At 49.1% G+C, this 57111-nt stretch carries 61 protein-coding genes, 1 pseudogene and 1 riboswitch; of the genes and pseudogenes, 59 read left to right on the forward strand and 3 right to left on the reverse strand.

Going from position 1 to position 57111, the window contains the following annotated elements:
* Positions 1-213: 213 nt before the first annotated feature.
* Together HNQ56_RS19070 and HNQ56_RS19075 are read left to right on the forward strand one after the other, a co-directional pair.
* A complete protein-coding gene (locus HNQ56_RS19070) occupies positions 214-723 on the forward strand; it encodes a hypothetical protein (protein WP_429149446.1) in 510 nt (169 codons plus the stop codon).
* 1 nt (position 724) lies between these two features.
* A complete protein-coding gene (locus HNQ56_RS19075; RefSeq protein WP_429149448.1) occupies positions 725-1051 on the forward strand; it encodes a hypothetical protein in 327 nt (108 codons plus the stop codon).
* Between the two features lie 6 nt (positions 1052-1057).
* On the opposite strand, the gene HNQ56_RS19080 is transcribed toward HNQ56_RS19075, so the two are convergent.
* A complete protein-coding gene (locus tag HNQ56_RS19080; protein WP_429149450.1) occupies positions 1058-1327 on the reverse strand; it encodes a hypothetical protein in 270 nt (89 codons plus the stop codon).
* A gap of 77 nt (positions 1328-1404) precedes the next feature.
* On the opposite strand from HNQ56_RS19080, the gene HNQ56_RS19085 reads away from it, so the two are divergent.
* The 56 genes from HNQ56_RS19085 (at position 1405) to HNQ56_RS19360 (ending at position 53765) form a co-directional block, all read left to right on the forward strand.
* On the forward strand, positions 1405-2337 hold the full coding sequence (locus tag HNQ56_RS19085) for a DNA adenine methylase (RefSeq protein WP_429149451.1): 933 nt from the start codon (positions 1405-1407) through the stop codon (positions 2335-2337).
* Between the two features lie 36 nt (positions 2338-2373).
* Positions 2374-2808: a hypothetical protein gene (locus HNQ56_RS19090; protein WP_429149453.1), complete on the forward strand. Its 435-nt coding sequence runs from the start codon at positions 2374-2376 to the stop codon at positions 2806-2808.
* Complete coding sequence (locus HNQ56_RS19095; RefSeq protein ID WP_429149454.1) at positions 2805-3086, forward strand: AbrB family transcriptional regulator; 282 nt, start codon at positions 2805-2807, stop codon at positions 3084-3086. The genes HNQ56_RS19090 and HNQ56_RS19095 overlap by 4 nt, the downstream gene beginning before the upstream one ends.
* Before the next feature lie 6 nt (positions 3087-3092).
* On the forward strand, positions 3093-3671 hold the full coding sequence (locus HNQ56_RS19100) for a hypothetical protein (protein WP_429149456.1): 579 nt from the start codon (positions 3093-3095) through the stop codon (positions 3669-3671).
* 85 nt (positions 3672-3756) lie between these two features.
* The gene (locus HNQ56_RS19105) at positions 3757-8355 is read left to right on the forward strand and encodes an S-layer homology domain-containing protein (RefSeq protein WP_429149458.1); all 4599 of its coding nucleotides are present in this window, start codon (positions 3757-3759) and stop codon (positions 8353-8355) included.
* Between the two features lie 34 nt (positions 8356-8389).
* Entirely contained in the window at positions 8390-8917 is a 528-nt protein-coding gene (locus HNQ56_RS19110; protein ID WP_429149460.1) for a YodL domain-containing protein, read from the forward strand.
* 100 nt (positions 8918-9017) lie between these two features.
* Positions 9018-9425, forward strand: coding sequence for a SpoVG family protein (locus HNQ56_RS19115; RefSeq protein WP_429149461.1), 408 nt, complete (start codon positions 9018-9020; stop codon positions 9423-9425).
* A gap of 138 nt (positions 9426-9563) precedes the next feature.
* Positions 9564-9752, forward strand: a complete 189-nt coding sequence (locus HNQ56_RS19120; protein ID WP_429149782.1) for a DUF6133 family protein — start codon at positions 9564-9566, stop codon at positions 9750-9752.
* Complete coding sequence (locus HNQ56_RS19125; RefSeq protein ID WP_429149463.1) at positions 9742-10185, forward strand: prepilin peptidase; 444 nt, start codon at positions 9742-9744, stop codon at positions 10183-10185. Before HNQ56_RS19120 ends, HNQ56_RS19125 begins: the two co-directional genes overlap by 11 nt.
* Positions 10186-10198: 13 nt before the next feature.
* Positions 10199-11041: a Flp pilus assembly protein CpaB gene (gene cpaB, locus HNQ56_RS19130; protein ID WP_429149465.1), complete on the forward strand. Its 843-nt coding sequence runs from the start codon at positions 10199-10201 to the stop codon at positions 11039-11041.
* A gap of 1 nt (position 11042) precedes the next feature.
* Positions 11043-11855: an AAA family ATPase gene (locus tag HNQ56_RS19135; RefSeq protein WP_227020633.1), complete on the forward strand. Its 813-nt coding sequence runs from the start codon at positions 11043-11045 to the stop codon at positions 11853-11855.
* Positions 11856-11923: 68 nt separating this feature from the next.
* Entirely contained in the window at positions 11924-13276 is a 1353-nt protein-coding gene (locus tag HNQ56_RS19140; RefSeq protein ID WP_429149785.1) for a type II/IV secretion system ATPase subunit, read from the forward strand.
* Positions 13276-14205 (forward strand): type II secretion system F family protein, encoded by a 930-nt coding sequence (locus HNQ56_RS19145; protein ID WP_429149467.1) that lies wholly within the window; start codon positions 13276-13278, stop codon positions 14203-14205. The genes HNQ56_RS19140 and HNQ56_RS19145 overlap by 1 nt, the downstream gene beginning before the upstream one ends.
* Positions 14206-14213: 8 nt before the next feature.
* A complete protein-coding gene (locus tag HNQ56_RS19150; protein WP_429149469.1) occupies positions 14214-15083 on the forward strand; it encodes a secretion protein F in 870 nt (289 codons plus the stop codon).
* Between the two features lie 19 nt (positions 15084-15102).
* On the forward strand, positions 15103-15477 hold the full coding sequence (locus HNQ56_RS19155) for a DUF3848 domain-containing protein (protein ID WP_429149470.1): 375 nt from the start codon (positions 15103-15105) through the stop codon (positions 15475-15477).
* On the forward strand, positions 15471-15866 hold the full coding sequence (locus HNQ56_RS19160; RefSeq protein WP_227020628.1) for a DUF4320 family protein: 396 nt from the start codon (positions 15471-15473) through the stop codon (positions 15864-15866). The genes HNQ56_RS19155 and HNQ56_RS19160 overlap by 7 nt, the downstream gene beginning before the upstream one ends.
* Positions 15863-16414: a hypothetical protein gene (locus tag HNQ56_RS19165; RefSeq protein ID WP_429149472.1), complete on the forward strand. Its 552-nt coding sequence runs from the start codon at positions 15863-15865 to the stop codon at positions 16412-16414. The genes HNQ56_RS19160 and HNQ56_RS19165 overlap by 4 nt, the downstream gene beginning before the upstream one ends.
* 95 nt (positions 16415-16509) lie before the next feature.
* The gene (locus HNQ56_RS19170) at positions 16510-17064 is read left to right on the forward strand and encodes a DUF6550 family protein (RefSeq protein ID WP_429149474.1); all 555 of its coding nucleotides are present in this window, start codon (positions 16510-16512) and stop codon (positions 17062-17064) included.
* 66 nt (positions 17065-17130) lie between these two features.
* A complete protein-coding gene (locus HNQ56_RS19175; RefSeq protein ID WP_429149476.1) occupies positions 17131-18822 on the forward strand; it encodes a DUF8193 domain-containing protein in 1692 nt (563 codons plus the stop codon).
* Positions 18823-18909: 87 nt separating this feature from the next.
* Positions 18910-19248 (forward strand): DUF3852 domain-containing protein, encoded by a 339-nt coding sequence (locus HNQ56_RS19180; protein WP_429149478.1) that lies wholly within the window; start codon positions 18910-18912, stop codon positions 19246-19248.
* A 13-nt stretch (positions 19249-19261) separates the two neighbouring features.
* Entirely contained in the window at positions 19262-19714 is a 453-nt protein-coding gene (locus HNQ56_RS19185) for a hypothetical protein (protein ID WP_429149480.1), read from the forward strand.
* Positions 19715-19783: 69 nt separating this feature from the next.
* A complete protein-coding gene (locus tag HNQ56_RS19190; protein WP_429149482.1) occupies positions 19784-20680 on the forward strand; it encodes a conjugal transfer protein TrbL family protein in 897 nt (298 codons plus the stop codon).
* Positions 20677-21081, forward strand: a complete 405-nt coding sequence (locus tag HNQ56_RS19195) for a DUF7768 domain-containing protein (RefSeq protein WP_429149484.1) — start codon at positions 20677-20679, stop codon at positions 21079-21081. Before HNQ56_RS19190 ends, HNQ56_RS19195 begins: the two co-directional genes overlap by 4 nt.
* A complete protein-coding gene (locus tag HNQ56_RS19200) occupies positions 21078-22916 on the forward strand; it encodes a DNA cytosine methyltransferase (RefSeq protein WP_429149486.1) in 1839 nt (612 codons plus the stop codon). Before HNQ56_RS19195 ends, HNQ56_RS19200 begins: the two co-directional genes overlap by 4 nt.
* Entirely contained in the window at positions 22892-23158 is a 267-nt protein-coding gene (locus HNQ56_RS19205) for a hypothetical protein (protein ID WP_227020155.1), read from the forward strand. The genes HNQ56_RS19200 and HNQ56_RS19205 overlap by 25 nt, the downstream gene beginning before the upstream one ends.
* A complete protein-coding gene (locus HNQ56_RS19210; protein ID WP_255227632.1) occupies positions 23155-23745 on the forward strand; it encodes a hypothetical protein in 591 nt (196 codons plus the stop codon). The genes HNQ56_RS19205 and HNQ56_RS19210 overlap by 4 nt, the downstream gene beginning before the upstream one ends.
* Before the next feature lie 24 nt (positions 23746-23769).
* Positions 23770-25599 carry a VirB4 family type IV secretion system protein gene (locus HNQ56_RS19215; RefSeq protein ID WP_429149488.1) on the forward strand — a complete coding sequence of 610 codons (1830 nt, stop codon included), beginning with the start codon at positions 23770-23772 and terminating at the stop codon, positions 25597-25599.
* A gap of 18 nt (positions 25600-25617) precedes the next feature.
* The gene (locus tag HNQ56_RS19220) at positions 25618-26667 is read left to right on the forward strand and encodes an amidoligase family protein (protein ID WP_429149490.1); all 1050 of its coding nucleotides are present in this window, start codon (positions 25618-25620) and stop codon (positions 26665-26667) included.
* Between the two features lie 19 nt (positions 26668-26686).
* Positions 26687-27190: a gamma-glutamylcyclotransferase family protein gene (locus tag HNQ56_RS19225; protein ID WP_429149492.1), complete on the forward strand. Its 504-nt coding sequence runs from the start codon at positions 26687-26689 to the stop codon at positions 27188-27190.
* 6 nt (positions 27191-27196) lie between these two features.
* Positions 27197-28342 carry a hypothetical protein gene (locus tag HNQ56_RS19230; RefSeq protein WP_429149494.1) on the forward strand — a complete coding sequence of 382 codons (1146 nt, stop codon included), beginning with the start codon at positions 27197-27199 and terminating at the stop codon, positions 28340-28342.
* A gap of 5 nt (positions 28343-28347) precedes the next feature.
* On the forward strand, positions 28348-28932 hold the full coding sequence (locus tag HNQ56_RS19235) for a DUF6329 domain-containing protein (RefSeq protein ID WP_429149496.1): 585 nt from the start codon (positions 28348-28350) through the stop codon (positions 28930-28932).
* Positions 28933-28946: 14 nt separating this feature from the next.
* Complete coding sequence (locus HNQ56_RS19240) at positions 28947-29330, forward strand: DUF6103 family protein (RefSeq protein WP_429149497.1); 384 nt, start codon at positions 28947-28949, stop codon at positions 29328-29330.
* A gap of 28 nt (positions 29331-29358) precedes the next feature.
* Positions 29359-30240: a ParM/StbA family protein gene (locus HNQ56_RS19245; RefSeq protein WP_429149499.1), complete on the forward strand. Its 882-nt coding sequence runs from the start codon at positions 29359-29361 to the stop codon at positions 30238-30240.
* Positions 30241-30244: 4 nt separating this feature from the next.
* Positions 30245-30538 (forward strand): hypothetical protein, encoded by a 294-nt coding sequence (locus HNQ56_RS19250; protein ID WP_429149500.1) that lies wholly within the window; start codon positions 30245-30247, stop codon positions 30536-30538.
* Between the two features lie 156 nt (positions 30539-30694).
* Positions 30695-31066 (forward strand): DUF3846 domain-containing protein, encoded by a 372-nt coding sequence (locus HNQ56_RS19255; protein WP_429149502.1) that lies wholly within the window; start codon positions 30695-30697, stop codon positions 31064-31066.
* A gap of 15 nt (positions 31067-31081) precedes the next feature.
* Entirely contained in the window at positions 31082-31336 is a 255-nt protein-coding gene (locus tag HNQ56_RS19260) for a DUF6103 family protein (RefSeq protein ID WP_429149504.1), read from the forward strand.
* A gap of 420 nt (positions 31337-31756) precedes the next feature.
* Positions 31757-32164, forward strand: a complete 408-nt coding sequence (locus HNQ56_RS19265) for a hypothetical protein (protein WP_429149506.1) — start codon at positions 31757-31759, stop codon at positions 32162-32164.
* Positions 32165-32166: 2 nt separating this feature from the next.
* Positions 32167-34791, forward strand: a complete 2625-nt coding sequence (mobP3, locus tag HNQ56_RS19270) for a MobP3 family relaxase (protein ID WP_429149508.1) — start codon at positions 32167-32169, stop codon at positions 34789-34791.
* A gap of 13 nt (positions 34792-34804) precedes the next feature.
* Positions 34805-34978 carry a hypothetical protein gene (locus HNQ56_RS19275; protein ID WP_429149510.1) on the forward strand — a complete coding sequence of 58 codons (174 nt, stop codon included), beginning with the start codon at positions 34805-34807 and terminating at the stop codon, positions 34976-34978.
* Between the two features lie 156 nt (positions 34979-35134).
* On the forward strand, positions 35135-36430 hold the full coding sequence (locus tag HNQ56_RS19280) for a DUF3991 and toprim domain-containing protein (RefSeq protein ID WP_429149512.1): 1296 nt from the start codon (positions 35135-35137) through the stop codon (positions 36428-36430).
* A 58-nt stretch (positions 36431-36488) separates the two neighbouring features.
* Positions 36489-38261 (forward strand): VirD4-like conjugal transfer protein, CD1115 family, encoded by a 1773-nt coding sequence (locus HNQ56_RS19285; protein ID WP_429149788.1) that lies wholly within the window; start codon positions 36489-36491, stop codon positions 38259-38261.
* 11 nt (positions 38262-38272) lie between these two features.
* On the forward strand, positions 38273-38542 hold the full coding sequence (locus tag HNQ56_RS19290) for a helix-turn-helix domain-containing protein (protein ID WP_429149514.1): 270 nt from the start codon (positions 38273-38275) through the stop codon (positions 38540-38542).
* A gap of 236 nt (positions 38543-38778) precedes the next feature.
* Positions 38779-39108 (forward strand): helix-turn-helix domain-containing protein, encoded by a 330-nt coding sequence (locus HNQ56_RS19295; protein WP_429149516.1) that lies wholly within the window; start codon positions 38779-38781, stop codon positions 39106-39108.
* 417 nt (positions 39109-39525) lie between these two features.
* Entirely contained in the window at positions 39526-42096 is a 2571-nt protein-coding gene (locus tag HNQ56_RS19300; RefSeq protein WP_429149518.1) for a LuxR C-terminal-related transcriptional regulator, read from the forward strand.
* 151 nt (positions 42097-42247) lie between these two features.
* The gene (locus HNQ56_RS19305) at positions 42248-42742 is read left to right on the forward strand and encodes a chemotaxis protein CheW (protein WP_429149520.1); all 495 of its coding nucleotides are present in this window, start codon (positions 42248-42250) and stop codon (positions 42740-42742) included.
* 24 nt (positions 42743-42766) lie between these two features.
* Positions 42767-43144: a hypothetical protein gene (locus tag HNQ56_RS19310; protein WP_429149522.1), complete on the forward strand. Its 378-nt coding sequence runs from the start codon at positions 42767-42769 to the stop codon at positions 43142-43144.
* 102 nt (positions 43145-43246) lie between these two features.
* The gene (locus HNQ56_RS19315) at positions 43247-45034 is read left to right on the forward strand and encodes a methyl-accepting chemotaxis protein (RefSeq protein ID WP_429149523.1); all 1788 of its coding nucleotides are present in this window, start codon (positions 43247-43249) and stop codon (positions 45032-45034) included.
* A gap of 524 nt (positions 45035-45558) precedes the next feature.
* Positions 45559-47613 carry a chemotaxis protein CheW gene (locus HNQ56_RS19320; RefSeq protein ID WP_429149525.1) on the forward strand — a complete coding sequence of 685 codons (2055 nt, stop codon included), beginning with the start codon at positions 45559-45561 and terminating at the stop codon, positions 47611-47613.
* A gap of 45 nt (positions 47614-47658) precedes the next feature.
* Positions 47659-48150, forward strand: coding sequence for a chemotaxis protein CheW (locus HNQ56_RS19325; protein ID WP_429149527.1), 492 nt, complete (start codon positions 47659-47661; stop codon positions 48148-48150).
* An 84-nt stretch (positions 48151-48234) separates the two neighbouring features.
* Positions 48235-49050, forward strand: coding sequence for a CheR family methyltransferase (locus HNQ56_RS19330; protein WP_429149528.1), 816 nt, complete (start codon positions 48235-48237; stop codon positions 49048-49050).
* A gap of 6 nt (positions 49051-49056) precedes the next feature.
* Entirely contained in the window at positions 49057-50085 is a 1029-nt protein-coding gene (locus HNQ56_RS19335; RefSeq protein WP_429149530.1) for a protein-glutamate methylesterase/protein-glutamine glutaminase, read from the forward strand.
* Positions 50086-50094: 9 nt separating this feature from the next.
* Entirely contained in the window at positions 50095-50574 is a 480-nt protein-coding gene (locus HNQ56_RS19340; protein WP_429149532.1) for a chemotaxis protein CheD, read from the forward strand.
* 91 nt (positions 50575-50665) lie between these two features.
* Complete coding sequence (locus HNQ56_RS19345) at positions 50666-51592, forward strand: HD-GYP domain-containing protein (protein ID WP_429149534.1); 927 nt, start codon at positions 50666-50668, stop codon at positions 51590-51592.
* 59 nt (positions 51593-51651) lie between these two features.
* The gene (locus HNQ56_RS19350; protein ID WP_429149536.1) at positions 51652-52080 is read left to right on the forward strand and encodes a bacteriohemerythrin; all 429 of its coding nucleotides are present in this window, start codon (positions 51652-51654) and stop codon (positions 52078-52080) included.
* Positions 52064-52516 (forward strand): chemotaxis protein CheX, encoded by a 453-nt coding sequence (locus HNQ56_RS19355; RefSeq protein WP_429149537.1) that lies wholly within the window; start codon positions 52064-52066, stop codon positions 52514-52516. The genes HNQ56_RS19350 and HNQ56_RS19355 overlap by 17 nt, the downstream gene beginning before the upstream one ends.
* Positions 52517-52850: 334 nt before the next feature.
* Positions 52851-52939: riboswitch (cyclic di-GMP riboswitch) on the forward strand.
* Positions 52940-53354: 415 nt separating this feature from the next.
* Positions 53355-53765, forward strand: coding sequence for a sigma factor-like helix-turn-helix DNA-binding protein (locus HNQ56_RS19360; protein ID WP_429149539.1), 411 nt, complete (start codon positions 53355-53357; stop codon positions 53763-53765).
* Positions 53766-54585: 820 nt separating this feature from the next.
* Here the strand turns inward: HNQ56_RS19360 and HNQ56_RS19365 are convergent.
* Together HNQ56_RS19365 and HNQ56_RS19370 are read right to left on the reverse strand one after the other, a co-directional pair.
* Positions 54586-55362 (reverse strand): annotated as a pseudogene (locus tag HNQ56_RS19365) (IS91 family transposase); the annotation flags it as partial.
* Positions 55355-56212 (reverse strand): tyrosine-type recombinase/integrase, encoded by an 858-nt coding sequence (locus HNQ56_RS19370; RefSeq protein ID WP_429149541.1) that lies wholly within the window; start codon positions 56210-56212, stop codon positions 55355-55357. The pseudogene HNQ56_RS19365 and the gene HNQ56_RS19370, both read right to left, overlap by 8 nt.
* 309 nt (positions 56213-56521) lie before the next feature.
* Here HNQ56_RS19370 and HNQ56_RS19375 point away from each other — a divergent pair, with 309 nt between their 5' ends.
* A complete protein-coding gene (locus HNQ56_RS19375) occupies positions 56522-57040 on the forward strand; it encodes an NUDIX hydrolase (RefSeq protein WP_429149543.1) in 519 nt (172 codons plus the stop codon).
* Positions 57041-57111 lie beyond the last annotated feature (71 nt).

A 57111-nucleotide genomic window follows, 5' to 3' on the forward strand; every position in this document is an offset into this window, starting at 1 on the left:
TAAAGATTTCCATTGCCTTTTAATTATTAGATAACAGAAACTGCGCCACAGCCTTGGCAGGCCATCGCGCAGCGATTTTGTTCAATTCCAATTTATTTAATTGAATATAACTGATTTCTGAAAATTTGCGGGAGTATTTTCTAACGAAGATACCCCCGCTTTTTTTATGCCCTTTTTTAGGGACTCATACTAAAACGAATGGAGGAAATCAAAATGGCAAACGAAACAATGCGTATCTTTTTCCCTCTGAAGATTTTCAGCTATCCTCAGTATGACTGCTCGGAGGATGAGCGGGAGGATATCTCGTCCAGGGATGCGGTGGCATATGAGGATCAAATCCTCGCTGCCATAGCAAAGGAGAACCGGCACTTTGAAAATGACCGAGGTCTTGCCGAGTACATTCACGACGAAGCTCTTAAAGAAAAGGTGCATAGTCTCTACCCGACAGTGGAGGTTGTTGATGGCGAGCTTTGGGGAGTCATGACTGCAGGACTGAAGGAGACTCTCACCGGAGAAGAAACCGCTGCGCTTATGGACTATGTGTGCGGTCAGAACTCTGATGGTTATGGGGAAGGATTTGAGCAGCGTCCCATCAAAACGCCGGATGGAGAAATCTATGTCAGCTTTTGGGACAGCAAAAATTACTCCATGAAGCTGGAGAAGGAGATGAAAAACAGCTCGCCTGATGCTGGATACGGCGGTCCGGTGATGGGAGGAATGTAAAATGAGCAAGGTGTTCTCCATCATTGGTCTGGAAACCAACACCGGCATCAGTGCAGTCGGCCTCATGAGTGGTAGCCCTGAAGCGGAGGACATTCAAAAGTCCCAGTTATATAAAGAGCTAGTCGAGGACTGCGGTGAATCAGAATATATAACGGCGACGGTCAAATCTTACTATTATGGTGAAGGTAAGCCGGAGGATGCCACAGCCGAGGATCTCAATTGGCTTAAGGCCAATCACGAATTTTTATTGAGCGAGGCGGTCACGCATCTGCAGACGAAAAGCTTCGCTATCCTATACCCCGACCAGGGAATGCAGATGAATATGTAGCGCTCTTTAGTTTCTCTTGAAGCTGAAGGGCGCTATTTTTATTTCCGAAACTGTGAGCCAAACAACTAAATAAATGGACGAGAGGGCGCTGTCTTTACCAAAAAAGGCAGCGCCTTTTTTGTTTTTCCGAGAAAGGAGCTGAACCATGAACAATGATTTAAGCACAGAAGCAACAGCAAATGCAGGAGAAACCGGTCTGCCTAAAAAGTTAACCGTCCCCCCGCCCAAAGATACCACCCGATGTGATGGCTGCCCATATCCCGGCGTCGGCTTCATCTGCTGGAGTCCTGACGGCTCCTGTCTGAGAACCGAGGTTGAAAGGATTAGCTCCCGCAGCCGAGGGAGGTGATGCAATGAACAGTCCCATCAGCTGGGTGGGCGGTAAAAAGTCTCTGCGGAATCTGATTTATCAGAGGCTGCCGAAGGAATTCGGCAGGTACATCGAGGTATTTGGCGGAGGCGGTTGGGTGTTATTCGGTCGAAGGCCAAGCACCGTCATGGAGGTATATAACGATTTTAACTCCGACCTTGCCAATATGTTCACCTGTATCCGTGACAGACCCCTGGCTTTGCTAAAAGAGCTTGGCTTTCTTCCTCTTAATGGGCGGGACGAATTCAATGTCCTGAGAAAATTCCTGGAGAAGGAGGAATTCACAAACGAGTATCTGCATGAGGAATTGGAGATAGCGCAAAAGCATCTCACTGAGCTTCAGTTTGAAGAAATCAAGCCCATCCTTTTAGAAAAAGCGCAGATGAACGATGTGAAACGCGCCGCAGCCTTTTACAAGCTCATCCGATTAAGCTACGGAAGCGGCTGCACCAGTTATGGATGTCAGCCCTTCGATATCCGTAAAACCTTTGACCTCATTTGGCAGGCAAGCCGGAGGCTCAAGGACACAGTCATTGAGAACAAGGACTTTGAAGCTCTGATAAAGCAGTATGACCGAGAACACGCTTTCATTTACTGCGACCCCCCATATTATCAAACGGAGGGCCATTATGCCGTGGAGTTCCGCAAAGAGGATCACTACCGACTGCGGGATACCCTGGCAAACTGTCTGGGCAAATGGATGGTCAGCTACAACGACTGCGTATTCATTCGGGAGTTGTATAAAGACTTCAATATCGAAGCGGTCAGCCGAATCAACAACCTCGCGCAACGTTATGACAACGGCTGTGAATATGCCGAGGTGCTGATCTCCAACTATGATACCGGCGAGCGCATGCGGGATATGCCTTTGCAAATGGGCTTATTTGACGTCGGCGGTTTTTTCGGTATGCCATAACAAAATCAAATCATATTTTTCAGGAGGATTTATATTATGAAGCTATTTAAAATGGTTACGTCCGTGGATAAGCACGGTCGTATCACCCTGCAAACAGGGGCGCTCGACGCCGCAGGGCTGAAGCCGGGCGATGAGGTGAATGTCACTCTCGCTGTAGATGATGAGGCTGCTGAAAATACCTGTCCGCAGCTTGTCCTTACCCCCAATGCGTCTGAAGCAGATGAGCCGTTGTGTGATTGCAAAGAAGATGGCGTGGAGATTTCCCTGACCCTTCCCGACTTGCTTCTGGAAGCGGCTGAGATTTCGGAAGCAAGCGCTCTGGAAATTGTCTGCGCGCCGGGCGCCATCGTTATATTGGAAGCGGATATTCTGGATAATCTGCCGGATGAGCTTCACGAGCTGTTCGCTGCACTCGGCATTAACCCCGATACGGTTCGGGAGGTTATGAGAAAGGAGGGTTACTTCGCATGAAAGCAAAGCCCATTTATAAAATAGTAGATGATAAGGGGCGCGTCCTGATTCCAAAGTCATTACGCGCCGCCGCTGAAATGGAGCATGGCGATATCGTTCGCCTTGGTATCCAGAAGGGCGTCATCACAGCTAAAAAGGTTGATCTCATCGAAATCGGTGACCAGTCACCGGAGGCGGTGGAAGCGTTCGTCCACGCCGCTGTTCGTGATATGCCTGAGAATACGCTTATATCATTAGCCGCAAAACTGCTGGACATCATTGAAAAGCGAAAGGAGTAATCCACTATGAGCGAAAAGGAATTATTTACGCAGGAGGACTGTCTGCAAACCGGATATGAAATGTCTATAAGCGGCAAGGTTATAGTCCTAAAACCTTCCGTGTTATCGGAGGAATTCCGTGAAGCCAAGCATCAGCTATATTTCTGTACTGGAGGCTTCGGCAGCAATCCCAATCCAAGCGGCCGGTCAGTCTTTGCCGTTTCCCTTGCTGACGGTGAGAAGGTTCGGTGGAACCGAAGCGACATACTTGGCGTTGCCAAGCCGGAAATCCTTACCGACCATGCCCGACTGCAGCTTTCACAAATCCCTCCTGCCGGAGCCTTGGATCTGAAAAGTCATGAACCGCAGTACAGCGGTTATTGTTTTTTGCCGGACGGCAGATATACTTCCGGCGTGTGGCTGTGCAGCATCAAGGAGGTGCAGGACTACATCGAAATGCAGAAGGACTACCAGCACAGGGTTATGATCTGTGACAGGGATGACTTCTGCGTATTTGAAATGCTTGACGGAAAGGTTGTCCACCCATTGCAGGAAGCCTTGCAAAAGGAACAGCCGGAGCAAGGCGGCATGGAGATGAAGCAATGAAACAAATAAGGACTTGAGGCCGGAATCAGAAAAAATGTTCCGGCTTTTTCATTGTCAAATTTAAAAGAAAGGATTGAGAAAACCCATGAAAAAGAAAGGAAAGCGCATTGTCATTATTGCCCTTGCTCTGCTTCTTCTGATATGCGGCGGCATTTATACGGCATACCGCCTGCATCCGGAAAGCTTTATCGGGCAGGATGAAATCATCACACGCGGTGAGTACGCAGCCATTATGGCACAGGATATGCAGCTGGATACCTCAAACACGGAAAAGGAGCCGCCCAGCTTCCCCGATATCGATGGCCATTGGTCGGAAAAGTACATTGAGGCGCTGATTGACGCAGGAATCATTGATCCTGCCGATTACCCAGACGGCTTCCATCCTGACGATCCCATCACGCGTGCGGAAATTGTCAAGATGTTGGTGAGAGCGGAGGATAAGGATGAGGAAGCTAAAAATACACAGGGGCACAGCGGTTATGATGACCAGTCGGACATCAAGGATGATGACAAGGGATATGTCATCATCGGCCGTGAGGACGGAATCATCGGGGATACGGATGGCAACAAAAGCCGTCCCAATGATCCTGTTACCAAGGGCGACGCCGAGGATATGATTGACAAGGTCACTCCGAAGCCGACAGAGCCGGACACAACTACTCCGAGCCCGACGCCGGGTACCACCGAGCAGCCCACACCAACTCCGACAAATCCGGATGAAAATCAGCCGACTCCGACTCCCACACCAACACCGGGTAATCCGGGCGGCGGTTCAGGAGGTTCGGGAGACGGCGGATATTATTATCCGGACGCGCAGGTACGCTTTGAGCTTCCCGAAACGGCTCATACTGACAGCGAGATAAAGGTCATGCCCGTGTGGAAATACATGAAAAGCTATACCTGGTCGTTGACCAAAACCGCCGTGGACGGCTCCCAACAGCCTGTGGAGCTGGAGGATGCTGTTAACGGTTCCCTTGGCTTGGAGGGCGGCGCTATTCAGTTCAAGGAGGACGGACAGTATACCCTGACCGCCACAGCTAAAAACGCCAGAGGAAAAGAAACGGTGCTGTCCAAACAGATTACAGTATATCCAGTCATCGACCTGAGCTTTGACCTGCCGGATACCACCCATACCGACAAATCGATAACGCTCGCCTTCCCCTTGGAAAAGCTCTACGGTCACGATATCGTGTGGTCGGCGACGAAGGGCAGCGAAGCAGTCCAGCCGACTGATATTCTGGACGGAACGCTCGGAAATGAAGGCGGCACCTTTGTGTTCAGGAACAAGGGTGAATATACGCTCACAGCGTCCATCACCGATGAAACCGGGAGGGCGTTCACTCACAATGAAAACTCAAAGGTCTATTCTGTAGCGGAAATCGCTTTTTCGCTTCCAGCTGCGTCCCACACTGATACAACTCTTAATGTGGTAACGACTCTGAAGGAGGCTGACGGTCTGAATGTCGACTGGAGCCTTACCCAAAATGGTGAGGCCATCGCCCTTGCGGATGCGGTAGAGGGTACACTGGCCAACGAGGGAGGTACGCTCCGCTTTAAGGACAAGGGCGTGTATATGCTCACCGGAACGCTCACTGATGAAATCGGCAGAGCCTTTGAAGCCTCCCAGACCATCACCATCTATCCGGTAGGCTCCATCGGATTTTATGCGCCGGAGATTACCCATACCGACGAAGCAATCCATGTGGAAACCCGCTTTGAAAACCTCGGCGCCGCCGCAATCCAGTGGTCGCTGACCAGGGACGGAGAAGCTGTTGACCTTGTCGATGTGATTGAGGGCGAGCTGACAAATGCGGGCGGCTCCATCCGCTTTATAAATAAAGGCAAGTATGTTCTCAAAGCCTCCTTCACTGACCCTGCTGGCAGAAGCTACAGCTATACAGCGCCGGTTAAGGTCTATCCTGTTCCGAGTATTTCATATACTTTGCCGGAAGCGGCTCATACCGACACCATCGTCAACGTGGTTCCTGAAACCTCCGAGCTGGGCAGCCTGAAGGTTGAGTGGCTGTTGGAGAACGGCTTCGGATTCCAGGATTTTGGGACTTATGTCAGCGGAACGCTGGATAACACCGGCGGCGCCATCCGCTTCAAGCACGCCGGAACCTATGAGCTGATCGCCCGCATCACCGATGAAACGGGGCGGGTGTTCCTGTTTGAGAACGGCGGCAGCATCGAAGTCCTGCCCGTACTGAACATTTCCTTCGAGCTTCCCGAAGCGACCCACACCGACCGCACCATCGACCTGAGAACACGCGGCAACAACAACGTGCTGCCGGTGGAGTGGACACTCACCAAGGACGGTGAGCAGGTTGAGCCTTCCGGCATAATGGAGGGAAGCCTGAACGCTTACGGCGGCAAAATATGCTTTACGCAGGTCGGGGATTACACTCTCACCGCATCCATGACGGACGCGCTGGGCAGAGTGTTCTCCTACAGTGTCTCTACCTCGGTTTATCCGATCCCGACCATTTCACTCAGCGCGCCGCAGACTTGGTACGCCGGGGAAGCCGGAACGGTCATCGTCATCGGCACGGATCTGGAAAACCTCACTGCAGACTGGACTGTTATAAAGGATGACGGCGGCGCTGAGCCGTATTCGAATTATGCATCCGGTACGCTCACAAAAGCAGGCGGTACAATTACATTCCCTACAAAGGGGCAGTATAAGTTGACCCTAACCATGACAGACCTCACAGGTCGAACCTTTATCCGAAGCCAGAGCTTTACCGTCTATCCGATTCCTTCGATGAATTTAAGCATCCCGCAGACCTGGCACACCGGAGAAGCTGGAACAGTCGGAGTCAGCGGTACGGATTTGGAGAACCTTACTGCAAGATGGACAGTCAGGCAGGGAGCTGGCGAAGCGAAGCCATATTATGCTTACGCTTCCGGCGACTTGGTCAAGGATGGCGGCACGATTACCTTCCCGTCAAAAGGACAGTACCAGTTGGCCCTTACGATGACAGATGTAAACGGTCGTCCCTTCACCGAAAGCCGCAGCTTTACTGTCTATCCCATTCCGTCTGTTTCTTTAAGCAGCACACAGCCCTGGTACGTTTGGGAAGCAGGAACGGTCAGTGTCAGCGGCACTGATTTGGAGAACCTCACCGCAAGCTGGACGATTAGCAAGGACAGCGGCGACGTAAAGCCATATTCAACCTATGTCAACGGAACCCTGTCTAAAGTGGGCGGTACAATCACCTTCCCGGCAAAAGGTCAGTATGAGCTGATGCTCACTCTGACAGACGTCACCGGCCGCACCTTCACCAAGAGCCAAAGCTTCACTGTATATCCTATCCCGTCGATGACCCTCGGACTCACGGCACTCAGCTACAGCGGCGACCCTATTGCTGTCACCGCCTCCGGCTCAGAGCTTAACGGAACAAGCATCGATTGGCTTATTTCTGTAGATGGCGGTCAGGCCAAGCCCTATACCCAATATGCCACAGGCTCTGTCGGCACAGGAGGGGGCAGTTTTACCATCAGCACGGATAAAACCATTGCTGTAAAGCTGATTGCGGAAGCAACGGACGTAAACGGCAGAAAATTCACATTCACATCCAACACGGCGACAGTCAAACCAATAGCCAGCTTTCCATTTACCATCCCGTCCTCTGTCCACATCGGCGGCAACATCAATGTATCCCTACCGTCCGTATCCGGACTGGAGGGCAGAACCCTCACATGGTCGCTGACAAAGGACGGCACTCCTGCAAGCTATTCAGGATCTTTGTCAAACACCGGCGGCACCATTGCCATTAATGCACCTGGCAGTTATGTTCTGACCGCAATCACTACCGACAGCACAGGCAGAGTATTCACCTATTCGCAGAGCATCACCATCACCAATACTGCACCGAACAAACCTACTGGCAGTGCAACGGTTACCAGAACGGCGCAAAATGGCAAGCTGTTGGTGAACATCTCAGCTTCGGCTACCGATCCTGATGGCGACGCTGTAACGCTTGAGTATTCAGGAAATACAGCGGACAGCTACTATCCTGTTGGCACAAGCACCGTTTATGTCAGAGCAAGAGACGTCTGGGGGCTGTACTCCGATTGGACGGCCATCACCTTCACAGTAACAAACTCCGCTCCCACAACTCCGGTGATTACCCGCACCCCTGACGGCAACAGCATCGCTCCCGGCGTGCCGATTACCATCACAGGCTCAAGCGCTGATGCTGACGGTGACGCCATCACCTATGTATGGGAAGGCCGCCCGGCACAGACCAGTACCAATTATCCGCTTGGCAAAAATGTGGTGCGTGTGAAGGCTGTGGACTCCACCGGAGCTGAATCGCCTTGGGCTGCAATCGTGTTCTTTATTGCCGACCCCAACAGAGGCGGCGGCATGACGCTGAGCGGACCGGAATCCATCATTCTGGAGCAGGGCATCGCGGGCGCAACCATTACAAATTACACCTTCACTGTTCCTCCTGTTTCAGGTCACAGCGGCAACGACTTTGGACGTATTCGCGGCTATAACGTACTGACCGGACAGTGGGATCAGCTTGACTACGCAACAACTACCAACGGCATCACCTTCAGCCGCAGCTTGTCGCCAGGCATCTACAGTCAGCTGGAGTTTTACTATTACACCAACCACGACTGCATGTACAACAAGAGCAATATCACTTACTCCGTTAACTTCTATTTTGAGTAATACGGCAATCTCAATGCCGGGAAAGGAGGTTTTCATGAGCGGTATTCAAATTAAAAACAACCGAATCCTCTACTACGGCAACACAGCAGGATATATCGAAAAGGGCAAGGCCGTGGTAGACCCTATGTTTGAGAATGACGAGCTAAAGTCCTATCTCTCAAACACCAGAGGCTTCGATATCGAGTGGACGTCTGGCACCTATGAAAGGCTGACGGAGGGGAAGCTCGATCCGGAGGGCAATACACAGCTTCTGAAGAAGTGCCGTGTCTGGCAGCTCAGACCCGACGTTGACCCCATGATGAAATTCATCGGATATGACGAGCTTCTGGAACGTTTCGGTGAGCCGGACCCGGACAATTATAGGACAGTCTATGACGGCGAGGAGAATACCAATAATCTGGACGAGCTATTCGCCAAATTTAACCTCGCCCACCCATCTGGCTATGAGGGGCATAGCCTCTCCATGTCGGATGTTATCGAATTATATGACGATATAGGCAGCACCTTTCACTATGTAGACCGCTTCGGCTTTAAGGAGGTATCCTTCCAGCCGCCGGAGTAGGAGCTGTACCAAGGCCCGACAATGAGTATGTAACCTCATCACCCGCAGCCGGAAGGCTGTTTTTTTATACGACAAAAATAATTAAGAGGAGGAAACACAAATGCCTAAAACACAGAAAGCGGCCAATACCGTGCAGGAAGCTGCGCAGACCGCAGCCGAGCAGCTAATGCCCATGAAGGTGGACGTTAAAATCAGCTCCATCCGTCCGGAGGGCAATCTCCGTGCCTATGCATCCGTCAATCTCAACGATTGCTTCGCAATCAGGAACGTGAAGATTATGGACAGCACCAAGGGCTTGTTCGTCGCCATGCCCAGCTATAAGGCGGGTAACAGCGAGTACAAGGACATCTGCTTTCCGGTTACCAAGGAATTCAGGGAGCAGCTGAACAATGCGGTCATCGAGGCGTATAACCTAGCTCTCACTCAGAGCCAGCAGCAGAAGGCTGTGGATTCGCCCCCTTTTGAGCAGCCGGAGCAGGACTCCGGCATTAAGATGGCGGGGATGTAAGCCCGCCTTTCCCTTTTGATATCCATAACAACCATAAACAAAAAAATTTGGAGGTAAATCACAATGAAAAAGCTCGTAAAAAATATCATCAACAAGGCAAACGAAATGATCACCAAGGTAGTGGTCAAAGCCACAGCAATGCTCTTTAAGTCCCGCACTCTTCTCTGCTCCCAGAGCGGTGAAGGCTTCGTGGATACAGCCATCAAAATCCTGATGGCCGTCGTCATCGGCGCCCTTGTCCTCGGCGGTCTCTATGCCCTGTTCGGCGAAACGGTTCTGCCTACCTTGAAGCAGCGTATTGTCGATATGTTCAACTATGGGAACTGATCTGGACGTATTGTCCCAGATTACGCCGCTTGTGCAGGGCGGCTTTTTTGCTGCCCTGCTTCTTGCGGCCTCGGTCTTCGACATGCAAAAGAGAATAATCCCCGATAAAATCAGCCTTGGAATTGCCCTGACCGGCCTGCTCACATTTGAACCGATGAAGCTATCTGGTATCCTCGCCGCTGTACTCTTCCTTATTATCGCCCTGTTTTTCGGCGGTATCGACGGCGGAGATATCAAGCTCATGGCGGCGGCAGGGCTGGTGCTGGGCTTCACTAAAATCATGACCGCCACGGTCATAGGCTTAACCGCTCTGCTGGTATTCCATGCAGGCAAGATCATAATCCAAAGGCTGCGCGGGAGGACTGTTCAAAAAGCATATCCTCTCGCGCCTTTTCTTTCCCTCGGCTGCCTCGCAGCCTATTTCATATTTTAAGGAGGAACACCCCATGAGTTTTCTCAAAAACCGCACGGTGCTGGGAGTAATCTGCATCGTGCTGGCATTAATCATTTGCTTTGGACTGACCCCGCTCTTTAATCAGAGCGTATCTCAGAAAACGACTGTCATCCGTGTGGTTAAGGACATAAAAGCCGGCGGCGAAATCACCAAGGATATGCTCCAGAGCGTGGAGGTCGGCGGCTACAACCTGCCGGAGGATGTAATAAAGCAGCAGGACGCTGTACTCGGCAAATATGCTGTGGCAGATCTCGCGCCCGGCGACTATATCCTCCCCGCCAAGCTGTCGGACACTCCGGCGTCGGAGAACGCTTACCTGTATAACCTCAATGGCGATAAGCAGGCCATATCCGTCAGCATAAAAAACTTTGCCGGAGGCTTGTCCGGCAAGCTGATTTCCGGCGACATTGTATCGGTTATCGCGCCGGATTATAAAAAGCAGGGCTTGACCGTAATCCCTCCGGAGCTGACCTATGTGGAGGTCATCGGCGTGACCGCCAGCTCCGGCTATGACACGGATCAGCAGGACGTTAACACAGATTCGTCCGCAAAGGATAATAGTGAGAAGCAGCTCCCCGCCACCGTCACCCTGCTGGTCTCGCCGGAGCAGGCCAAAATCCTCGCGGAGCTGGAGGCGGACGGCAAACTCCATCTGTCCCTCGTTTACAGAGGCTCCAAAGAAGCTGCCGCAAAATTTACAGAGCTTCAGGACAAGGTAATAAAAATCCTTTATCCGAAGCCTGCGGCGCAGACGTCCTCACAGACCGGACAACCGCCAATTCAGGAAGCGCCTGCTGTGCCTGAAAATCCCGTACAGGAAGCCGGAGGTGAGTAAGATGCTCAATTTCATGAAAGGGAGCGTCTTCTCCCGCAAGCAGGCTGAGCTCGTGCCGGAGGAACCGGCGCAGGACGTGCAGGTGCTTGCGGTATGGGGCAGTCCCGGCAGCGGAAAGACCACGGTGAGTGTTCGCCTCGCAAAGTATCTGGCGGATCAGAAAAAGAACGTGGCCCTGCTACTATGTGACATGACCACGCCCATGCTTCCCTGTATCTGTCCGCCTAGCGACCTGGAATGCGAGCGTTCCCTCGGCAGCATCCTCGCCGCCACCCATGTGACGGACCTGCTCATCAAGCAGAACTGCGTCACCCATAAGAAGCTGGACTACCTGACCATTATCGGCATGCTCAAGGGCGAGAATGTGTTTACCTACCCGCCGTATTCCCAGGAGCTTGCTGCCGAGCTGATCGACCATCTGCGGGACGTTGCGCCGTACATCATCATCGACTGTGGAAGCGCCATCGCCCACGATATCCTGTCGGCGGTATCCCTGCTGGAGGCTGATTCGGTTCTTCGGCTGGTAAACTGCGACCTGAAATCCGTCAGCTACCTGTCCAGCCAGCTCCCGCTCCTGAAGGATCAGAAATGGGACGCCGATAAGCAGTACAAGGTAGCCTCCAACATCAAATCCAATCAGGCGGGAGAGCATATAGAGTCGGTCTTGGGCAATGTCGCCTTCAAGCTTCCACATTCGGACGAGCTGGATAATCTGGCTCTTGCGGGGAACATGCTGGGAGAGCTGACGCTCAAGGACAGCAGGGGCTTCCGCAAGGAAATCGCCCGGCTCGCAAAGGAGGTGTTCGGCGTATGAGCAGAAAGAATCGCAGGAAGGCTGTGATAATCCCGCCGCTGACAGACGACAGGCCGCACAGCGTCACCATGACAGGCAATCAGGGCCTGTTTTTTTCATCCAATGAAGCTGCCAGGGATTTCAACTCTGTGTTACATGAGGTGCAGGAGTACATTTCCAGCAAATATGCCGCGCTGATCACTGATGGCGGCACAGAGGAAGTTAAGGCGCAGATCAAGCGGTACATCACCAAATATGTTCAGGATTACCGAATTACTGTTGCGGGCATGACACAGGAGCAGCTGGTGGACGCCCTGTACACAGAGATGGCTGAGTTTTCATTTCTGACAAAATACATCTTCGGCGCAGGCATCGAGGAAATCGACGTCAACGCTTGGAACGATATCGAGGTGCAGTACAGCAGCGGAGTCACCAAAAAGCTGGATGAGCGCTTTGACAGCCCCGAACACGCCATCAACGTAGTGCGCCGTATGCTTCATGTGTCCGGCATGGTGCTGGACAACGCCAGCCCCGCCATTTTGGGGCATCTCTCCAAAAACATCCGTATCGCCGTGCTGAAAACCCCGCTGGTGGACGAGGACGTGGGGGTATCCGCTTCCATCCGTATCGTGAACCCTCAATCCATGCAAAGAGAGGATTTCATCCGAGGCGGCACGGCTACCGGACCGATGCTGGACTTTCTGGCTGAGTGCCTCAGATACGGCATTTCGGTCTGTGTGGCAGGAGCCACCAGCTCCGGCAAAACCACGCTGGCAGGATGGCTTCTGACCACCATACCGAACAGCAAAAGAATATTCACCATCGAAAACGGCTCACGCGAACTGGCATTGGTACGCCAAAAGGACGGCAAGGTGTGCAACAGCGTCATCCATACCCTGACCCGCATGAGCGAAAACGACAAACAGAACATTGATCAGGACATTTTACTGGACATGGCCCTGCGCTTTAACCCTGAAATCATCTGCGTGGGCGAGATGCGCGGACCGGAAGCCTATGCCGCCCAGGAGTCGGCCAGAACCGGACACACGGTACTGACCACCATCCACTCCAACAGCTGCGAAGCCACTTGGCGCCGCATGGTTACTCTGTGCAAAAGGAAATATGACATGGCGGACAACACGCTTATGGATCTGGTGACGGAAGCTTTCCCTATCGTGGTCTTCTCCAAACAGCTGGAGAACAAGCAGAGAAAGCTGATGGAGATTATGGAGTGCGAAATCCTGCCGGACGGCACACGCAACTTCCGCAGCCTGTTCCAGTTCCAAATCACAGAGAACCGCGTGGAGGACGGCAAATTCATCATAAACGGCTGCCACAGCGTGCCGCAGGGAATCTCCTCAAGCCTTCAGAAGCGTTTTCTGGAAAACGGGATGCCCCAGGATACCCTAAAACAAATCCTTGCGGCGGGAGGTGTTGCCTGATGATGACAATCCTTTTAATTGCTTGTGCCGGTTTCATCACCGGCGCTTTTCTTTTGCTCAGACTCTCCCCGCTGGAGTTTACCAACGGGCTGTTCGGGTTTCTAACACGCAAAAACAAGAGCATTAAGGCGGAGATCAACGAAACCGCCCGGCGTAGAAAGCCGTCCTTCCTTCGCAGGGAAATCGCTGAGGTGCAGGAGATACTCGCCATAACCGGGCGAAGCTCCCGCTTCTCCATGATCTGTGCGGCGTCGCTGGTGTTCCTCGCGGTAGGCGCCAGCCTTGCCATCCTTATAGGCAACGTATTCCTCGTGCCGGTGACGGCAATCGGCATGATGTTCATCCCATTTTGGTACATCAGGCTGACAGCCACTCATTACAAAAAGAACATCGCTGCGGAGTTGGAAACGGCGCTGTCCATCATCACCACGGCATACCTGCGAAGCGAGGATATCCTTACTGCGGTGGAGGAAAGCATCCAGTATCTCAATCCTCCCGTGCGGAGCGTGTTCGCGGGATTTCAAACACAGGTGAAGCTCCTCGACCCCGATCTGGACAAGGCGCTCCATGATATGAAGCCCAAAATCGATAACGAGGTGTTCCATGAGTGGTGCGACGCCATCGCCGCCTGCCAGCACGACCGCAGCCTCAAGACTACGCTGACCCCGATTGTTTCAAAGCTCTCAGACATGCGCATTGTGAACGCCGAGCTGGAATACCTGGTGTTTGAACCTCGCAAGGAATTCATCATCATGGCCCTGCTGGTAGCAGGCAATGTGCCCATCATGTATTTTCTCAACAAGGACTGGTATCACACCCTGATGCATGCGGCGGTGGGGCAAATCATCCTCGCGGTCTGCGCCGCGGCGATATTTATCTCTACGGCTTTTGTCATCAGACTGACCAAGCCCATCGAGTACAGGAGGTGACGGAAAGAATGACACAACTGTTTTTTACCGGAATACTCCTTGCCGCGGGCCTGTATTTCATTTTGGCAAGTCTTCTGAAGCTGCCCTCCATGGGTGCGGCCAAAGCTATGCTGAACGCGGGAAGGAAGAATAAAAAGGCGGCCAAAACGCTGGAGGCATGGCTCATGACGGGAGCGGTCAAGCTCCCAAGATGCATCCGGATGGATGAGTACAAGCGCAGCCGCATGGCAAACGTCCTGAAAGCGGCCGGCATCAGCATGACGCCGGAGGTTTATTCGGCTTACGCCATCACGAAAGCCGGAGCCATCCTGCTGGGAGTGATACCCTGTCTGTTCGTCCTCCCGCTGCTCTCGCCGGTGCTAATTATCCTTGCGGTCCTGACATATTTCAAGGAAACTCGTAAGGCTGACGAGCAGCTCAAGGAAAAGCGGGAGCAGATTGAGGGCGAGCTGCCGAGGTTTGTTTCCACCATTGAACAGACCCTGAAGTCCAGCCGTGATGTGCTGGCGATGATGGAAAACTACAAAAAGAATGCTGGTCCCGCATTTGCCAGCGAGCTGGACGTGCTGACAGCGGATATGCGCTCGTCCTCCTACGAGGCGGCGCTGACAAGGTTTGAGGCAAGGCTCAATTCACCCATGCTCTCCGATGTGGTCAGAGGACTAATCGGCGTCCTGCGCGGCGATGATAGCGCCGTGTATTTTCAGATGCTGGCTCACGACTTCAAGGCACTGGAGCTTCAACGGCTTAAAGGCCAGGCGCAGAAGATCCCGCCGAAGATCAGGATTTTCTCATTTGTCATGCTGATGTGTTTCCTACTCACCTACATGGCAATCATCGTCATGGAGATTTTAAGCTCGCTCGACACAATGTTTTAGAGGGAGGTGTGAATGCGAAATGGAAAAAAAAGATATTGAAAAGGAGCTTTCGGAAAAGCTCGAAGCTAACTATATCTCCTTCATGAAGGAGTGGGTGAAGCTGGAGCCGCTCCAGCTTATTGAAAAAGCGGAGGAAATCGCCGCCACCAAGCTGGTGTATGAGGAACTGAAAAACGGCGGGTATGATCAGGAGCATCTGGCATACCTGCTGCGCTTCAAAAATCCGCTGGAGGTGGTTCGAGACAAGTGGAGTGAGGAAAACGGCTCGGAAATGGTCTATGACGAGGATATGAGACATGCGCTCTGGGCGATTGCCGATACGCGGGATGCCGAGCAGGACTATGAGCTGGATGAAGCCTATCTCTCACCTGAACAGGGGGTGCGGATGTGCTGAAGCTGCTCAAAAGTAAACGCGGCGAGGGGTATATCGATGTGGCGGTGCTGGTGCTGTGCGTTATGCTGGTCATCGCCCTGGCGGTGAGTGTCCTGCCGGTGTTCGTAACAAAAAACAAGCTGGATACCTACGCCACGGAACTCTGCCGTGAGGCGGAGATTGCCGGGCGTGTCGGCAGCGAAACTACCCTTCGTGCGCAGGTTCTCACCGAGAAAACAGGACTTGCCCCGAATGTATCGTGGTCGAAAACCGGAAGGCTTCAGCTCAATGAGGAATTCACCGTGACCGTCATCGTTCAGACCGACATCGGCATATTCGGCGGCTTCGGGAGCTTTCCCGTCACCCTGAAGGCTGAGGCCAGCGGAAAGAGCGAGGTGTACTGGAAATGAAAATTGGCAGAATTTATGATATACTTAGAAGCAAAGGAGGCTCGTCCTTTCCGCTTGTCGTTGCCGTTACCCTCTCGCTTGTGATTGTATTTTGCGGAATTTCCGAATCCATACGGCTGATGATTGTAGCCCAGGGTGTTCGGGATGCCGTACAGTCCGCTGTTATTTCGACAATCAACGACAACTACGACAATGTGTACCACGGTGTTCGGGAAGGTTACAGCGGAGCATATCAGCCAAACGCCTCCGACTTTCAAGAATATCTGTATTATGGCGATATATATGGTAGGTTGGATCAGCTGCTGGGACTTCGGCAGGAAAACGGCTACCATATGAAATATGCCGGTGATGACATGGAGTTCAGGCTGTCCGGACTTTCTGTCGACCTTGATAACATGCCGCTGGCTCCCGCAAGTCTCGATAATTCAAAAGGTCTGCTGGCTGATGTGGTCATACGGCTGGAGGTTCCGGTGTCCTTTGGCGGGAATAGCCTGCCGCCTATGACGATAAATCTCAGGGTCCAGGCCAAATATATGCCGATATTTTGATCTGTTTTCGGATTGGCAATAGACTTCCGGAAACTTTTGTAGTATGGTGTGTCATTGAAAAGATACATCGACTTTTACACAAGGAGGTATCCTAAATGAAACTGACAGACAAAACAAAAAAACGCCTGACCATCGCCGGACTCGGCGTGGTGTGCGTCGTACTTGTGATAGCAATAGCCTCGCAGTTTAAGCCGGAGGCTCCCAAGGGAGTATCCATCCAGCCCTCAAGCACAGTATCTGACGAGGTAAACCCCGCTGATGTCATTCCTTCGCCGTCAACGGAGGTAACCGTGCCGTCCATCAATCCGACTGAGTCTTCGGCTCCGCCTGCGGGTGCCGGAGATTCTAACGGGGCCGAGCAGAGCATACAGGCGGAGGTCACCAAGCCCACCGAACCGCCGCAGGAGGTAAAGACCGACCCGTCCAAAACACCGGACGGACAGAAAGTAGATAAGGTTACCCCTGTGGAGCATGACAAGGTGACGAAGCCGGAGAATCCCCCATCTGGTACACCCGAGTCCGGAGATAAAAAGGACGGTAAAATATATGTCCCCGGCTTCGGCTGGATAGACGATAACGGCGGCGGAGTACAGCAAAACGATGTTGGCTCCGATGGTGATATTAATAAGCAAGTCGGAAATATGGACTAAGAACAACTCATATAAGGTAAAAAGCACCGAGTAATCGGTGCTTTTTGCTGTTCATGGAGGTATTGTATGAAACGACGTCTCAGCTTTTTTCTTGTGCTGGTTCTGCTGCTCTCCATGCTTTTGCCTGTTACGGCCTACGCCGATGGTGAAGGCAACATAGATAACGGCGGCGGTGGAATGGGCAGCGGAACCAATGAAAATTACTGGAATGGCGGTGATGAAGGCGTAAGGGTTACTGTGGTTCGAGTCAGCGACAGATCACCTGTTACCACACCTGTTGATTTCTCAAATAGGACACCATCAATAGCCGTACATTTTGGAAAGGTATCAAAAATATCATATACAGCTGGCAGAACCTTGTCTCCTGTTACGACAACGTATGTTTGTGAAAAGCCGGATATTGCTATGCCAAGAATAATAAGCACCAGCAGCGGGCAGGCAAACATCGAGCAGATAAAACAATACTTCTGCTCCGAGTATATGGTCATGACCGTCGCTCAGGTCACAGGTATGAACTACGAGATTTTAACCAATGGCGAATACAAGCTCCTGCTGGAACCCATCGCCTACATGACCTTTGGCGGAATCAAGTACGCCATGACCGCAACGGAAGCCGCGCTTTTTGATCAGCAGCTAAACGGCGGCCTGCGGAGCAAAATGGTATCACTCAGTCATAAGAACCTGCCGTTGGCGATGTTCCTTGAAACGCCGGATCTCGGCTACCCGGCATGGGATGGCTCCACGACCACAGCCGCTTCAAATACGGATATAATTTCATCCCTCGGTCTTGGCATCGTGCGCTTCAATGAGGCGGAGCCGGAGCCTCCGGAGGTAACGGCTGCCGATTATGAGTATAGGGTTAACACCGACGTCATCACATCGGTGACTGTTCGGGGAGGTCAATCGGATCCCGACCATCCTGTCACCGTGTATTTCACCATCGGTGGTCAGACCTATTCTGTCGGTACCATATACTATCCGGCAGGAGACAGTCAGCTTGCGTGGGTGCGCTGGAGGACGCCGTCCAGCCCACAGACCATGATTATTCATGTGTCGGTATCGGGCGGAGGCTCGGCAAGTCAGGGGACCATCACGGCAAGGATAGTGGATCTGTCAAAGAACGATCCGCCCAATCCGGTGGCTGACGACCGGAACGACTCATATTCTGCAGTTGCTGTACCCGGCAAGGCACAGAAAACCTCTGCCTCTTGGGGCGTATGGCGTCCATGGTGGCATGCCTATTGGGTATGGCATGGATCGGATGAGGACGGTTATTGGTGCGATCACGGATGGTGGGAGTTCGACTGGCTCTCATACTCCGCCAGTCTTTCAGCCTCCATGAATGTTGTGCCGGACGCTAAAGCCCCGACCGCATCCGGAAAAACCATGAAAAGCGGATACGGCATCAACCAGACCGTCACTACCAATGTCAGCACCAACCAATCCTCGGCGGTGACCGACGCACAGAACGCCGTCACATATTTCCCCGAATTCAAATACGAAACCTACTGGCGGCTGCTGGAGCGCACACAGGCCGGATACAGCTCCAAATTCGAGTTTAATACCAACAAATACTCGACCTACAAGCGTCGGACACACTTCACTCCCATATGGTTCCCCGATGGGAGCTACACGCCGTATACCTGGCTCATCGACTGCTGGACTCCGGCCGGTATGCTCTCCATGAACCTCGCCGACTCGGTGACAATCGGGGGAAGCCTTTGGGATGACTGGCACATCGCTCCGGTAAAACCGTAACCAGCAGAAAAGAAACACGACCGTAGGGCAAGAGCTTTGCGGTCTTTTTTTATACCCAAAATTAATACAAGAAAGGTGGTTATCCTCATGAAACTGAAACGAATCCTGACTGTTCTCCTCGTGGTGCTGCTGCTGGGCTTTGCGCTCTGCACAACCGCCTATGCCGCACCTCCAGGAGATGTGGCCGGAGCAATCGAAAACACCTGGAACGACGCATCCGGTCAGATCAAGACCGTGGTTAACAAGGTGGTATTCCCGGCAATTGACCTGATACTGGCGGTGTTTTTCTTCGCCAAGCTTGGTACGGCCTATTTCGACTACCGGAAGCACGGACAGTTTGAATGGGCAGCTCCGGCGATCTTGTTCGCTTGTCTTGTGTTCACCCTGACCGCGCCGCTATACATCTGGCAGATACTCGGGATGTAGGAGGTGTGAAAAGATGAACTACTTTGAACAGGAGCTGCGCAAGCTGTTCGGAAATGGCGCTGCTATCTCTGATAAAAGGTTTGTCGGCAGGGCTTTCTTCGGAAAGCTCACCAACAGCCTCCGTGTGAGAGTCGAATTTGTCACAATGGGTGTGGCTGACCATTACGATGCTATCAAGGCAACCATAATCAACCGCAACGACGGACCGGTGGACTCTGTAACACTACGGTTCTCAGACCTGCTCGGCAAAAAAGCAGTAAGCAATCCGAACTTCAAAAATGGCATTACCCCGTACATATGGAAGTATGGGGAGGAAATCGACTGGTATGTCTACAAGCCGAATAAGGCGGACTATGATCGGATATCCGAGGCTATCAATGATTACCTTGACGTATACCGTGAACCGAAGCTGGAGATGGAGCAGTCCGGCCAGAGCGAAAACGGCCTGACAATGCGGGGCATGTAAATAGCTTTTTTCGGGAGCTTGTGTGAACAGGCTCCCATATTTTTTTATCCGGAAAGGAGGTGCCAACCCATGTTTATATGGGATTTTGTTGCTGACACCGTGCTGGGACAGATTGTCGATTGGTTCTACGGTCAGATAATCGGCTTCCTCGGTAATTTCTTTACTGAGATGAACAACATGGGCGCCGACTTGTTCAATATGACCTGGGTGAAGTCCATCGTCCTGTTTTTTGTTTATCTGGCTTGGACGCTCTATGGGACTGGTCTGGTGGTATCGGCCTTTGAGTGCGGCATCGAGTACCAAAACGGCAGGGGCAGCATCAAGGACGCCGCCATGAATGCCATTAAAGGCTTTATGGCTGTCAGCTTGTTCTCCATCGTACCGGTGGAGCTATATAAGCTGTCCATCTCCCTGCAGAGCAGTCTCACGGCTGGAATCACAGGGTTCGGTGATGGAATAGACACCATCGCAAGCAACATCATCAGTGAACTGAGTGCGGCCGGAAGCCTTGAAAACGCAGGAAGCGTTTTCGGCTTCGGCTCCGTCACCAGCCCGATCATGATGCTTTTTATCGTCATCCTTATGGGCTATGCCGTGATCAAGGTGTTTTTCGCCAACCTGAAAAGGGGCGGCATCCTGCTCATTCAGATCGCGGTCGGCAGCCTGTATATGTTCTCTGTCCCGCGCGGGTATCTTGACGGCTTTGTCAGCTGGAGTAAGCAGATTATTGGTCTTTGCCTGACAGCCTTCCTGCAATCCACCATCCTCATTGCGGGGCTTATGGTGGTCAAGGATCACGCCCTGCTTGGGCTTGGGCTTATGCTGGCGGCTGGAGAGGTGCCGAGAATTGCCGGAGCTTTCGGGCTGGACACCAGCACCAAAGGTAACCTGATGAGCGCGGTTTATACGGCGCAGACTGCCGTCAACATGACGAGAACCGTGGTGAAGGCGGTGGCCGCGAAATGAAGCTGGTATATATCTGCTCCCCTTACGCAGGGGACATTGAAACCAACATACGGTTTGCCAAGGGTGCCTGCCTTTATGCCGCAGAGCATGGCTGTGCGCCTGTCGCCGTCCACTTGCTATACCCGCAAATACTGGATGACAGCATACCCGCCCAGCGGGTGATTGGTATTCAAATGGGGCTGCGGGTGTTGGCTTCATGCGACGAGCTATGGATATGCGGTTCGCGTATCAGCCATGGCATGAGCTGTGAAATCGCGGAAGCCGAGCGCCTTGGTGTCCCCGTCAGAAGCGTACCTGCAGAACAGATACAAGGAGGACGTCATATGAAAATTAACACCCCAAAAGAAAGAACAGTCATGCCGGAGGAAACGCCTTCTCCCGGTATGGTGTTGGAATTGTGACCTTATCGCTGTCCCTTGGAAGCCTGTTTGACGGGATCGGCGGATTTCCGCTGGCAGGCGTCCGGCAGGGTTTCACTCCTGTATGGGCCAGCGAGATCGAGCCGTTACCCATTGAAGTTACGAAAATACGGTTTCCGGAAATGCTCCATGTCGGTGACATCACAAAACTGAAAGGAACCGAGCTCGCTTCCGTGGACATTGTCTGCGGGGGTTCACCATGTCAGGACTTATCGGTCGCGGGGAAACGCGCCGGACTTCAGGGCGAGCGTTCCGGCCTTTTCATGGAGCAGATTCGTGTCATAAAGGAGCTGAGAGAGCATGACGCAAGAAGAAAGCGGACAATTGACCCTGTTCGACTTAGACCCAGATATATGGTCTGGGAAAATGTCCCCGGAGCTTTCTCCTCCGCGGGCGGAGAGGACTTCCGCGCGGTGCTTGAGGAAACCTGCCGAATTGTTGACAGTTCCGTTTCTGTACCTCGACCTCCGGGAGGGGTATGGAAGTCTGCTGGGGCCATATTGGGAGATCAATTCTCACTTGCTTGGAGGGTATACGACGCTCAATACTGGTCCGTCCCACAAAGGCGCAAAAGAATCTATCTTGTCGCAGATTTTGGAGGCCACACCGCACCACAAATATTATTTAAGCAAGACAGCCTGCTTGGGGATTCTGCGCCGGGCGAAGAAGCGCGGCAAAGAGCTGCCGCCTGTTCTGAAGCAGGCACTGGAGATACAGGCGGGAATCCGACCGACAGAATGACGGATAGCGGTCCCGTTGCCTTCACCTGCAACCAGCGGGACGAGGTGCGGAATCTGCACGATGTGTCTGGAGCAATCCAGGCGCAGCCGGGCATGAAGCAGCAAACCTTCATCGCCCAACTGCCCAATGAAACTGAAGCGTCCGAGAGCAGTTCCAACATGGTGCCAAGTATTCTGTGCCTGAACGATCAAGGTGGCAACCGCATGGACGTGACGGAAAATATAACGGCAACATTGCGCGCTCAGATGGATGGACACCCTCCGCTCGTGCTGGGCAGCCAGCAGGGCGGCGCGGAAATCTGTGAAAACCTGTGTCCGACCATCACGTCGGCGGCGGGAACCAGCGGAAACAACCAGCCGGTTCTGTTTGAAAACCACGGCATCGATTCCAGATATACCGGTCCCCATGCAGTGGCTCCGACTATGTCCGCACGGTACGGAACAGGCGGAAACAACGTGCCGCTTGTCTCACAAGATGCTGTTCATTCCGAGGATGAATGTGGCGATATGCCACATTCAGAAACCTATTGCATCGCCGGAAACATCATCGACCGCCAGGATCACAACGGCGGCAACGGCATGGGCTTCCAGCCGGACATCAGCTATACGCTCAATACCGCAGACCGGCATTGCGTCTTCTCCCAGCAGCGGAGTGACGAATACGTCTCCAACGATGTGGTCAGCACGCAGAGCGCAAGGCAATATAAGGACTCAACCGACCTCGTGTGTGAGATGGACGTCGCCGGACTTGACTGCCGGAACGGTGCGGAAAACGGCGATTTAAGCGGAACGCTCCAGTCCAAAACGGATGGCGGATATTCGCTGAACAACGTGCATCCCGTCCGCATCGGAAAGCTCATTAGGCGGCTCACGCCTCTGGAATGCGAAAGGCTCCAGGGCTTCCCCGATTACTGGACAGGCATCCCCGGCGCCTCGGACAGCTCACGGTATAAAGCCCTTGGTAACAGTGTGGCGATTCCCTGTGTGGAGAATGTTCTCCGGGGAATCGCTTTTTTTATACGAAAATTCAACAAAGAACAGGAGGAATCTGAATGTACATCTACCCCGATAACCTGAAATCCAAGGCGGTGCTGTGGCTGTGGCAGCTCAGAGATATCGGCGTCATCGGCGTCGGTCTTTTGCTTTCTGTGTTTGCACTCGCGCAGCTTAAATTCCTGCCGCCCATCGTCATCACAGCCCTCTATGCCTTTCTGACAATCCGGTTTGAGGATACCAGCATCCTCGACTTTATAAAATACGCCTGCGCTTTCTTCATAACGAAGCAGCAGACCTACGAATGGGGGTACGGAAAACAATGAGCAGAAAAGAAAAAAAGACGGCAAAGCAAAGGCAATACACCCGGCAGCTCATCAACACCAAGGGCATTACCGATTACAGCCTTTTGACCGCCCGCGGCGATGAGCTGGTGTACTTTATCGTCAAGCCCACCAACATCTCCGTCCTGTCAGAGGAAAGCGTATCGGCGCGAATCTATGCCTTGATGACTGTCCTCAAGGGGATGGCGGAGCTGGAATTCCTGTGCCTGAACAGCCGTGAAAACTTCGAGGACAACAAGCAGTTCCTGAAAAAGCGAATGGAGCAGGAGAACAATCCCGCCGTCCGCAGGCTATTGGAGCATGACCTCCACCACCTTGACCGGATACAGGTGCAGATGGCGACGGCCAGAGAATTCCTCGTAGTCATCCGGCTGAAGGGCGAAAAGGAATCCGAGGTGTTTCCCTATCTGAACCGTATCGAAAAAACCCTGCGGGAGCAGGGCTTCTCCTCCAAGCGTGCGGAACGGGAGGACGTCAAACGCATGCTGGCGATTTACTTTGAGCAAAACGTCACGACGGAGCGCTTTGAGGACTTCGACGGAGAGCGCTGGATTGTTCTGAATGAATGAAATATATGAAAAGGAGAGAACCCTATGGCACATCAAAGCAAGGCGCGGACGCCTCAGACAGATGACGTCCGTATTCAGGAATTCCTCGATATGATCGCCCCGTCTGTGATTAAATTTTTCACGGACTATTTTATTTGCGGCAATACCTACCGCTCCGTATGGGCGCTACGGGAGTATCCGACCGCCACGGAGGAACAGGCCATCCTCCGAAATCTGGGAGAGAAAGACGGAGTGACCCTGCACATATACACACGGCATGTGACTCCCGTGGAGGAAAAGAAAATCATTTCAAACGCCGCCAACAAAAACCGGATGCAGCGAAGCAGCACCCAGGATTTACAGCAGACGGTCACGGCGGAAAGCAATCTGCAGGACGTGGCAACCATCGTCGCACAGATGCATCGGAGCAAGGAGCCCCTCCTTCACGCGGCTGTTTACATTGAGCTGTTCTCTCACGATCCGGACCAACTGAAGCTCCTGCAGACCGAGGTGCTGACCGAGTTGGTGCGGAGCAAGCTCAACGTGGACAGGCTCCTCCTCAGACAGCAGCAGGGCTTTATTTCTGTCATGCCCTCCGGCTGGAACGTGTTCGGCGATCAATTTGAACGGGTGCTGCCCGCAAGCTCGGTCGCCAATCTTTATCCCTTCAACTACAGCGGTAAGACAGACCCCAACGGCTTCTGCCTCGGCAGGGACAAATTCGGCAGCAATATCCTCGTGGACTTCAACCGCCGAGCAGACGATAAAACCAACGCCAACATCCTCATCCTTGGTAACTCCGGTCAGGGCAAGAGCTATCTGCTAAAGATCATTCTCTGCAATCTCAGGGAATCCGGCATGCGAATCATCTGCCTTGACCCCGAAATGGAGTTCGAGGATCTCACCAATAACCTGGGCGGCTGCTTCATCGACCTGATGACCGGAGAGTACATCATAAATGTCCTGGAGCTAAAGACCTGGGATGAAACCGGCGACCCGAAAGACGCTGAAGCGCCCCAGGCGTTCCGGCAGACCTCCAAGCTCAGTCAGCATATCAGCTTCCTTAAAGACTTTTTCAGAACTTATAAGGATTTTGATGACCGTCAGATCGACACCATAGAGATCATGCTGAGCAAGCTCTATGACAAATGGGGCATCACCGACCACAGTAACTTCGACCGCCTGAAGCCTGACGATTACCCCATCCTGTCTGACCTGTATGGGTTGATTGAGGAAGAATACAAGACCTTTGACGAAAGCCGCCGTCAGCTTTATACGGCGGATACCCTGCGGGAAATCTGCCTTGGACTCCATTCTCTGTGCAAAGGTGCGGAGTCAAAATTCTTTAACGGGTACACCAATATAAAGAACAGCGAGTTCGTGACCTTCGGCGTCAAGGGGCTTCTGCAGGCCAGCAAAAATCTGAGAAACGCCCTGCTGTTTAATGTGCTGTCCTACATGAGCAATGAGCTTCTCACCACCGGCAATACCGCTGCCAGCATCGACGAGTTCTATCTGTTCCTCTCCAACCTGACTGCCGTGGAATATGTCCGCAATTTTATGAAACGTGTCAGGAAGAAAGACAGCGCCGTGATCCTCTCCTCGCAGAATCTAGAGGACTTCAATCTGGAGGGTATCAGGGAGTATACCAAACCGCTGTTCTCCATTCCGGCTCACGCCTTTCTGTTCAACGCCGGCAACATCGACAAGCATTTCTATATGGATTCCCTGCAGCTGGAGGAATCGGAATACAACCTTATCCGGTATCCCCAGCGGGGCGTATGCCTGTATAAGTGCGGAAACGAGCGGTATAACCTTGTGGTTCAGGCTCCTGAACATAAGGCGGCGCTCTTCGGAAAGGCAGGCGGACGATGACGAAAGGGGTGAGAAAGCATGGAGATGAAGGAACAGCGCTTCGGAGTAGAAATTGAAATGACAGGCATAACAAGGCAAAAAGCGTCTGAAATAGCGGCTTCTCACTTCGGTACAGCTTCCCATTATGACGGCAGTTTTTACAAAACATATTCGGCGCTGGATGGACAAAACCGCAAGTGGAGCTTTACCTACGACAGCAGCATCACTGCCCAGAAGAAGGTCGGAAGAACAATAGTAGAAGCCTCTGATGAGTATAAAACCGAGATGGTCACTCCCATCTGCCGCTACGAAGATATTGAAACCATACAGGAGCTTGTGAGAAAGCTCCGCGGCGCCGGGGCGATTGTAAATAACAAGTGCGGTATCCATGTCCATATAGATGCCTCTCCTTTTAATGCCAACACCCTGCGAAACATCACCAACATCATGGCATCCAAAGAGGATCTGATTTACAAGGCAATGCAGGTGGAGGTGGCGAGAGAGCGGCAGTATTGTAAAAAGGTTGAGCAGAGCTTTCTCGAAGAACTGAACCGCAAAAAGCCCCGGACGCTGGATGCGGTCAGCCGCATCTGGTACAACGGTAACGATGGGCGCCATGAGCATTATCATGACAGCCGCTATCACTGCCTGAACCTTCACAGCGTGTTCCAGAAGGGTACTGTTGAGTTCCGGCTCTTTAATTCCACCACTCACGCAGGAAAAATTAAGGCGTACATCCAGCTCTGCCTCGCCATCTCTGCCCAGGCTCTGAATCAGCGGTGCGCCAGCCGCCAGAAAACACATAGCACCAACGAGAAATATACCTTCCGCACCTGGCTCCTGCGGCTGGGACTTATCGGCGATGAATTCAAGACCGCCCGGCTTCATCTGCTGGAGCATCTCGACGGATGCATAGCCTGGAAGGACCCGGCGCAGGCGCTCCAGCAAAAGGAACGATTAAGGCAGAAAAAAGAAAAAGAGCTGGCGGAAGCGGCTCAAGCGGCGGAACAGCAGGAGCAGACAACTGAAAACGAACAGGAACAGGCCGGGGTGGCAGACGAAAGCCCCGGCCTTGCCATGTCAATGTAGCAAGGAGGAATGAAGAAATATGAAACCCGAAACCCTGTATATCGCCTACGGTAGCAACCTGAATCTGCCGCAGATGGCGTTCCGCTGCCCGACCGCCAAGGTGGTCGGCGCCAGCGAAATCAAGGATTATGAGCTGCTGTTCAGGGGCGGGCGGAAAAGCTCAGTCGCAACTGTGGAACCGCTTAAAGGCTCCAGCGTGCCTGTTCTCCTGTGGAAGTTGAAGGAGCGCGACCTGCAGGCTCTCGACCGCTATGAGGGATTTCCGTCCTTTTACCGCAAGGAAATACTGCCCGTAGAGCTGAAGGGCAAGACGATCCCTGCCATGGTCTACATCATGAACGACGGGCATCCCTTCGGTTCACCTTCGGATTATTACCTCGACACCATCATGGAGGGGTATAAGGCGGCAGGCTTTGACACGGAATTTCTGGAGCAGGCCGTGGAGAAGTCCATCCGTCTGGCGAAAGAGCAGCAGGAACGGGAGCCGGATCAGGGCACGCTGTTCGACATGAAATGGTGGTGATCAGCAATGGCAGATCCCGCAACCATTGCCATGGCGGTCAAAGCCGCCGTTGCCCTTGCCACCGACAAGCGGACGTGGAAAACAATCGGCGTGGTCATAGCTTCCATCCTGACGCCCATCATCCTGATCGTTGTAATGATCGCAAGCATTCTCTCGGCAGGCTCCGACCACAACAAAGCCGCTATCGATCTGTCTTTTAACGGCGGCAATATTCCTGCGGCCATGCCTGCCGATTACACCTCGCACATCAGCGAAATGAACGGATGCTTCACTGTTCTGGACAAAGCCATATCCGAGGCTGAAGCCCGTATGGCGGGCGGCGCTTTGGACAATATCCGCATTAAGTCCCTTTTTTATTCTCAGAATTTCGGCGCTGAAAATCTGTTCTTATCCGCAGCTGAAGCCCGCAACTTTGTCGATTGCTTCGTTACCGCCGAGGATGGCTCTGCTGTTCCCGCCAGCCTGGAAACCGCATATCAAAGGTTGTTCCGGCTGGGATTCGCGGTGACCTCCGAGGTCAAAGCCAACGCTCAGAAAATTTATGAAAGGATTGCATTCGGCGGCGCGGGGCTGTTTACCGGCGAGATTGAACGCGGCGGTACAGGGAGTACCGTGCTGGATATTTCCTCGTTCACAGACCCGGCGACCAAGAACAATCTGGATCTGGCCGCCTATGCCGAGCAAACCTTTGAAGCCGGATGGGGTTATGTCTGGGGTACATACGGCGACGTCCTCACGGATTCGCTGTTCAGTTCCAAGCTGGAGCAGTACCCTGACGGCGTCGGCAGTTACGAGGAATTCATCCGAAGCAACTGGCTCGGCGGCAGGACGACGGACTGTGTCGGGCTGATTAAAGGCTACGGCTGGCTTAACCCCGACACCTTGGAAATCGAATACGGAACAAACGGTATGCCTGATATCAGTGCGGACGGTATGTATAAAAGCGCAACTGTTTCTGGCCATATGGATACCATGCCCGACGTCCCCGGTCTTGCTGTCTGGAAGTCCGGGCACATTGGAATATATGTCGGAAACGGAAAGGTCGTCGAAGCCATGGGCACTAAATACGGAGTGGTCATAACCAATCTCGCCGACCGCTCATGGTCGGCGTGGCTTGAAATTCCCTACATCAACTACAATACAGGAGAGTGAAAATCATGCTGAAGCTGCAAGCAATTTTAGAACGCAAGGCGAGTGATTACCCCGCGTCGGACTGCGTAATTGAAAAAATCGTCGAGCTTCCCGAAGCCGAATACAAATATTTTAAGTCGGCTCCCATTCGGGATATGTCCTTTATAGCTGAAAACACCGACCGCATGTACCGGGATGAAAATGGTGTGTTCCATTGCCTGCTGGTGATGGGCGAGGGTTCCTCTGACGGTGTCCTGATCGAAGCGGAGGGATATAACTATGCCAGATACTCTAGCTACATGCCGGGGGCTCGTGAATTCGTGACCGCACGCCTTAACAATCTGGCTGACCAAATCATCAAGGAGGGTACGCAAAGTACCTCCAACGGAACGTGGTCGATTTACTTTGACGAGCTACAGGAGCGGTATCACGTCCCCGTTTCGGAGAGCAACGGCATCGGCTCTATGCTTAAAAATATCCTCGAAGCAAGGCCGGAGATGGCGGAGATCGAACCGATGGAGGATGGCTTTGATATGGTGTTCTATCTTGACTACTGCCCCAATCTCGATGAAAGCGAAAAGCTCTCGTCTGAGATGCAAATGAATTTATAAGGAGGAAAACGAAAATGAGTACAACCGAATTAAAGGTCCCTTTCCCCTCGGAGCGGCTGGACGCCCTCCGTTTTTTCATGGAGAAGAAGGATCAAACCATCGAACAGGAGCTGAAGGATTACCTCAACAAGACCTATGAACGGCTGGTTCCTCTCAATGTCCGTGAATATGTTGAGAGCCGTTTGGAGCTGGAAACGGCTCAGGAACAGGCTGCAGAGTCACAGCAGACCTCCGCTTCAGGAGAGAATCAGACTCCCGCTCCGAGAGAACGGCAGCCTCGTCAATCCCGCCGTCAGCGTGAGCAGGCGGCGACCGAAGCGCCTTCCGCTCCGGAGGCTCAGTCAGAGACTGGAGCCCCTGCCGAGGAAGAAGCGCAGGGCATGACCATGAGCATGTAAACCGCAGAAAAGAAAGAAGGTGATGATTATGATAAAGCTTGGTGTGGACAACGGAAACTACAACACCAAATCCTCGGAGGGGATGATTTATGCCTCCGGATATGCCGCAAGTGACAAAGAATTCATTATGCCGGAGATGCAGCTCTTTTTTGATGGCAAGTATTACGCCATCGGTGAGCGTCGTCTGCGTTTTCAGCAGGACAAGACCAGGGAGCCGGATACGTTTATTCTGACGCTCCCGGCAATTGCGGACGCCATGAAAAAAGCAGGGACAACCAATGCAGAAATCGCTCTTGGCGTGGGGCTGCCCATTGACAGCTATGGCACACAGAAGGAAGCCTTCAGGCGATATTTCCTGCGTGACAACATCTCGTTCCGGTTCGAGGGAGCATTCTACCGCTGCCGTATTGCGGAATGCAAGGTGTTCGCACAGGGGCATGCGGCGCTGTGCAGGTATTATCCGCAGCTTAAGGATTACCGAAGCATCACGTTGGTGGACATCGGCGGTTATACGGTGGATATTCTCACACTTCATGATTTCCGGCTTGACAGATCAAGCTGTGCCAGTCTCCGCATGGGTACCATCACCCTGTACAGCCGGATTCAGGATACGCTCCAGCGCAGTGACATTCTCCTGTCGGATGGGCTCATCACGGATGCTATACGCGGGGAGATCCAGCATACCGAAAGCAAGTTAATTGGGGCTGTTGTGGAGCAGGCCGTGACCGCCTACTGCAAGGAGCTGTTCAATGCGCTCCGTGAACGCGGATTGGATCTGCGGTTGCCTATGGTGTTCGCGGGGGGCGGCGCAGAGCTGCTGGAACCCAGGCTGTACGAAAACAGCCTCAATACGGTGGCGGTGCTGAACCGGTTCGCCAATGCGGACGGCTACAAGCTCCTGATGGGGTGAGTCTATGTCCGAGCGAAAACGATATTATTTATCCTTTGATATGGACAACCCAAGGCATCGGGATGCCGAGGCGCTCTTTGCACAGCAGGCCAGCAGGCAGCGCACCGAGTACGTGGTCAATAGCATCCTGACAGCACATCAGTCTGAAATTCTGGAGCAGATTGTACGGCAAGCGATCAGGGACGAACTAAGAAATGCCGCGCCACAGATTCAAGCCACACTGCCGGGGGAAACGAACACCGATGTTCAGCTATCCGATCTTCCTGGCAGTCTGATCCATGCACTAGAGGAATTGTAACCATGTTGGCTCACTTTCCTGCTGCCCTTATACCAGATGGCTGAAAAGTACACCATCATGGCTCACTATTTCCTCAAACAACAGCCTGTGAAGCAGGAGCAACCAAAAAATTTAAAGGAAACCCAGAGCATGACAATGAGTATTTAGGAGGCGAACATGGAGAAAACGATAAAGGTGATAATGGTAGAACCGATGAAAGAACCCTATCCTGCTGATGTTGAAAACACTTTGGAAGGATTGCAGAAGGCGGTTGGAGGATATATTGAAACGGTATATCTGGAGGATTATGTTGTGCTGGTCTGCAATGAAGAGGGAAAGCTGCTCGGGCTTCCCGGCAACCGTTCTCTTGGAAACGACATCATTGCTGGTACATTTTTTGTAGCTGGCAGCAATGATGATGGGGATTTTGTGTCGCTGACTGAGGATAAAATCCGGCAGTACAGTGATCGATTTCAAAAGCCGGAAGCCTTCACCCAGGAACAGGTGGAGGATGCCTCCGCTATATTTTTATTAGATTTTAGCGTATGAAAGGAGTAAAGCTTCATGAAAAAAACTAATGTACAGATCAGCTTTGAAGCTGAAAAGCTTCGTGCTATCCACCAGTACATGAAAGATGAAACAGAACTGCAGGCCGAACTGGACACTTTGCTGCAAACACTATATGAAAAGCACGTTCCCGCTCCTGTCCGGGAGTACATCGAAAGCCGGGATAAAAGCGTGATGGATGCCCCTATGCGCAGCACCCGCCCAACAGCTTCTTCAGGACAGAGTAGTCCAGATGCGGACAGTGAGAAATAACAACCTGCAAACGCGCGTGTTGCCGCCTGTGTGCCCCTGTGTCGCGTTTTGACAGCAGGGGTGGCATCGTAACACTTGTGGGCAGGACAACGCCTTTTGTTGAGGCTTTGTGACGGAGCTTGAGAGGACAAAAACCATCCTCCGGACAGAGCCTCATAAAAGCCGCTTTGAGGGGTGAACCGAGGGGTTGAATTCCATGCGGGTTAAAGGCAGGTGGTCGCTATGCGACCTCCTGCCCCCTCACACCGCCCCGCAACGCGGGTCGGGGACGTTCCCTAAGGTACACCTGATATAGGTTTTGGTCACCTTTCAGGTGGTCGGAAACTCTTATAAATCGACATAAACGCAGAAAAATTAAGGCTTTTCCGGGGTACACCCGATAGGTGGTTCCGGAGCATTTTCAGAAAAGGAGGACTCCATATGACGGAAGAAACCAAAGACCGCATTCCGGTCTGGCTTTACCCCAGCACGCTTGAATGTATGGATGCGCTTTTAGAAATGGACAACTGCAAAAGCAGGAGCGAATTCATTGAAAAAGCTATCCGTCTTTACAGCGGGTACATTGCGGGTGAGAAAGGTGCAATGTTTTTGCCGAACGCTATCACCTCGGCGATGTCCGGTATCGTCAGCACGACAGAAAACCGCATCGCCCGCGTGATGTTCAAGCTGGCTGTAGAGATGTCGATGATGATGAATATCCTGGCATCCACCGCAGACGTGGATGAAAATACCCTGCGGCGCTTGCGTGGAAAATGCGTTTCTGACGTGAAAAAATCCATCGGCGCTGTGAACTTTGAGGATGTGGCTAAATTCCAAAAGGGTGAATAGCCATGCCAAGGATTATTTTCAAATGCCGATATATAAAAAACTCTGCGGTGCATCTGGAAAACGTGGTAGAGTACATTGCTACGAGGGAAGGAGTGGAAAAAATCTCGCCGGACATACGGATGCTGCATGCAACACAAAAACAGGAGCAGTTCATTACGGATATCCTCTCGCAGTTCCCCGACTCGGTTGACTTGTTTGAATTTGAGGATTACATGAAACAGCCGACTGTGGAAACTGCATCAGAATTCATTAGTGCGTTGCTGGACCAGAATCTGGATCAGTTGTCCCATCAAGAAGTCTACGTCAATTACATCGCCACCCGTCCCCGCGCGGAGAAGCTGGGGAATCACGGACTGTTCACTGACGCAGATACTCCGCTGGTACTGTCAAGAGTGATGTCGGAGATTGCTGAACATACAGGTAATGTGTGGACCCCCATCATTTCTCTGCGGCGGGAGGACGCCGTGCGGCTGGGATATGATAACGCCGCCGCGTGGATGGCTCTCATCCGCAAGCAGCGGAATATGTTTGCCGAGCAGATGAAGATTGCTCCGGAGAACCTGCGCTGGTACGCTGCCTTTCATAACGAGGGGCATCATCCTCACTGTCATATGCTGGTGTATTCTATCAATCCTCGTGAGGGATATGTCACAAAGTCAGCTATTGATAGAATGCGAAGCAGTATGGCAAGGGAGATTTTTCAGCAGGATTTGATTCAGATATATTCCGAGCAGACCACTCAGAGGAATGAACTTGCTGAGAAAAGCCGTGAAGTCTTAAAAGAAATCATCGGCAGGATGAGCGGAAGCATATGCGAAAGTGAAACCATAGAGGCTCTGCTCTCATATCTGGCGGAGAGGCTGAAGCATACCTCCGGCAAAAAGCAATACGGCTATCTCAAAGCGCCTCTGAAAACCGTTGTGGATAAAATTGTCGATGAGTTGGCAAAGGACGCTCGTGTCGCCGAAGCCTACGCAAAATGGCAGGAACTTCGCAATGAAGTCCTGCGTACATACATGGATAAGCTTCCCGGTTCCGTTCAGCTTTCACAGCAAAAGGAATTCAAGCACATTAAAAATATAGTGATTACAGAGGCGATGAACATCGTCGGTCACCATTTCACCTTTGAGGGTGACGAGTCGGCGGACGAGCTTCAAACCTCAGTGGAATCCGATTCTCCTTTGCCGGTAGATGAATACCAAGCGGCTATTGATGAAGCTCCGGAGGACGATGAAGCTGATGTCGGAAATCCCCATATGAAATGGAGTGACCGCTACAAAGAGGCTCGTACTTTCCTCTATGGCGGCGACGATATGGAGCCTGACTTCATGCAGGCTCTCCGTTTGTTTATGGAGGAATCCGAAGCCGGAAATGCTCTTGCCATGCATGACCTCGGCAGGATGTATGCTGACGGACTTCGCGTCAACATGGATGCGGATATCGCATTTATGTGGTATGAAAAAGCTCTTTCCGCATTTATGGATATCGAAGCGAACAGGAACATCCGGTATGTGGAATACCGCATCGGGAAAATGCATGCGGCCGGACTCGGAACAGAACAGGATTATGCAGAAGCAGCAGGCTGGTTTGAAATGGCGGCTTCCCGAAATCACAAGTATGCCCAATATTCTCTTGCCGGTCTGTACTACCGGGGGCAGGGTGTGAGCCAGAACTACGAAATGGCGTTCCAGCTTTACGGTAAAGCTGCCGTCCAGCGTGTTCCCTATGCCTATTACGAGATGGCGAAGATGTACCGTGATGGTATCGGCACTGAGAAGAATACCGATGAAGCGGAGCTAAATTTTGAGGAAGCCTTTTATGGCTTCAAGCGCCTGGAGGAACAAAGCCATGACGATAAGCTCCAATACCGCCTCGGTCAGATGCTTTATACCGGAACAGGCACGGAAAAGGATATACCGGCAGCCATCGAATACCTTGAAAAGGCCGCACGGCTCGGCAATGTCCATGCTCAGTATATGCTGGGCAGGATTTATTCCGATACGGACAGCGGTCATTTGAATTCGCAGAAGGCTGTGGAGTGGTTGACAAAGGCTGAGGATAGCGGCAACAGCATGGCACTATATGCTCTTGGCAAGCTCTATCGTGACGGTACTCATGTGGTGAAGGATATCGGAAAAGCAGTGGAGCTGTTCACGAAAGCGGCGGAACAGAACAATTCGTTCGCTATGTATCAGCTTGGAAAGCTCTATCTGCTCGGAGAGGATGTTCCCAAGGATGTGGAGTCGGCTGTTAAATGGCTGACCAAATCCGCAGAGTTGGGTAACCAGTACGCGCAGTACACTCTCGGCAAAATGCTTCTTATGGGCAGAGATGTCCACCGTGACCGTGATGCCGCAGTGCGCTGGCTCACCCTCTCGGCTGAACAGGGCAACATTTATGCTCGGTTTTTCCTTGAGCATCTGGACTACTTCCGTGATCCATCCCTCTTTATGGCGGCAACAAGGCTTCTGCATCATTTAAGCCGGATATTTCATGAAGAGCAGAAAAGGCTCTCAGGTGGTCCTGGCATGCAGACAGACAGTAAGCTCCGCAGAAAAATACGCGAGAAGAAGATCGCCCAAGGGCATGCGCCGGACGATCACGAGCTCAGACAAACAACATATTAAAAGGAGGGCTTCCATGCAGACAATGCAATCAAAACATTCGGGTAAAAAAGAACCATTCCCTGAAAAAATAAAACCGGCGTCGTTCAAACCATCCGCTCATCGGCGGGTGGCTTTTTTTCGCCGGTGCGGGCTGGTCGCAGACTTCGTCTGCTGCTCGCCCATGCAACCTGGTAAGCGCAAACGCTGACAAAGGAGGATTTGCAGTATGGCATATATTCATTTTACAGACGAACAAAAGCAACGAGCAAACTCTGTCGACCTGGTGGATTTCCTCCAGCGACAGGGTGAGCAGCTTACCCGCTCCGGACGGGAGTGGCGCTGGAAGCGCTTCGACAGCGTGACTGTGCGAGGCAATGAGTGGTTCCGCCATAGCCGTAAGGAGGGCGGTCACGCCATCGATTTTGTTCAGCAGTTTTTTGACCTGAGCTTTCCCGAAGCGGTGACACTTCTCTTAGGCGGCGAGTCCGGCGTAGAGTGGAACCAGACCTCCAAAAGCGCTCCTGCTCCCCGAAAGGACTTCACGCTGCCTGAGGCCAATCCGGATATGCGCCGTGTGTTTGCTTACCTTATCAAGCAGCGTTTTATTGATAGAGATGTGTTGTTTCATTTCGCTCATGAAAAGCTGGTCTATGAGGATAAGGAATACCACAATGCAGTATTTGTGGGGCTGGATGAAAAGGGCGTCGCTCGTCACGCTCATAAGCGCGGTACCTATACGCAGGGAGAACCCTATAAGGGTAACGTGGAGGGCAGCGACCCGAAATACAGCTTTCACTGGACTGGAGAGAGCGACGTCCTCCATGTGTTCGAGGCGCCGGTAGATATGCTGTCCTTCATCACGCTGAACAAGGACGGCTGGCAGCGGCACAGCTATGTGACACTGGATGGTGTCTCGGGACACGCCATGCTTCGTCAGCTGGAGCTGAATCCTCATCTGAAAAGTGTCGTACTGTGCCTGGACCATGACGAAGCTGGCATCGAAGCTACTGGTCGCCTGAAGGATATTCTGTCGGGCAAGGGCTACGCGGACATTTCTGTAATGCAGTCGCAGAATAAGGACTGGAACGAGGATTTGAAAGCCAGAAATGGCGTCAGTCCAATTCCAGCGCAGGAGCATCCCAAGCTGGTTCTGTTGCCAGCGGTTGTTGCAGTGCTGTGCGATTTGTGCAAAGTCCTTTCAGTACAAAAAGACCTTGATTCCTTCCTGACGGAGTGTTATGAAACGGTGGAACCGTTTCTGGCATCCGGCAAGTCAGCGACGGAGAACGCGGAGGCTGTTCGGGAATGCCTGCAGTGTATGGCGGCGGGTTCTTTTGTTCTCATGCACAGGCAGCTTCATCAGATGGAACGGCCTGTGACAACAGAGCAGCTCCTTCAAAAGCTGCAATACAGCTACTGTCCGCATGAGGACAGAGGCTGGCTCAGGACTAAGACAGAACATATACGCCAAGATGTTTCGGACATCGGCCGCCAACTTCAGGCATCGGGCATCCGTACACTGGAGGATAAGGAAAAGCTCCTGTCCTCCTATCAGCGCCTTGCGCTGGACTGCGTCAAAGCCCTGCTCTTTGTCGAGCTGGAAATGCCGAAGATGCTTCCGGCACAGGAGCAGGCGTCAAATTTTATTATGGCTATGTAAAGGGGGAATCTATTTGCGAGCATTACAAATCATCATCCTGATTGCCGCGGGGCTGACCATGTTCGGCGTTATCGGGGTGTTATCGCTCATAGCGCATTACTACACTTTAAACGGCATTAAAAGCAAAACCGTAGGCGACGGTCAGCACGGTACGGCCCGTTGGGCGACAAAACAGGAGATAAAAAAGACATATACCGAAGTGCCGTATGAGCCGGAGAAATGGCGCAAGGGAGAAAGCCTGCCGAAAGCGCAGGGACTCATAGTCGGCTGGAGGAAAGCGTCGCTGTTTGACGATGCCGCGCCTTACGGATACGCGCTGGTGGATGATAACGATATCCACTGCCTGATGATCGGAGCGGCTGGCGTCGGTAAGACCGCCAACTTTCTCTATCCCAATCTTGAATACGCCTGCGCCTGCGGTATGAGCTTCGTGACTACCGATACCAAGGGTGATCTTTACAGAAACTACGTCGGTATCGCAAAAGAGCATTACGGCTATGATGTGGCTGTCATAGACCTGAGAAACCCCACCCGCTCGGACGGAAACAATCTGCTCCATTTGGTCAACCGCTATATGGACGCTTACCTGAAAAATCCGGAGAACCTTGCGTACAAGGCCAGAGCGGAGAAGTACGCCAAGATCACCGCCAAGACCATCATATCCTCCGGAGGCTTTGATTCTGCTATGGCTGGACAAAACGCTTTCTTCTATGACGCGGCGGAAGGTCTGCTGACCTCCGTGATCCTGCTCATCGCGGAATACTGCGAGACGAAGCAGCGGCACATCGTGTCGGTGTTTAAGCTCATTCAGGATCTGCTGGCTCCCAGCGGAGTCAAGGGCAGGACATTGTTCCAGCTGCTCCTTGCACATCTGCCCGATACGCATAAAACAAAGTGGTTTGCTGGAGCGGCACTCAACTCTGCGGAGCAGGCTATGCAAAGTGTTCTCTCCACAGCTCTCTCCAGACTCAACGCTTTTCTGGATTCCGAGCTGGAGCAGATACTGTGCTTTGATACAGCCATTGACGCGGAGAAATTCTGTACAAAGAAAAGCGCCATCTTTCTCGTTATGCCTGAGGAAGATAACACAAAGTATTTTATCATCAGCCTGATCGTCCAGCAGCTCTACCGTGAGATTCTATCGGTGGCCGACGAGCATGGCGGAAAGCTTCCCAACCGCGTGATGATGTTCCTTGATGAAATCGGAACTATACCAAAAATAGAGTCTGCCGAGATGATGTTCAGCGCCAGCCGTTCACGCCGGGTGTCCATCGTCGCTATCATACAGAGCTTTGCGCAGCTGGAGAAAAACTATGGCAGAGAGGGTTCCGCCATCATCATCGACAACTGCCAGGACACGGTGTTCGGCGGCTTTGCTCCCAATAGTGAATCGGCGCAAATTTTGTCGAAAGCCATGGGTAACAAGACCGTTATGAGCGGCTCGGTCAGTCGGGGGAAAAACGATCCGTCGCAGAGTCTGCAGATGATTGAGCGCCCGCTGATGACTCCAGACGAGTTAAAGTCTATGCCTAAAGGCCACTTTATCGTCACTAAGACCGGAGCATATCCGATGCGTACCCGGCTGAAACTTTTCAAGGAATGGGGCATTACATTCGGCAAGCCTTATGAAATTGCGGAACAATCTGCCAGGGAGGTGGAGTATGCCGACAGGCGCAGAGTGGAAGAAGAAATTATCCGTCGTCATTCCGCCTGCGTAGATGTTTCGGAGGAAACTGATACTGGAGTTGCCGCATCGAGTGGATTGCTCCATACACAGGTTCAGGAGCCGGAGGTACTGGTCAGGACAAAATCACCTGTTCGGATTGAATAGGAGGTGAAGCTGTGGGTTACTTTTCTACTCTTTATTCCTCAGAGCTGCCGCATCGTGCGAGATCCGTCTACATGTACCTGCATGACCGTGCCGATAAGGACGGCAAATGCTACCCGGCGATTAATACCATCGCGAAGGAGCTGAAGCTATCAAGGAGTACGGTAAAGCGTGCCCTTACCGATCTTGAAAAAGGGAGCCTTATTCGAAAAGAACAAAGGTGGCGTGAAAATGGCGGCAAGAGCAGCAATATGTTTTATCTGACGGAAGTGGATACCAGTTAATTAAAAAAATATGGCCGTCCCGCCAAGGGAAAGGTCTGACTTTCATATGAACCATGGAAGGGTTCATGGTGAACCGTCAAGGCGAATCTCTCACTTTAAGAGTATATAACGACAGAAAAAGAACAACAATATTATTAAATCTAATAGAGCGAATGTAGTTCTTATAGCTTCTGTTAGTGGCTGTGTAGGTTACTTATACTATAAGAACGAGAATCGTTCTGATAGGAGGTGCGTTGATGGATCTGAAAGCCATAGGACAACGAATTAAACAAGCCAGAGAAGCCAAAGGCTTAACTCAGGAACAATTAGCTGAGAAAGTTGCTCTCAGTGCTTCCCACATAAGTGTTATTGAGCGGGGAATTAAAGCGCCGAAACTGGAAACCCTTGTTGAGATTTTGAATATACTCAAAGTCGATGCCAATTTTATCTTGACTGATGTTTTGTCGGTATCGAATGAAATCGTATCGTCATTATTGTCCAACAAGTTATCAGCACTGCCTGAAACTCATCAGAAGAAGATACTGAGAGTATTGGATACGCTGATTCAAGAAATAAGCGAAATTTAGCCAGTCAAATGGAGGGTCGAGAGATAACTTTCGGCTCTTTTCGAGTTTACAGTTAGAAGCCCAGATAATTTAGTAAGAATAGGTCTTGAAGAACTACATTAATTCATGTAGAATTAGTTTTAGCGAAAATACAATAGTTAGATTACTGCAGTAATCATCAAAACATTACAAAAAAAGTATAGTGTTTCATATTTGAATTAGAACAATATGAACTTAAAAGGAGCAATAATAAGGGGAACCGGTGACGGGCCAGTAAATAATACTATGCAGTGTATAAGCGAATTATAGGTGTGGCAGGTAAAATCAGTTGCTTATCCTGAAGAAGGCGCCGAATAATGGGAATCGTAAAATAATCCACTAAACATGATCGGGTTGGAAAATGGTTTTGTTCTCCCCTTCTGCAGATTGGAGGAAAATATGCAAAGTAAATCGTACCAGCAAAAAATATACTTATCGGACAGGCTTAAAAGCCAGCTTGCCCAAATATCGTATTTTCCTTTGACTATCGTGGAGGCGCCATCGGGCTTTGGAAAAACAACAGCTGTAAGGGAATATTTGAAAGAAGCTCTTCCGGACGGTGCTAGACAATACTGGTATACCTGTCTGGGCGAGAATCCTTCGGTGGCTTGGGCGGGTATATGCGACTTGTTTTCCAACGTGAATAACGAGTTGTCGAAAAATCTGAAAAAGCTGGGGTTTCCTACAATGGATACGCTGATATATATATCAGCGTGCTTCAAAGATTTAAGCAGTTTTAAAGAGACGTATATAGTTGTCGATAATTTTCAGCTTCTTAAAAGCGATATTCTGCAGGAACTGATGGGTATATTATCTATGCACGGAAGCCCTCACCTGCATATGATATTCATCACCCAGCATCTTGGAATTAAAGCACATATCACATTTCATAATACCTTTATACATACTATAGAATCGTCGGCTTTTTTCTTTGATAAGGACAGCACCGCCAACTTATTTAAAATAGAGGGCATCCGACTTAATGACGATGAACTGAACAGTGTCTACGCAAGTACTGAGGGATGGATAGCCGCTCTTCGGCTACAGATATCTAATTATAAGCAGACCGGCTCTTTTGACTATACAGCAGACATTGACCATTTAGTAGAGACCGCTATCTGGAATCGACTTACACCTGAACAAAAGACCTGTCTGGTTTCATTATCTGTCATGGACAGCTTCACAGCACGGCAGGCTGCACTCATGCTGGGGGAAGAAACACTTCCTGACCATATCAAGGATTTGCTCAAATACAATGATTTCATAAGATACTTTCCAAGAGAAAGAATCTATGTAATTCACAGTATATTGCAGAACTATTTAAGGAATCAATTTTATCAATATCAGCCCGAGACGTTTCAAAAACGTGCCTTGCGCACTGCAGGACAATGCTGTATCGCCGAGTTAGAGTTCTACACTGCTGCACGATTCTTCTTCGAAGTCAGAGATTTTGATGCTATATTGTCCATACCGTTTAATGGCACATATCTCATTAATAAAAGAGAAGGCAATATAATTGAGTTTCTTATGGAAGTTATCAATGAATGCCCAGAAGAGACAATGTGCAAATACCCCTTTGTATTGCTCTTGTTTTCGTACATGCTGTGGATGGATGGAAAATATGAATCCTATCATAAATTATACCGACTTACTGACTTAGTCATAAAAAATAATCCGGCAGGGCTTAGTAAAGATGAGCTTCGGCTGCTAAAGGGGGAATTTTTGCTCCTTACGTCGTTCACCATATATAACGATATTAAGAAGGTAAATGAGGTGCAGAAGGCTGCCTATGAGTTATTAGGTGAATCCAGCAGGTTCAGCTTGAACGAGATACCAATTACACTTGGTGGAACCTCTGTTCTAAGCATGGTTTGGCGTGAGACTGGAAGATTGGATGAAGCACTTACGGATATGCAAAGACATTTGCCTTATCATTATAAGCTTACCCATAGTCAGGGGGTCGGATCGGATAGCGCATTACATGCAGAAATGATGCTCATGAGAGGTGACGATGTACAGGCCGAGATATTATGTCATAAAGCGCTATACCTGGCACGCAGCAAACAAGAAACTTGTATTTGTCTGTGCGCTGAGCAGGTTCTTGCCCGAATAGCAATCCTACGTGGAGATGTTGATGGCTTTTTTACCGCATTAGAGAATATTAAGGGCTATGCAAAAGAAAGCTCCAACCTATATATACTGCGCATGGTTGACATATGCTTATCGGTTATAAGTATCGCACTGGACACAACGGATATGGTTGCCAAATGGTTTTGCGATACAGAGAGTATAAGTAAAAAAGTGTATGCCCGGGCTGTCCCATATGTCAATATACTTTATTCACATCTCTTGGTTAGAGAAAACCGGCATGCCGAGTTATTAGGTCTGTCTGATAATACTATTAGCATGGCAAAAGAGATGAATTATATATTTCCACAGGTTTATAGCTTCATATTCAAGGCAAGAGTATGTTACAAAAACGGCCGTGAACGTGAAGCACTGGAGAATCTAGAAGAAGCATTCGTTCTAGCGCTTCCAGACAAAATTTATCTGCCATTTGCTCAATTTACATATATGGGCGACATCATTTCTAAAGCGCAGATTTGCCCTGTAGCACACCGCGACACTTTCACGGTATCTCCCAATTCTGATGAAGCAGAAAATCCTGTTCCATTCTCAAAAGTCGTAGAGACAATACCAGGATGGAAAGAGGACATTGATAATATTATGACGCTTTTTAATCGATACCATAAAGGCCGAACTATAATTTTAAATGCCCTTAATCAGGTGAAATCACCTCTAACCCCAAGAGAAAGAGAAGTCGCCATTCTTGCCAGGACCCGCTTGAGTCATAATGAAATTGCCGAGAAGCTATACATATCTAAAGCAACGGTGAGAACCATCTTATATAATGCATACAGTAAGCTAGGTATTCATTCAAAATCCGAACTATATAATATGGATTTCTAAAAAGCCAAATACGAAAATACGAAAAAAGCTCGTATGAAAAAAAGAACAAACTGCTGTATTCTTAAAGAACGGTAGGTCGTTCTTTTTTTGTATGAAAACGACTTTTATAAAGACACATGATCGCCTTAATAAACGTAAAGGAAGATATGCTATGACGCAAATTGATATGTTGAATCTTACAGAGCAGGAAGAAGATACGCTCAAAGGAAAATACCTTATTTTTTCGATTGGCAAAGAGCTCTATGGAATGGATATCCGGTATATCACTGAGATCATCGGAATCCAGCCGATTACCGAGGTTCCGGAGATGCCGGAATATATTCGCGGTATCACGAACCTCCGTGGAAAGCTTATTCCCGTTATGGATGCCCGGTGCCGCTTTAAGAAAGCTCTGCGAGAATACGATGCCAGAACCTGCATCATTGTGATTGAAACCAATGATATATCCATCGGGCTTATTGTAGACAGTGTCGCCGAGGTGCTGACTATGGATGAAAAAGATATAGCACTCCCGCCGGAGATAAGAAAGAAGAAACGCAAATACATTAAGGGCATAGGCAAAACAGGCGGCAACGTAAAGCTGCTGATCGACTGTGAAAAGCTTTTGTCTGATGATGAAGTAGAAACGCTCAGTTCTATGGCTTAATGCTTTGTAATGGAGGTGACTCATTTGAAATCTGGTTCAGATAAGGAAATAAAAGATACGAAAAAAGTTCGTATGAAAAATAACGAGTACTCTTCTATAATTGTTGATAGTGCATCGCAATCAGGAGAAGGTTATTTTAAAAGCGTAAAAGCTCTGCCGGAATACCAGTTGGAGGTTGAGATGGAAACCGGAACGATTATTTTGTTTGATTTTCGTTCCCGTCTAAATACTGTACGCTTTGGAAAACTCCGTGATGAGGAAATGTTTACAAGTGTACACACAGATGGTCTTCATCTGATTTTCAGTAAGAAAGGTAAGGTGCATTTGAAAATTGTCGCAAAGGAGTTCATGGATCTTGTGCTTGTTGACCGGACAAGACCAACACATATGATGCCCGAATGATTTATGTTGCCGGGCAATCAACGAAATAGTCATGAAATCTGCAATGAAAAGCGTATAGGTGAAATATCAAGAGCATCAAAATTTAGGAGGTAAGAAAACATTATGAAAAACCTATCCATCAGTAGAAAGCTTATTTTAGGTTTCGGAAGCGTTTTAGTACTTATGATTATAACTGTGATAGTGTCTGTGATTAGCATCAACAGAATAAGCGAGCAGACACAACTGTATGCGAAACATACCGTACCAGGTTTCCAGTATATGTATAAAATGCAAGTTGATATGCGCGCGGCCAGTCAATATATGTTAAATGCTATTGTTGAAGATGATAAGGCGGCCTCAAATGCAGCCTTGGAAAAGGCCAGTGAATGGGGTTCGGATTTTGTTACACAGAAAGACGCATTTATTGGAGTTCAAAGAAATGATGATTTAAATTCTGAAATTGAAAAAATCAATACAATTTTCCAAGATGCATCGGCGACTAGAGCCCAGATTACTGAATTGCTGGCCAAGCAGACCGAAGGAAGCGATGCCCAGGCACTTAAAATATATTTGGATAAGTATGAACCTGTTGTAGACCAAATTACTGATATTTTAGCCCAGTTAGAAGATGTAGCAAAACAACGGGCTGATAGTCAAAGTGCAGCTGTAACAAGTCTTATGGCATCGTCATGGATTTTACTTATTGTATCGGTAGTCTTATCGGTAGTCTTGACACTTATCATGACTTTTGTTATCAGAAAATCGATACTCACTCCGGTCAAAGAAATTGTGGATGTTTATGACGAGATGTCCAGGGGCAATATAAAGGACGTGCAAATTCGCTATGAAAGCAAGGATGAACTGGGCAAAATGGCTCAGAGCATCCGAAAGACCAATGCGTTTATCGTTTCGTATCTGCATGATATCTCGGAGAAACTCAAGCTGATGGCCCAGGGGGATATGCGAATCGATATAGATATGGATTATATTGGTGACTTCAAGGTAATCAAGAAGTCTTTGGAAGATACGGCTTCCTCTTTGAATCATACTCTGCAAACAATTAACACGGCAGCAGAGCAGGTCAGCACAGGAGCTTCACAAGTGGCAAGCGGAGCCCAGGCTCTTGCAACAGGATCAACGGAGCAGGCTTCCTCTGTGGAAGAACTAAGCGTTACTGTAACCAAGGTTGCCGAGCAGGCTGCGGCAAATTCTGAAAATGTTAAGGTAGCAACACAGTATGTAGAGCAGGCTGGTGAGGGTGTTGAAACCGGAAATGAACACATGAGGCAGCTTACTGAAGCTATGACGGAGATCAATTCCACGTCCAGCCAGATTGCCAATATTACTAAGGTTATTGAAGATATTGCTTTTCAGACTAATATACTCGCTTTGAATGCCGCTATTGAAGCCGCCCGTGCTGGGAATGCCGGAAAAGGCTTTGCGGTTGTGGCTGACGAAGTGCGAAACCTTGCCGCTAAATCAGCGGAAGCCGCAAAGCAAACGGCTGATTTAATCCAAGCCTCTGTCTCTACTGTGTCTAAAGGAACGCAAATAACGACACAGACAGCACAGGTTCTGTCGGATGTTCGAGAAAAAACTAAATTGGTAGTTGAAAGTATTATTAAAATTGATGATGCGTCTGCAGAACAAGCAGCGGCTATAGAACAAATCAAGCAGGGACTTAATCAGGTATCCTCTGTTGTGCAGACAAATGCCGCCACTGCAGAGGAAAACTCGGCGACCAGCGAGGAAATGTCTGCCCAGGCTGCCACACTCCATGAGGAAGTTGGCAAGTTCAAGCTCAATAATGGATATGAGAAGGACAGTTTTGCGTCTATCGCTCCCTTAAGAGAACCTGTAAAAGAGGGTCCGGCTTTGTTGGAGGTCGCAGCATCTCTCGGAAAATACTAAGGCGGCGTTGATAAGCATTTCGGAAAATATAATGCCAATAGAAGCCCGATAATGAAGCTCAAATCCGAGTTTCGGAATGGTGATGACAGCTACGGGATTAATGTGGCGGCTGTACGGGAGTTGCTTCCATACCGGACTGTTCAGCCGATGCCAAATGCATAGGCTTGTGTAGAATTAGTTATCTGACCCAGGAACAAAATTTTGTATGTATTTGAGCTTGGTAGATACTTAAGATGCCCTTCGCGGCACAGCAGAGACATGACATCATTATCATTGCCGAAGCCAATGCCAATGCAACCATGATGGTATAGGTAGACAGGCGGGGTTGCACTGATTATCTGATTAAATAAGCTGTCGGATATATCTGTTGTCATTCTCAGATAATCGACTATCGGTTGCATCCCTGCTGGAGTATGTATCCTTGTGGGAATGCAGCCGATTTTTCATTAAAGATTTGATAGTCATCGAAGATATTCCTTAATACAGAAGTAAAGAACCCTGACGGGTTTGAAGGAGGTAGCAGATTGGACAATTTTTCAAGCAATTCCATGCTGGACGTTTTTATATATGAAACCACTCAAAATATAGAGCAACTCGAAACGGCGATACTAACCAGTGAAAAAGCAGGCTGTTTTGCACCGCAGGCAGTGAACGAAATATTCAGGGTTATGCATACGATCAAGGGATCTTCCGCCATGATGATGTATAACAATATTTCATCGCTTTCTCATGTCATAGAGGATCTCTTCTACTTTATACGTGAAGAAAAACCTGAGAACATGGACTGTGCGCTCCTTTCGGATTTGGTTTTGGAGGGCGTCGATTTTATTAAGCTGGAGATGGAGAAGGTCAAAAATTCCGATAGCCTTGACGGAGATCCATCAGACCTGATTGAAAAAATCAAGGAATTTCTGTCCTCCATTAAAGGAGAACCGCAAAGCACAGATATTCCTAAGACAACCAAAAAAGAAGTCAACCAGCAATATTACTCGACCCCCGACAAAAGAGGCAAAAATACAGAACAAAAATGTTACGAAGCGGTCATTTATTTTGAAGGTGGCTGCGAAATGGAGAATGTCCGGGCTTTTGCTATCGTCCATAGCTTAAAAGATATTGTGGCAGATTTCAACTACTTTCCAGAGGATATCATCGAAAATCCTGAGAGTGTGAAGATTATACGGGAACAAGGCTTCAGAATAACGCTCAGAAGTGATAAAAGCATGAAGGAATTACATGATTTTTTAACGAGCAGCGCCTTTGTCCGAAATCTTGAGGTCACTGAGCTACTGGACAGCCAGACATCCGAGCAGGATTGCGTTGGTCAAGAAACTGCCATTCAGGAATCTCCCCTCAAAATAGCCAAGCTACAGGCTGAGGATTTAGGACAAGTTGAAAACAGAAGTTCGCATCAGAGTATTATCAGCGTCGATGTTATGAAGCTGGATAAGATGATGGATCTGATGGGAGAAATGGTAATCGCCGAGGCGATGGTCATGCAAAACCCTGAACTGCAGGTGCTTAAGCTGAATAGTTTCTATAAAGCCGCCCGTCAGCTTCATAAAATTACAAGCGAAATGCAGGACATGGTTATGTCCATACGAATGGTTCCCTTGGCGGCAACCTTCCATAGAATGCATCGTATTGTGCGGGATATGAGCCGGAAACTCAATAAAGAAGTAGGACTGATGTTAATCGGAGAAAACACTGAGGTTGATAAGAATATCATTGAGCATATTTCTGACCCGTTGATGCATCTTGTCCGCAATGCCGTTGATCATGGAATCGAAGCTCCTGCCGAAAGAATGGCCGCAGGCAAGCAAAAATCAGGACAGGTAGTACTGGAAGCAAAAAATGCCGGAAGTGATGTTCTTGTAACTGTCCGTGATGACGGTAAGGGCCTCAATAAGGAAAAAATCCTGAAAAAAGCCCGGGAGAACGCCTTACTGAGCAAACCGGAAAGTGAGATGACGGAAAAGGAAATCTACAACCTGATTTTCCTGCCCGGATTTTCCACTAACGACAACGTGACGGAATTCTCCGGCCGGGGTGTTGGCATGGACGTAGTGGTAAAGAACCTGGAAGCAGTGGGCGGTTCGGCATCCATAGACAGCATCGAAGGCTCCGGAACGGTAACAACACTAAAAATACCTCTTACACTGGCAATCATAGACGGAATGAACATCCGGGTAGGCGGCGCCAAATATACACTCCCTACAACATCCATTAAGGAAACTTTGCAAGTTAAGGAAAAAGATATTATTAAGGACCCTAACGGCAATGAGATGATTATGGTTCGCGGAGAGTGCTATCCTATTGTTCGCATCCATGAAATATTCTCAGTTGAAACGGAAATCACCGACCTGACCAAAGGAATTATGCTCATGATTGAGCAGGATGACAAGAGCATCTGTCTTTTCGCCGACGAGCTTTTAGGCCAGCAGCAGGTAGTCGTCAAGGCCCTTCCATCCTACATGAAAAACATACGAAAAGTGGAAGGACTAGCAGGCTGTACGCTCCTGGGGGATGGCAGCATCAGCCTGATTCTTAATATCGGCGGACTGATCAGCATGGAATCATAAACAATGTTTTATATAAAATAAAAAAGCAAAAGGAGGCTGTAAATAATGGCGCAGACTGACTTACTGGACTTTACGGAACAAGAAGATACGCTGAAAGGAAAGTATCTTATCTTCTCCATGGGGAACGAGCTGTATGGAATCGAGATCCGTTACATTACCGAAATTATTGGTATTCAGCCCATTACGGTAGTTCCTGAGATGCCGCAGTATGTAAAAGGAATCACCAATCTCCGGGGTAAAATCATTCCTGTTATGGACGCCCGGCTGCGTTTCAAAAAAGAAGTCAGAGAATATGACGACAGAACCTGCATTATTGTCCTTGATACAAATGATATTTCAACCGGACTGATTGTAGACAGCGTTTCAGAGGTAATCGCCATAGCTGACGAGGACATAGCGTCTCCTCCGGATATCAATAAAGGTGGTCTCAAATACATCAAGGGTGTAGGCAAGGCTGATGGAAACGTCAAACTGCTTCTGGACTGTCAGAAATTACTGACAGACGATGAGGTCGAGTTTTTTAGCTCCGTGACTTGATATGAAAACATTAAATTAAAAGCGACAAGGTTTGAGGGAGTACCTTTCGACCCTTCTTTCCTTTGTGAGGCGGGGGTGCAGTTTGTGAAAGCTATAAGTGAACAGGAATTCAGGCAATTTGCCGATTATATAAAAACCAATTATGGTATCCATTTCAAGGATGAAAAAAAGGCCTTGGTCGAGGGAAGACTCGGACATACACTGTCAAGCATGAATTTTACCAGTCTGACTGAGTACATGAGCTATGTGACTGCGGATAAAACCGGAAAAGCCGCATCCGATATGTTGGACAGGATCACAACCAACCATACTTTTTTCATGAGAGAACCAGCACATTTTCAATATTTCAGGGATATCGTGCTGCCTTATCTGGCTAAGACGGTAACGAATCGGGATCTGCGTATTTGGAGTGCAGCATGCTCCTCAGGAGAGGAACCCTATACGCTGGCAATGATTATTGATGAATACTTCGGTCCCAATAAAATGGGATGGGACACAAAGATACTGGCAACGGATATCTCGAAGGGTATTATCGCTGCCGCACAGACAGGTATTTACAGCCAGGAGAAGATGAAAGACCTGCCGAAGCACTGGAAAAAGAGATATTTCAAAGAACATGACTCGGGGAATTATATTCTGTCTGAGAAGATCAGGAATGAAGTAATTTTCAACAATATCAACCTGATGGATGCCACATACCCTTTCCGGAAGAAAATGCACGTTATTTTTTGCAGGAATGTCATGATTTATTTTGATAATGAAACCAAGGATAGACTAGCTGAACATTTATATGATATTACGGAACCCGGGGGCTTCCTGTTCATCGGACATTCAGAGGGGCTGAACCGTGAAAAAACGCGCTACAGGTATGTAATGCCTGCAGTTTACAGGAAGGAGTAGGGATACATGGAGATAGGGAAAAAAATTCGGGTATTGGTGGTTGACGATAGCATAGTATCTCGTGAAATGATCGTAAGGGGGATATCCTCCGATCCGAAGATCGAGGTGGCGGCTGTTGCAGCAGACCCTTTCGAGGCAAGAGATAAAATAGTTGAGGTTCGTCCTGATGTGATCACCTGTGATGTGGAAATGCCTAAAATGAACGGAATAGAATTTGCACGCTGGTTGCTGCCTCAGTGTTTTATCCCCATTATCATGGTAAGCGCGGTTAGCAGTACGGTTTTTGAAGCGATGGAGGCAGGTGTTGTAGATTTTGTTGCCAAGCCTGATAGCAGCTCACCTAAAGGTACGGAAGCTTTCATTAGAGATTTAATACCAAGGATAAAAACAGCTTCCATCGCCTCAAAAACCGCATGGCTGGAACGTAAAAGATCGACGCCAAGTGTTACAGGCAATATGGTACAGGACTCAGGCTGGATTATCGCTATTGGAGCTTCTACTGGCGGAACCGAAGCAATTTACAATATACTTCGGTTCCTTCCTCCCACTGTTCCTGGCATCGTAATTGTACAGCATATCCCTCCTGTTTTTTCAAGGATGTTTGCTGAAAGACTGGACAGCCAAACCTCTCTTAAAGTTAAGGAAGCGGTAAGCGGTGACTATGTGGAGACGGGTAGAGTTCTGATAGCGCCGGGAGATCAGCATATGAGGATTAAGAAAGTCGGTAAAAGGTATCAGGTTGAATGTTTCCATGCAGATAAGGTAAACGGGCATTGCCCGTCAGTGGATGTTTTGTTTGAATCGGTGGCTAAGGAAGCAGGCAGAAATGCGGTTGGGATTCTCCTGACAGGAATGGGCTATGACGGGGCCAAAGGACTTCTCAACATACGGCGTAAGGGCGGCAGGACAATTGGCCAGGACAAAGCTTCGTCCGTCGTGTACGGAATGCCGAAAGTAGCCTTTGATATTGGAGCTGTGGAAATGCAAATGGCATTGGAAAATATACCTCAAGCATTGTCGCAGTTGTTAGAGTAGGTGATTGCGATGGATTTGATAGTAGGAATGGGAGAATACATCGTAACCGATAACGAAGATGCCGTCATTAGAACATTTGCACTGGCCTCCTGTGTGGCAGTCACCGTCTACAGCCCCCTGAAAAAGGTTGCCGGAATGATCCATGTAGTTCTCCCTGCCCCATTGTACGACAGGGACGGGAAAAATCGCCCCAGTTATTTTGCTGAAACAGGGATTCCTTTGCTTTTAGATGCAATGTTCAGGCTGTATGGCTGCAGTAAGGAAGAACTTCAGGTTCAAATGTATGGTGGAGCGGAGTCGATGCTGAGTTTGGATATTTACAACATAGGAAAGAAAAACATTGATACCGTAAAGAAAACATTATCGGAAATAGGATTAGTAGTCCAAAAGACTGACCTTCGAGGAAATGATAGCAGAAGTATATCGATGGAAGCAAAAACCGGATTGGTGGTGGTTCACCGTCAACCGATTATCAATTGTGTAATATAAAAGTATAAGCATTTTATTCATAGAAAAGGTTTAGGTATTGGAAATCTCCTCAGTATAGATAAGGAAAAACGATAAAGAAAGGAAATTGTGCATGAATGAATATTTTGACAAAGGAATTGAGAGCATTTCCCCGTTTGGCTTTGGGTTTTTACAAATGGTTGCTAACGATTGCGGAAAGGCAATTGACTATATATTTCTGGATGTAAGTGCTGGTTTTCAAAAAATGATAGGCTTGCATCGGGACAATATCCTTGGGAAGAAGGCTTCCGAGGTCTTTTTAGGCAAAAAGCGCAAATTCGATTGGATCGAATACTTCAGAGGCGCTATCATTTCAAAGAAAATACATGAAATATCGAGGTATGTCGAAGTGCTCGACAGAGACTGCAATGTCATTGTTGTTCCGTCCGGTGGTGAGTGCTTTGCTCTCATCATTCGAGATAAAAAGGTTGACCTCAAGGTAAATACATACCAGAGCACTACCATCAACATGCTGCTGGCAGCTCTGCGCGAACAGTGCGAAGAGACAAAAGAGCATGCAAGTAGATTGGAGGCACACTGCCATCTCCTAGGCCTTCATTTTCAGCTTACATCTGAAGAAATGGAGGAGCTTTCATTACTGGCGGTTCTTCACGATATTGGTAAGATTGGCGTCAATCCTGCTATACTGAAAAAACCTGCGCCACTGACAAGCAAAGAATGGATTGAAATGAAACGTCACTCTGAGATAGGATGTCGAATTGTCAAGGAATTCCCGGATCTTGGGGCTGTGGCGAATTACATCCTTTTTCATCATGAGCGTTGGGATGGAAAAGGTTATCCATCGGGGCTGAAGGCTGATAATATTCCCCTTCCCAGCCGTATCCTTACCGTCGCAGACGCCTATGACGCAATGACCAGTGACCGGGTTTACCGAAAGAGCATGGGGATGGAAGAAGCTATCGCGGAATTAACAAAAAACGCCGGTATGCAGTTTGATCCGCAGATTGTAAGCATTTTTAAAAAAACAATTATGTCATAAAGATTTATGACTTTTGATAAACAATGGCAAGCAAAATATAAGAAAGGGATGTAAATATTATGTTATGGAAAGATAAATATGAACTTGGCGTTTCCCTGATAGATACGCAGCATAAAGAATTATTTAGGCGTGTCGAATCGTTTATGAAGACATTGCGCTCGGCGGATTCTTGGGATGAAAAAATCCCGCAGATAAATGAAACGCTTGAGTTTATGAAAAGATACGTTGTAGAGCATTTTCGTAACGAAGAAGAATATCAGCGAAGTATCAATTATCCTGGATATGAGGCTCATAAACAGCTACATACCGATATGGTCAATTATGTGCTGGAGGTTTCGGAACAATACGAATACTACGATTATAGCGAGGATTTGATGCAACAGTTTGGAGGTAAACTGCTGGCATGGCTGATTAACCATGTAGCCGCAGAAGATCAACTCATAGCGGACTATGCCATAAAGAAAGGGGTCGATGAAAATGATAGATAATCTTTACAAAGCATTTGTAGATGCAACACACAATGTGTTTAACTTGATGCTTGACCTTTCAGATATTACCGAGCATCCGGCAGAGGATTTCAGATGCGATGAGGAGATGGAAATCGCAATTGGCGTTTTTGGCGATCTTTATGGTGAGGTAATTTATCGCTTTCCAGCCTCGACGTCTCTTAGCATGATAAACATTATGAGCGGCATGCAGGTTGAAGTGGTGGATGCTTTCGTGGCCTCCGCTATATCCGAAATTGCGAATATCATAAGCGGTAATGTTCTTACAGCGCTTTCGGCAAGCGATATGAAATGTGATATATTGCCGCCGGTGCAACACAAGTCTGATGAAAACGAGGAATATGAACTGCAAACAAGTTGCTGCATTTCCACGACTGTTGGTGAGGTATGTCTTGAAATAAGATTGAATCGGTCTTGATTGAGAAATAAGCTAAAAGCAGCGGACAGAAGCAGAAGTGAATGTATTTGTTAGTTCAAAAGACACACGAAATCGCGCAAATAAAATATTCAGCTCCAGGAACATAAAAAGGACTATTATCATGTTACGGAAGCAGCAAAGGAGCTAACCCATGAGAAAAACATACAGATACATTCATTGTTGAACGTAAAAACAGGCAGTTCGGAATAATAAGGTCATAGACTGCCTGCTTTTGTTTCCGACAGAATTTGCGAATTTGTGAAGAGCCGGGAGGACGGGAAAGGTTGCCTATCATAAGATAGAAAATTCCAAATATTATTGCAAAAAAAGAATATAGAGAAAAGGGCAAACCCATTAAAAGATGGGGACGCAAAGCCATAGGGTCTAAGGTGTGGATTACACTATGATAGCCTGGCTGCCAAAGCGGTGATACAAGCCTGCCCTTTCCCAATGGTGGGCTTGTGTAGTATCCGCGTGCCTTGTTGGATCTATTTGGATATCAGATACATGGCTTTCGCTCATTGCCCAAGCGAAAGAGGTACTCATATGTATTTTATCTGTATCCGTTTTTTTTCGGGGGCCGAAATAAAGACAGAACAATTTTTAAGTTCGGTCTGTTATTAACTCATAAAATATTTGAAAAGCCGGTAATTTGTCATGGACAAATTACCGGCTTTTTCTTTTCGACAACTATTCACATAACTCGACCAATTAATTCCATATACTACAAGCCAAATACATGGGTGCCCGATCGAGGGATAACGAAGTTACATTGTCGCTCTCCTCCGCTTGTTCTTCATTTCCGAGTTTTCAAATTCACGAAATGGAGGACAAGCTCATGGAGCAGAAAAAATATACATTGGTAGTCAACAAAAAACGCATCCCTGTGACTAAAGAGGTCTATAAGGCTTATTACCAGCACAGGGAGCATGAGATTTATGAGGGTGAACTTTACTCAAACAATACCATCTCTCTGGAGGAAGCTGAGGAAAAAGGTATTTCACTTGAATACATAATAGCCTCAAGCCAGAATTCTATGGAGGATGATATTACTCAGCGGGATATGCTTGAAAGGCTCCGCCAATGCCTGCTTCTGCTAAACGAAGCTGAACGCCAGCTGATTATAGCGCTGTTTTACCTCGAAAAAAGTGAGCATCAATTGGCTGTGGAGACTGGCATTCCGCGCATGACTATACACAATCGTAAAAAACGAATACTAAGTCAGCTTAAAAAAATTTTAGAAAAATAAAAAGTTTTTTGGTCCAGCCCCTCACTTTTTTCCTTAAAGAAGTGAGGGGATTTTTTTATTCCCCTGTTGCTCTTTGAAAATTTCAAATCCGACAGCATAAATACATGAGCTGTCCAGCCGTGTGAAAAGCGGCAGCGACCTTGACGGGCACGCGGAGACTGCCTGCGGATGAGCTTTCATCCGTCAAACCGATAGCATCGAAGGTGACGAGCGGCAAAGCCCGGTCATAAAACAGTCTGTGGTGGACTGTTTCGCAACGAAATGGACAGTGATAATGCTACTTCCGTCCAGCCACAGACTCAAGCAATGGGGGCGGCTCGCAGAGATCCTGGGAGAGGTGAGATTCCTATGAGGCTTGCCGAGCTTATAAAAGAGTGTGACGACCGTCCTATTTCTATTGGGGTTCATGGGGATTGATTATCTTTCGAAGCCTCTGCATTCGTCTGTGTCTGCATCGTATTACCTCCCTTTCCGAGAGGATTTGTTCCCTCTCTAATAGTCCCAGGACAGTTTTGTGTGGTTTGAACGAAATCTTTTTGATTTTTTTTAGGCCACACATTTTTCATGTCCTTCACTAATCCCAGGACACTTAGAGTAGAAATGAACGAAAAAAAACAGCAGATTTTTTAGGTCTGCTGTCGCTTATATAAGGAAGAAAAAATTTATTTTCAAAAGTTCGTTCAAAGCGGCGGTTTCTGTCCTGGGACTGGTAGAGGGACTTTTATGCCGCTCGAATCTTAATAAGGAGGTTCGCTTATGAACGAACAGATGAGATGTAAATATGGTACCGGCGGAGTGGACAAGAAAAACAGTGAAGGCTACGGTGTGTATATTTACCAAGATAATCAATCACAGACTGCGCACCGTTGAACGTTTTCTTACAGTAAGGCGCCCAGTCTTTCCCATAACAGGAATTCAAAAGTTCCTTAAAAGTATACGGATTGCGATATTTCTCGGCGGTTCCATGAAATACAAGCTGGCTCTCTTTCCAGAGCTTCTTGACCATTTGCACATATTTTCCTTTGAAAACTCTGGATATCGCCTGAATAGGAAGAAAAAATTCTGTCCCATTATCCTTCCATTCATTTTTAGAGGTCAGGCCACCGCCAAGAAGAATCGTGTGAATATGCGGGTGATAGTTCATTTCGGAGCCCCACGTGTGCAAAATACAAAGGAATCCGACCTTAGCCCCTAAGTGTCTGGGATCAGAAGTAAGTTCGTTGACTGTTTCAGATGTTGCATGATATAGCACATCATAAAGAAGCTTTTGGTTGCTCAGAATCAGGGGATTCAGTTTTTCCGGAACAGTAAATACAACGTGAAAATAGGGAGCATCCAGAACATCCTCACGACGTGCGTCCATCCACATTTCCTTTGGAACCGCCTGGCACATGGGACAGCAGCGGTTGCGGCAGGAATTATAATGTATCTGAACGGAACCGCAGTCCTCACAGACACAGATATTTGCACCATAGGCACCCGTTTTACAGTTCATGATGTTACGGGCAGCTTTTATCTGTATTGGAGAAGGGGAATACTGTTCAAGATAGGCAGGATAAAAACGGTAAAAGATATCCTGTACATTGGGCTCATCCATTTGAAGTACCCTCCCTGTGCAGCTGGTCAAAAGGACTGTGGATACCCATAAGAGATTTATTGCTCACATGAAGATAGACCTCGGTTGATTTCGGATCACGATGTCCAAGTAATGCCTGGATATTTCGCTGTTCCACACCCTGCTCCATTAAATGGGTAGCAAAACTGTGGCGAAGACAGTGGGGAGAGATTTTTCCGGTAAGACCTGCATCAGAAACAGAACGACGCATAACCTGTTCTAATGTACTGACAGTAAGATACTGACCTGTGAACTTATTCGGAAACAGGATTTGAGTTGGCCGGCCATTCTTGAACCAGTATTCGGTGAGAAGCTGCAGGTTTCTCTCAGAGAGTATCGTATAGCGGTCCTGTCGGCTTTTGGTTTCCCTGACATGAATCTGCATGTTCGTGCGGGAGATATCATTGTAATGAAGATGAATCACTTCAGAGACACGCAAGCCGGAAGAATACATGGTAGCAAACATCGTTCTATATTTTATATCATCCGTTGAATCCAGAAGCTGGTTGATTTCGCTAATGGAAAGGACCGTCGGAAGCTTATGATCCAGAATCATACGTGGAACGGTGATATCATCCCAGAGTATATGCAGTACATTCCGATAGAAGAAACGGATTGCAGAGTTATATAGGTTGAGCGTAGCAGCTTTCACGCCGGCATCTTTTTTAGCAAGCAGAAAATCACGGACATCCTGACAGGTCAGATCTTCTGGATCTTTGCCAAGATAGTTCAGGAAATAGGAAACATAGTTTTTATAGCAGGAAACAGAGCGTTCTTTAAGGTTACGTATTTTTCCTGCCTCTTCAAGTTTTGATAAATATTTTTCGTACATAATAAAATCCTCCATGCGATTAAGAGATGTTGTAATAATGAAAGCAACACGGCTGCATGGAGGTGCATTAGGCTCATAATACCGCTTGTCATAAAGGCGGCAAAATGGTATTCTTTTCATAGGCAGTGGGTCTTTCTGTATGGAATTGTTTTGTGTGGTAACTTTACAATATCAAATATCAGTAAAGATTTCCATTGCCTTTTAATTATTAGATAACAGAAACTGCGCCACAGCCTTGGCAGGCCATCGCGCAGCGATTTTGTTCAATTTATATTTGTACGTATAACATACACGAATGGAGGAATAAACTTGGTTGAACTTTGGGATATATTGGATGAAAACGGCAATATAACAGGACGTGTTCACGAGCGTGGCAAGCCCATGAACAAAGGCGAATATCATCTTGAGGTCTATGTTTGGATTGAGAACTACAAAGGCGAATACCTTATATCGCAGAGATCACCGAACAAGACGCGCCCAAATATGTGGGAATGTACGGGCGGAAATGCGGTTGCGGGTGATGATAGCTTGACTACGGCATTGAAAGAAACAAAAGAAGAATTAGGCATTATTCTTGAGCCGCAGAACGGACGAATGATTCAACATCTCTTACCGTGTAGCGACATTGAATGTCACGGTTTGGCTGATGTTTGGTTATTTCGGCAAAATGTAGACATATCAACCGTAATTCTTGCTCCTGATGAAACCTGTAATGCAATGTGGGCAAGCCGTGATGAAATTAACTGTATGATTGACGAGGGAACATTCACAACATGGGAACAATATACATACATAGACGAATTGTTTGATGAAATCAAAATGGATTGATAGATTGCACACAGTATGAGCATTCTGAAGACTAACTTGTTTCGGGATATCTTTCGGGAGATTCGTCCCTT

The organism is Anaerotaenia torta, from assembly GCF_050433395.1.
In the GTDB taxonomy this organism is placed as follows: domain Bacteria; phylum Bacillota; class Clostridia; order Lachnospirales; family Lachnospiraceae; genus Mobilitalea; species Mobilitalea torta.

What these genes read in the sequence shown, in the direction of transcription:
- HNQ56_RS19105 (WP_429149458.1), top strand. Translation starts at nt 3,757, where the DNA reads ATGAAAAAGAAAGGAAAGCGCATTGTCATTATTGCCCTTGCTCTGCTT.
- HNQ56_RS19165 (WP_429149472.1), top strand. Translation starts at nt 15,863, where the DNA reads ATGAAAATTGGCAGAATTTATGATATACTTAGAAGCAAAGGAGGCTCG.
- HNQ56_RS19345 (WP_429149534.1), top strand. Translation starts at nt 50,666, where the DNA reads ATGAATGAATATTTTGACAAAGGAATTGAGAGCATTTCCCCGTTTGGC.
- HNQ56_RS19125 (WP_429149463.1), top strand. Translation starts at nt 9,742, where the DNA reads ATGGGAACTGATCTGGACGTATTGTCCCAGATTACGCCGCTTGTGCAG.
- HNQ56_RS19305 (WP_429149520.1), top strand. Translation starts at nt 42,248, where the DNA reads ATGACGCAAATTGATATGTTGAATCTTACAGAGCAGGAAGAAGATACG.
- HNQ56_RS19265 (WP_429149506.1), top strand. Translation starts at nt 31,757, where the DNA reads ATGACGGAAGAAACCAAAGACCGCATTCCGGTCTGGCTTTACCCCAGC.
- HNQ56_RS19195 (WP_429149484.1), top strand. Translation starts at nt 20,677, where the DNA reads ATGAAGCTGGTATATATCTGCTCCCCTTACGCAGGGGACATTGAAACC.
- HNQ56_RS19190 (WP_429149482.1), top strand. Translation starts at nt 19,784, where the DNA reads ATGTTTATATGGGATTTTGTTGCTGACACCGTGCTGGGACAGATTGTC.
- HNQ56_RS19210 (WP_255227632.1), top strand. Translation starts at nt 23,155, where the DNA reads ATGAGCAGAAAAGAAAAAAAGACGGCAAAGCAAAGGCAATACACCCGG.
- HNQ56_RS19350 (WP_429149536.1), top strand. Translation starts at nt 51,652, where the DNA reads ATGTTATGGAAAGATAAATATGAACTTGGCGTTTCCCTGATAGATACG.
- HNQ56_RS19260 (WP_429149504.1), top strand. Translation starts at nt 31,082, where the DNA reads ATGAAAAAAACTAATGTACAGATCAGCTTTGAAGCTGAAAAGCTTCGT.
- HNQ56_RS19315 (WP_429149523.1), top strand. Translation starts at nt 43,247, where the DNA reads ATGAAAAACCTATCCATCAGTAGAAAGCTTATTTTAGGTTTCGGAAGC.
- HNQ56_RS19245 (WP_429149499.1), top strand. Translation starts at nt 29,359, where the DNA reads ATGATAAAGCTTGGTGTGGACAACGGAAACTACAACACCAAATCCTCG.
- HNQ56_RS19155 (WP_429149470.1), top strand. Translation starts at nt 15,103, where the DNA reads ATGGAAAAAAAAGATATTGAAAAGGAGCTTTCGGAAAAGCTCGAAGCT.
- HNQ56_RS19325 (WP_429149527.1), top strand. Translation starts at nt 47,659, where the DNA reads ATGGCGCAGACTGACTTACTGGACTTTACGGAACAAGAAGATACGCTG.
- HNQ56_RS19175 (WP_429149476.1), top strand. Translation starts at nt 17,131, where the DNA reads ATGAAACGACGTCTCAGCTTTTTTCTTGTGCTGGTTCTGCTGCTCTCC.
- HNQ56_RS19070 (WP_429149446.1), top strand. Translation starts at nt 214, where the DNA reads ATGGCAAACGAAACAATGCGTATCTTTTTCCCTCTGAAGATTTTCAGC.
- HNQ56_RS19115 (WP_429149461.1), top strand. Translation starts at nt 9,018, where the DNA reads ATGCCTAAAACACAGAAAGCGGCCAATACCGTGCAGGAAGCTGCGCAG.
- HNQ56_RS19295 (WP_429149516.1), top strand. Translation starts at nt 38,779, where the DNA reads ATGGATCTGAAAGCCATAGGACAACGAATTAAACAAGCCAGAGAAGCC.
- HNQ56_RS19145 (WP_429149467.1), top strand. Translation starts at nt 13,276, where the DNA reads ATGATGACAATCCTTTTAATTGCTTGTGCCGGTTTCATCACCGGCGCT.
- HNQ56_RS19180 (WP_429149478.1), top strand. Translation starts at nt 18,910, where the DNA reads ATGAAACTGAAACGAATCCTGACTGTTCTCCTCGTGGTGCTGCTGCTG.
- HNQ56_RS19150 (WP_429149469.1), top strand. Translation starts at nt 14,214, where the DNA reads ATGACACAACTGTTTTTTACCGGAATACTCCTTGCCGCGGGCCTGTAT.
- HNQ56_RS19080 (WP_429149450.1), bottom strand. Translation starts at nt 1,327, where the DNA reads ATGAAGCCGACGCCGGGATATGGGCAGCCATCACATCGGGTGGTATCT.
- HNQ56_RS19135 (WP_227020633.1), top strand. Translation starts at nt 11,043, where the DNA reads ATGCTCAATTTCATGAAAGGGAGCGTCTTCTCCCGCAAGCAGGCTGAG.
- mobP3 (WP_429149508.1), top strand. Translation starts at nt 32,167, where the DNA reads ATGCCAAGGATTATTTTCAAATGCCGATATATAAAAAACTCTGCGGTG.
- HNQ56_RS19225 (WP_429149492.1), top strand. Translation starts at nt 26,687, where the DNA reads ATGAAACCCGAAACCCTGTATATCGCCTACGGTAGCAACCTGAATCTG.
- HNQ56_RS19250 (WP_429149500.1), top strand. Translation starts at nt 30,245, where the DNA reads ATGTCCGAGCGAAAACGATATTATTTATCCTTTGATATGGACAACCCA.
- HNQ56_RS19215 (WP_429149488.1), top strand. Translation starts at nt 23,770, where the DNA reads ATGGCACATCAAAGCAAGGCGCGGACGCCTCAGACAGATGACGTCCGT.
- HNQ56_RS19095 (WP_429149454.1), top strand. Translation starts at nt 2,805, where the DNA reads ATGAAAGCAAAGCCCATTTATAAAATAGTAGATGATAAGGGGCGCGTC.
- HNQ56_RS19355 (WP_429149537.1), top strand. Translation starts at nt 52,064, where the DNA reads ATGAAAATGATAGATAATCTTTACAAAGCATTTGTAGATGCAACACAC.
- HNQ56_RS19090 (WP_429149453.1), top strand. Translation starts at nt 2,374, where the DNA reads ATGAAGCTATTTAAAATGGTTACGTCCGTGGATAAGCACGGTCGTATC.
- HNQ56_RS19120 (WP_429149782.1), top strand. Translation starts at nt 9,564, where the DNA reads ATGCTCTTTAAGTCCCGCACTCTTCTCTGCTCCCAGAGCGGTGAAGGC.
- HNQ56_RS19220 (WP_429149490.1), top strand. Translation starts at nt 25,618, where the DNA reads ATGGAGATGAAGGAACAGCGCTTCGGAGTAGAAATTGAAATGACAGGC.
- HNQ56_RS19300 (WP_429149518.1), top strand. Translation starts at nt 39,526, where the DNA reads ATGCAAAGTAAATCGTACCAGCAAAAAATATACTTATCGGACAGGCTT.
- HNQ56_RS19170 (WP_429149474.1), top strand. Translation starts at nt 16,510, where the DNA reads ATGAAACTGACAGACAAAACAAAAAAACGCCTGACCATCGCCGGACTC.
- HNQ56_RS19285 (WP_429149788.1), top strand. Translation starts at nt 36,489, where the DNA reads ATGTTCGGCGTTATCGGGGTGTTATCGCTCATAGCGCATTACTACACT.
- HNQ56_RS19255 (WP_429149502.1), top strand. Translation starts at nt 30,695, where the DNA reads ATGGAGAAAACGATAAAGGTGATAATGGTAGAACCGATGAAAGAACCC.
- HNQ56_RS19230 (WP_429149494.1), top strand. Translation starts at nt 27,197, where the DNA reads ATGGCAGATCCCGCAACCATTGCCATGGCGGTCAAAGCCGCCGTTGCC.
- HNQ56_RS19335 (WP_429149530.1), top strand. Translation starts at nt 49,057, where the DNA reads ATGGAGATAGGGAAAAAAATTCGGGTATTGGTGGTTGACGATAGCATA.
- HNQ56_RS19235 (WP_429149496.1), top strand. Translation starts at nt 28,348, where the DNA reads ATGCTGAAGCTGCAAGCAATTTTAGAACGCAAGGCGAGTGATTACCCC.
- HNQ56_RS19100 (WP_429149456.1), top strand. Translation starts at nt 3,093, where the DNA reads ATGAGCGAAAAGGAATTATTTACGCAGGAGGACTGTCTGCAAACCGGA.
- HNQ56_RS19370 (WP_429149541.1), bottom strand. Translation starts at nt 56,212, where the DNA reads ATGTACGAAAAATATTTATCAAAACTTGAAGAGGCAGGAAAAATACGT.
- HNQ56_RS19140 (WP_429149785.1), top strand. Translation starts at nt 11,924, where the DNA reads ATGACAGGCAATCAGGGCCTGTTTTTTTCATCCAATGAAGCTGCCAGG.
- HNQ56_RS19185 (WP_429149480.1), top strand. Translation starts at nt 19,262, where the DNA reads ATGAACTACTTTGAACAGGAGCTGCGCAAGCTGTTCGGAAATGGCGCT.
- HNQ56_RS19075 (WP_429149448.1), top strand. Translation starts at nt 725, where the DNA reads ATGAGCAAGGTGTTCTCCATCATTGGTCTGGAAACCAACACCGGCATC.
- HNQ56_RS19360 (WP_429149539.1), top strand. Translation starts at nt 53,355, where the DNA reads ATGGAGCAGAAAAAATATACATTGGTAGTCAACAAAAAACGCATCCCT.
- HNQ56_RS19110 (WP_429149460.1), top strand. Translation starts at nt 8,390, where the DNA reads ATGAGCGGTATTCAAATTAAAAACAACCGAATCCTCTACTACGGCAAC.
- cpaB (WP_429149465.1), top strand. Translation starts at nt 10,199, where the DNA reads ATGAGTTTTCTCAAAAACCGCACGGTGCTGGGAGTAATCTGCATCGTG.
- HNQ56_RS19275 (WP_429149510.1), top strand. Translation starts at nt 34,805, where the DNA reads ATGCAGACAATGCAATCAAAACATTCGGGTAAAAAAGAACCATTCCCT.
- HNQ56_RS19240 (WP_429149497.1), top strand. Translation starts at nt 28,947, where the DNA reads ATGAGTACAACCGAATTAAAGGTCCCTTTCCCCTCGGAGCGGCTGGAC.
- HNQ56_RS19340 (WP_429149532.1), top strand. Translation starts at nt 50,095, where the DNA reads ATGGATTTGATAGTAGGAATGGGAGAATACATCGTAACCGATAACGAA.
- HNQ56_RS19085 (WP_429149451.1), top strand. Translation starts at nt 1,405, where the DNA reads ATGAACAGTCCCATCAGCTGGGTGGGCGGTAAAAAGTCTCTGCGGAAT.
- HNQ56_RS19205 (WP_227020155.1), top strand. Translation starts at nt 22,892, where the DNA reads ATGTACATCTACCCCGATAACCTGAAATCCAAGGCGGTGCTGTGGCTG.